Source organism: Burkholderia sp. 9779_493 (assembly GCF_015712215.1).
Lineage (GTDB): Bacteria > Pseudomonadota > Gammaproteobacteria > Burkholderiales > Burkholderiaceae > Burkholderia > Burkholderia cenocepacia.
The window spans coordinates 1-40,703 of sequence record NZ_JACCQA010000050.1 but is presented as its reverse complement, the minus strand read 5'-3'; the positions used below and the strand labels follow the sequence as shown (position 1 = coordinate 40,703).

Here is a 40,703-nt window from a genome sequence, read left to right as displayed (position 1 = left end):
CGTCCGGGGTGGGCGTGCGGCAAGGATCGGTCGAACCGCGTTCGTGCGTCAATCCCCCCCGCGACGAGTGGGGCCGCCCCGGCGCGGCGTCGATAGCATGGGTTCCGATGCATGACGAACGCCACGAGGAGGGCACCCATGAAGATCGTATCGACCGGCGCGACGCGTAACGCGCCGACCGCCGGCTGAGCGGAGCGACACGATGTACCGCCATCTGCTCGTGACGGTCGACGACGCGCCCGGCGGCATCGACGCGATCGGCGACGCGCTCGAACTGGCGCGCGCGGTCGGCGCGCGGGTCACGTTCGTGCTGCCCGCCGCCGCGCCGGACTCGCGTTTATCCGGAGCGCAGCTGCCCGGACACGGTGCGAAAGTGGAAGCCGCCGCGCGGGCGCAGGGCCTGTCCCATGGGATCGCGGGGGCCGGCCATCCGGGGGCCGGCCAACCGGGGGCCGGCCATCCGGGGGCCGGCGACGCGTCGCCGGGCGTGCTGGCCGGCGAACTCGGCTGCGACCTGATCGGCGTCGCGGCGCTGCCGCCCGACGCCGATGCGGCGGCCCGCGCGCAGCGACGGCAGTTGCTCGCGACGAGCGGCGTGCCGGTGCTCGTCTGCCCGTCGCGGCGGGCGCCCGCCGCGGCGCGCGTGATCGCGCGCTGCCTCGATGCGCATCGCATGGCCGGGGGGCTGCTGCACGCGCTGGCGGCGCTTGGCGACGCGACGAACGAGCCGCATCGGCAAGCGGCCGACGCACGGCGCGCGCTGGCTGCGCTCGCCGCGCTGCAGAACGCCCGGTTCGGCACGGCCACCGAAGCGCGGCTCTTCGCGGCATTGCGCGTTCGTGCGGAGTGCGTCGCGGCCGAACTGGACGAACTCGACCGTCAGCGCCAGCGCGACACGCACGCCCTCGGCGCGCTCGCGCGGCTCGCCGAAGACGGGCTGCCGTCGGCCGCGTTCGACGCCGCGCTGGCCCGCTATGCGCACGGCGCGTTCGAGCAGATGGGGCGCATCGAAGGCGTGATTTTCCCGGCCGCGCGGCGCTACCTCGGCGACGCCGACTGGACCGGACTGGACGAACCCCCGGCGGACAACGCACCCGCGACGCCGCCGGACACGAACGAACCCGCCGATGCGCGACGCGCATCGGACTGACGATTGACGGAGAACAAGATGGCACATGCAGTGCGATTCCACGAAACCGGCGGCCCCGACGTGCTGCGCTGGGAGACGGTCGACGTCGGCGATCCGGGCGCCGGCCAGGTACGCCTGCGGCACGAGGCGGTCGGCCTGAACTTCGCCGACACGTATTTCCGCAGCGGCCTGTATCCGGTGCCGCTGCCGGCCGGCATCGGCGTCGAGGCGGCCGGCGTGGTCGAGGCCGTCGGCCCCGGCGTGACGAACGTCGCCGTCGGCGACCGTGTGACCTACACGGGCTTCCTGAACACGCTGGGTGCGTACAGCACCGAACGGTTGATCCCCGCCGCGCCGCTCGTCCGGCTGCCGGCCGGCATCGCGTGCGAAACGGCTGCCGCGATGACGATGCGCGGCCTCACGTCGGCCTACCTGCTGCGCCGCATCCATGCGTTCGCGCCGGGCGACACGATCCTGCTGCATGCGGCCGCCGGCGGCGTCGGGCTGATCGTGTCGCAGTGGGCGAAGCTGCTCGGGCTCAACGTGATCGGCACCGTCTCCAGCGAACACAAGGCCGCGATCGCCCGCGCGCACGGCTGCGACCACACGATCGACTACAGCCGCGAGGACGTCGCGAAGCGCGTGCGCGAACTGACGGACGGCGCCGGTGTCGACGTCGTGTTCGACAGCGTCGGCAAGGACACCTTCGAAGGCTCGCTCGATTCGCTGAAGCGGCGCGGGCTGATGGTGTGCGTCGGCACCGCGTCGGGCCCGATCCCGCCGTTCGATCCGCAGCGTCTCGCGATGAAGGGCTCGCTGTACCTGACGCGCCCGGCGCTGGCCGACTACATCGCCGATCCGGCCGAGAAGAACGACCTGGCCGGCGAACTGTTCGCGCACGTCGCGGCCGGCCGCATCAGGATCGAGATCAACCAGCGCTATGCGCTGCAGGACGCCGCGCATGCGCACCGCGATCTCGAATCGCGCAAGACGACCGGTTCGTCGGTGTTCATCGTCTGAGGAGGCGCGCATGCGAGTCGAACCCCTGACCTGCGCGATCGGTGCGGAACTGCTGGACGTGAGCCTCGCCGACGCCGTGCACGACGACGGCCTGTTCGCCGAGATCCGCGCGCAGTTGCTGCGGCATCGCGTGCTGTTCCTGCGCGACCAGGACATCACGCGCGCCGAGCACGTCGCGTTCGCGCGGCGCTTCGGCGAGCTCGAGGATCATCCGGTCGCCGGCAGCGATCCCGAGCACCCCGGGCTCGTGCGGATCTACAAGTCGCCCGACCAGCCGAACGACCGCTACGAGAATGCGTGGCACAGCGATGCGAGCTGGCGCGTGGCGCCGCCGTTCGGCTGCGTGCTGCGCTGTATCGAGGGTCCGCCGGTTGGCGGCGACACGATGTGGGCGAACATGGTGCTCGCGTACGAGCGCCTGCCGGACCACGTGAAGCAGCAGATCGCCGACTTGCGCGCGCGTCACAGCATCGAGGCGAGCTTCGGCGCGGCGATGCCGGTCGACAAGCGCCTCGCGCTGAAGGCGCAGTATCCGGACGCCGAGCATCCGGTCGTGCGCACGCATCCGGAAACCGGCGAGAAGGTGCTGTACGTGAATGCGTTCGCCACGCATTTCACGAACTTCCACACGCCGGCGCGCGTGCGCTACGGGCAGGACGCGAACCCCGGCGCCGGCCAGTTGCTGCAGTACCTGATCAGCCAGGCTTATATCCCCGAATACCAGGTGCGCTGGCGCTGGAAGAAGAACAGCGTCGCGATCTGGGACAACCGCAGCACGCAGCATTACGCGGTGATGGACTACCCGCCGTGCGTGCGCCGGATGGAGCGCGCGGGCATCGTCGGCGACGTGCCGTTCTGAGCGCCACCGCGCGCCGACCGATTCGCCACCCGAGACACGACGCGCCGGGCTCGCCGCCCGGCGTGGCGGGGTACGCACGCCGGTACGGCCTCGTACGCCCGAACCACAACGATTCCCACTGGAGGACGACATGCAATTTCTCGACGATTCGCTGCACCCGGAAAACCAGGACAAGATGGTCATCACGGTCGCGCCGTACGGCCCCGAATGGATGCCCGCCGATTTTCCGGAAGACATTCCGGTGACGATGGACGAGCACGTGCAGAAGGCCGTCGACTGCTACAACGCAGGCGCGACCGTGCTGCACCTGCACGTGCGCGAACTCGACGGCAAGGGCAGCAAGCGGCTGTCGAAATTCAACGAACTGCTCGGCCGGCTGCGCGAAGCGGTGCCGGACATGATCCTGCAGGTCGGCGGCTCGATCTCGTTCGCGCCGGAAGGCGACGGCGCCGAAGCGAAATGGCTGTCCGACGACACGCGCCACATGCTCGCCGAGCTGACGCCGAAGCCCGACCAGGTGACGGTCGCGATCAACACCGTGCAGATGAACATCACCGAGTTGATGAGCCGCAAGGACATCGCCGGCACGTCGCTGAACGAGGCCGCGCTGTGGGACGCCTATCGCGAGATGACGGTGCCCGCCGGCCCCGGCTGGGTCGACGAACACCTGCGCCGCCTGCAGGCGGCCGGCATTCAGCCGCATTTCCAGCTGACCGGCATGCATGCGCTCGAAACGCTCGAACGGATCATCCGGCGCGGCGTCTATCGCGGCCCGCTGAACGTCACGTGGGTCGGCATCGGCGGCGGCTTCGACGGCCCGAATCCGTACAACTTCATGGAATTCGTGCGGCGCTGCCCGGACGGCGCCTGCATCACGCTCGAATCGCTGATGAAGAACGTGCTGCCGATCAACACGGTCGCGATGGCGCTCGGCCTGCATCCGCGCTGCGGGATCGAGGACACGATCATCGACCAGAAGGGCAACCGGATGACGTCGGTGCAGCAGGTCGAGCAGTGCGTACGGATTGCCCGCGAACTCGGCCGCGAGATCGCGACCGGCAAGGAGGCGAAGGCGATCTACCGGATCGGCGTGCAGTACGACGGCGTCGACGAAACGCTCGCGCAGCTCGGGATGGCGCCGAACCGCCGGCCGGGCCAGGTGAGCGTGCCGCTGCGCGCGGCCTGACGCGCAGCGTCCCGGGCGGCCGCGAGCGCCGCCCGCCGATCGAGGTGGCGCGGCACCCATCCTCGCGCGACGCGCGAGGGCAAGCTCCGGGACACGGAGCGGGGCCGCGCAAGCCGCGCCGGCGCATTGCCGCCCCGGTGCCGGAGGAGACACGCATGTTGATTCATCACATCGAGCCGTCGCTGCAGGACCGGACGGCCACCGAGCGGCGCGCGCCTGCGTATGCGTGGCTCGTGTTCGGGCTGACCGTCGGGCTGCTGCTGTCGGACTACATGTCGCGGCAGGTGCTCAACGCGGTGTTTCCGCTGCTCAAGCACGCATGGGCGCTGTCGGACACGCAGCTCGGTTCGCTGTCCGGCGTCGTCGCGCTGCTGGTCGGGCTGCTGACGTTTCCGCTGTCGGTGCTCGCCGACCGTTTCGGGCGCGTGCGCAGCATCGTGCTGATGGCCGCGTTGTGGAGCGTCGCGACGCTCGGCTGCGCGCTGTCGACCAGCTACGCGGAAATGCTGGTCGCGCGCGGCCTCGTCGGGCTCGGCGAAGCCGCGTACGGCAGCGTCGGCGTCGCGCTGATCCTCAGCATCTTTCCGGCCCGGCTGCGCGCGACGCTCACCGGCGCATTCATGGCCGGCGGCGCATTCGGTTCGGTGTTCGGGATGGCGCTCGGCGGGCTGGTCGGCGCGCATCTCGGCTGGCGCTGGTCGTTCGGCGTGATGGCCGCGCTCGGCATCGTGCTGCTCGTCGCGTACCGCTGCGTCGTGACCGAGCGGCGGCTCGCCGCGTACCGCGTCGAATCGTGCCGGCGCGAGGCCGACGCGCCGCGCGATCTGCGCGGCAGCGTGCGGGCGCTGATGTCGGGACTGTTCGCATCGCGCTCGGTGATCTGCGCGTATCTCGGCAGCGGGCTGCACCTGTTCGTGCCGGGCGCGCTGTTCGCGTGGCTGCCGAGCTACCTGAACCGCTACTACGCGATGGCGCCCGACCGCGCGGCCGTGCTTGCGGCCGGCTTCGTGCTGCTCGCGGGCGTCGGGATGGTCGGCTGCGGCATCGTCACCGACCGCGTCGGCCGGGCCGACGGCTCGCGCAAATGGCTGACCGCGATCACGTATTGCGTGCTCACCGGCGTGTGTCTCGCGGTCGCGTTCCGGTTGCCGCCCGGGCCGCCGCAGCTCGCGCTGATCTGCGCGGGCATGCTGGTCGGCGCGGGCTCGTCCGGCGCATCGGGCGCGATGGTCGCGAACCTCACGCCGGCCGCGATCCACGCGTCGGCGTTCGCGACGCTCACGCTCGCGAACAACCTGCTCGGCATGGCGCCGGGTCCGCTGCTGACGGGATGGGCGGCCGATCGCGCCGGGCTCGTCGACGCACTGCAATGGATTCCGGCCGTGCCGCTCGCGGCGGCCGTGCTGTTCGCGATCGGACGCGCGAGCTATGCGGCCGATCTCGCGCGCGTCGAACGCGAACGGCGCGCGACACGACTGTCCTGAACCTTCTTCCTGACCGCTTCCTGGAGGCTGCATGACCCTGGCGACCGCCCCCACCATCCTGATCGTGCCCGGCTTGCGCGATCACGTCGAAGACCATTGGCAGACGCATCTCGAACGACGTCTGCCGAACGCACGCTCCGTCGCGCCGCTCGACGCCGACAAGCTGAGCCGCGCCGCGCGTGTCGCGGCACTCGATGCGGCGCTGGCCGCGATCGACGGGCCGGTGATGCTGGTCGCACACAGCGCGGGCGTGATGATCGTCGTGCACTGGGCGCGGCAGGCCACTCGCGCGATTCACGGGGCGCTGCTCGCGGCGCCGGCCGATCTCGATACGCCGATGCCCGCAGGCTATCCGACGCCCGGCGCGCTCGCCGCGCACGGCTGGACCCCGGTGCCGACCGGGCCGCTGCCGTTTCCGAGCATCGTCGCCGCGAGCCGCAACGATCCGCTCGCGCGCTTCGAACGCGTCGAGACGCTGGCGGCCGGGTGGGGCAGCCGGCTCGTCGATCTCGGCGAGGTCGGGCACCTGAACCCGGCATCCGGCTACGGCGAGTGGCACGATGCGGAGCGGTGGATCGGGGAAGTGGCGACGCTTCGCGCGGCCTGACGGAAGATCCATCCGCCGTGCGCCGGCCCGACCGGGGCGGCGCGCGCCGGCCGGGGGCCGCACTGGCCGCCATGCGACCCGACGCGATACCGTTTCGCCACGCGCTGAGATACGACGTCTTAACACGCCGCACCACGCGATCCCGTGGTCCCCGGCAAGCCGGTCGCCACACAATTCCTTAACAAACGGAAGGTTTTTGTCAGGGAAAGTCCCGCCCCGCAATCCGTGGTTTTTTGTTGACCGACATCGTATAACGCCGTCATGATTTCCTGACAAGAAAGGTCCCATCCACCGACCGAAGTGAGGAGACATGAACACCACCCCGATCGCTCGCCGTGTCCGCCGGATCGCACTCGCCCTGGGCTTCACGCTGTCGGCTGCCGCGGCCGTGGCAGCCCCCGTATCGCTGAACATCGTCGACGTGGCCGGCAACCTGCAGCTCACGCAGAAGGCCATCGAGGCGTTCAAGGAGAAGAATCCGACCCTCGTGTCGAACGTCACGTTCACGAATGCGCCCGCGCCGCAGTTGCCGGGCAAGATCAAGGCGATGCAGGCGGCGGGGCGCTCCGACATCGACCTCGTGCTGACGGGCACCGACGCGCTGGCCGCCGGCATCGAGCAGAACCTGTGGCAAAAGCTCCTGCCCGACAACGCGGGGGCGCTCCCCGGCGTGCTCGACAAGTACGCGCCGGGCCCGCGCAAGATGCAGGATCTCGCGCAGGGCTACGGCCTCGAAGTCACCTACATGCCGGCCGGCCCGCTGCTCGAATACAACCCGGCGAAGGTCAGCGACCCGCCGAAGACGCCCGACCAGTTGCTCGCGTGGTGCAAGGCGCACCCGAACAAGCTGATCTATGCGCGCCCGGCGAACTCGGGCCCCGGCCGCACGTTCCTGATGGGGCTGCCGTACGTGCTCGGCGACAAGAATCCGCAGGACCCGATCAACGGCTGGGACAAGACCTGGGCGTTCCTGAAACAGTTGAACGACTGCGTGCCGTATTACCCGGGCGGCACGTCGGCGGTGATGAAGGAGCTCGGCGAAGGCACGCGCGACATGACCGTGACCGTCACCGGCTGGGACCTCAACCCGCGCGCGCTCGGCATCGTGCCGGCCGAATTCAAGATCCAGGCGTTCGACAACATGACGTGGGTGAACGACGCGCACTACATGGTGATCCCGAAGGGGGTGCCGAAGGAAAAACTGGACGTGCTGTTCAAGCTGATGAACTTCCTGCTCGAACCGGCGCAGCAGGCGATGACCTACGACGACGGCTACTTCTATCCGGGCCCGGCGGTGAAGGGCGTGACGCTCGAGATGGCGCCCGCCCACAGCCAGGAAGTGATCAGGAAATTCGGCCGCCCCGAATACGCGAAGCTGCTCGCCGACCGTCCGCACGTGCAGCCGCTCAACGCGCAGGCGATGGTCGCCGCGTTCCAGAAATGGGATCGCGAGATCGGGTCGCAAAAATCGAAATGACGCCTGAACCGGCGGGCGCCGCGGCGCCCGCGTCGATGGAGTTCGCGCAATGAAGCACAGTTTCGAACAATTGCGGCTCGACGGTGTATGCCGCAGTTTCACCAATACGGAAGGCGCGCAGGTCGCCGCGCTGAACGGGCTCGACCTCGAGATCCGGCGCGGCGAGTTCATCGCGCTGCTCGGCCCGTCGGGCTGCGGCAAATCGACCGCGCTGAACTGCATCGCCGGGCTGCAGCCGCTCACGCGCGGCGGCATCTGGCTCGACGACGTGCGCATCGACGTGCTGCCGCCCGAGCGGCGTGGTTTCGGGATGGTGTTCCAGAACTACGCGTTGTTTCCGCACATGTCGGTGCTCGACAACGTCGGCTTCGGCCTCAAGATGCGCGGCGTGCCGAAGCAGGAAACGCGGCGGCGCGCGCAGCAGGCGCTCGAACTCGTGCAACTCGTCGGCCACGAGGGCAAGCTGCCCGGGCAATTGTCGGGCGGGCAGCAGCAGCGTGTCGCGATCGCGCGTGCGATCGTGATCGAGCCGCCGCTCGTGCTGATGGACGAGCCGTTGTCGAACCTCGACACGAAACTGCGCATCGAGATGCGCGCGGAGATCCGCCGCATCCACACGCAGCTCGAACGCGCGACGATCTACGTGACGCACGACCAGGACGAGGCGCTGTCGATGGCCGACCGCATCGTCGTGATGAAGGAGGGCGTCGTGCAGCAGGTCGCGTCGCCGAAGGACGTCTACACGCGCCCGCACAACCTGCATGTCGCGCGCTTCATGGGCTATCGCAACGTGCTGCCGTTTACGCTCGCAGGAATGGCTGGCGAGTACGTGAACGTCACGTCGGGCGGCGTGCGCCTCACCGGTGTGCCGATGGCCGGCTTCGACGCGAAGGAGGTCGTGGTCGCGCTGCGTCCGGACGACATCGAGCGCGCGGAAGCCGTTGCCGACAACGCGTTCGACGCGACCGTCGAGACGGTCGAATACGGCGGCCGCGACTCGCTGATCCGCGCGATCACGCCGTTCGGTGCGGTCTGGGCCCGTATGGCCGGCGAGTTCACGGAAGGTGAACCGCTGCGGCTGCGCGTCGCGCCGGCGCGCACGCTGGTCTATGCGGGAGACGTCCGATGACCGGATTGCGCCAACCGGCATGCGCGGCGACGTCGCGCCCGGAGGCCGCATGAGCACGCTCGCGACCGGCGGCGCGCCGCGCGACGCGAAAGCCTGGCTCGTCACGCCGGCGCTCGCGTTCATCGCCGCGCTGTTCATCTATCCGTTCGCGTACGGCCTCGTGCTGTCGTTCCAGCCGACGAACGCGACGAACGGCGGCGGCGCGCTCGCGAACTACGTGCAGTTCTTCACCGACACCGCGATGTGGCCGACCGTGCTCGTCACGCTGAAGCTCGCGGTGCCGGCGACGCTGCTCAACGTCGGCATCGCGGTGCCCGTCGCGTTCGCGCTGCGCCGCAATTCGCCGTACCAGAAATTCGTCACGACGCTGCTCGTGATTCCCGTCACGCTCGGCACGGTGCTCGTCGCGGACGGGATGCTCACGTATTTCGGGCCGAACGGCTGGTTCCCGCAGGCGCTGCAGGGGCTGCACCTGTACACCGACGAAGTGCGCCTCACGCACAACTACTGGGGCGTGCTGCTGTCGCTGATCGTGTCGGGTTTTCCGTTCGCGTTCCTGCTGATGCTGTCGTACATCAGCGGCATCGACCCGACGCTCGCGCGCGCGGCCGCGACGCTCGGCGCGAACCCGTGGCAGCAGTTCCGGCAGATCTACCTGCCGCTGCTCGTGCCGGGGCTCACGATGGCCGCGTGCCTGTCGTTCGTGCAGGCGTTCTCGGTGTTTCCGTCGGCCGTGCTGCTCGGCGCGCCCGCCGGGCCGACCCGCGTGATCTCGATCGCGGCCGCCGAAGCCGCGTTCGAAAGCTACGACTATTCGCTCGCGTCGGCGATCGCGATCGTGATGGGTTTCGTGCAGTTGCTGGTGGTCGCGTCGATGCTCGGCGCGCGCCGCTTCTTCTATACGGGCGCGGTGACGGGAGGCAAGGGCTGATGGCGACCGACAATCATGCCGCTCGCACGTGGCCGCCGAAACACGATGCGCCCGACGCGCGGCCCGTCGACACCGGAAAACCGCAGCGGATGAACAACCACCTCGCCGGCCGCGCATGGAAGGCGCTCGTCTGGGGGCTGATGGCGTTCTTCCTGCTGAACGTGATGCTGCTGATCGCGACCGTCGCGGTGAACTCGGTCGCGACGCGCTGGTTCGGCACGCCGTTGCCGCAGGGCTTCACGCTGCGCTGGTATGCGAAGGCGTGGGAAGACTTCCAGCTCGCGAGCGTGCTGTGGGTGACCGTCGAGGTCGTCGGCGCGGTCGTGCTGCTGTCGATCGCGCTCGGCGTGCCGGCCGCGTATGCGCTCGCGCGCGTGCAGTTCCGCGGCAAGCGCTTCGCGCTGCTGGTGTTCCTGCTGCCGCTGATGGTGCCGCCCGTCACGTACGGGATTCCGATGGCGACCGTGATGTACAAGATCGGACTCGCGGGCACGCTGCCAGGCGTGATCCTCGCGAACCTGGTGCCGGCGCTGCCGTTCGTGATCCTCGTGATGACGCCGTTCATCGAGCAAATCGATCCGAACCTCGAAGCCGCCGCGCGCATCTTCGGCGCGAACACGTGGCGCTATTTCCGCTACGTGCTGCTGCCACTGCTGGTGCCCGGCATGCTCGCGGCCGGGCTGCTCGTGCTGGTGCGCACGATCGGGATGTTCGAGCTGACGTTCTTCACCGCGGGCCCGAGCACGCAGACGCTCGTCGTCGCGCTGTATTACGCGGTGTTCTCGACCGGCGTGCGCGCGCCGCAGTCGATCGACGCGATGGCGATGATCTACATGGCCATCACGCTCGTATGGGTCGTGATCGCGCTGCAGTTCGTCAGTCCGACGCAACTCGTGAGCCGCGTGAAGCAGGAGCGGCAGTAGGCGAGGGCGTCGCACGATCGCGCCGGGCCGCCGGGCAGCGTGCAATTGGTTACAAATGGATACCGCACACGACCCGGGGACGTTGCAGACTACGCGGCGTTCACCCGATCGACGGATATCCATGAAGTTTCATACGCTGCTGACACTCGCCGGCGTCTCGACGCTGCTGGCCGCCTGTAACCTGCTTCACGACGGCCCCGGATCGAGCGACGTCGACGCCGCCGTGCGCCGCGCGCTCGAAGCGGAAAACCACGGCGGCCTGAACGCGCTGTTCGGCCAGCCGCTGCCCGTGTCGGCCGACGTCGTGTCGGCGAAACCCGACGGCGACTGCAAGAAACTCGGCGATCGCACGTATTCGTGCGACGTCGTGGTCACGTGGCGCAACGCCGATTACTCGCCGTCGCGCGCGAACCTGACCTTCGTGAAGGCGGCCGACGGTTCGTGGCAGACGTCGGGCGTCGACGCGGCGCTCGTGACGGGTACCGCGAAGTCGCTGATCGACCATATCGGCAAGGCGTGGCCCGGCAACGCGGCGAGCGGTGCGTCGGCGTCGGAGTGACGTGACGCAGCGGGCCGGTAACGCGCCCGCGGCAAGCCGCTTTCTCGTCCTCGAGCAGCCCGCCTCGGCCTTGCCGGCCGCCCCGGCCGCATGTCCTGAAAAAAGGGCGCAATCTTCGGTTCCATCTCGTTTGAACGCATCCTCGGTATGCGGGCAGGGCTATAGGGAAAACCCTTATCTCAAGGTATAATTACGGGCTGAGAGAAAGGTCCACATCATGCCTGAACGTTTCCAAACCCTTGAAAAATTTGTGTTTTCCCTCGTTGTGATGTCCGCCGTCGTGTGCTCGGCCTTCCTTGCGTACGAGCGTCACCCCGAGATCAAGATCGCGCTGCACGAAGGCGAAGCGCTGATGCGCGAGAGCGCGAAGTACTCGGTCATCTGCTCGCCGTCCAAGGTCGATCCTTGCGTCGAGATGTCCGCTTACTGAGCGTGCTTTCCGCTTTTCGGACCTGCACGACATCACTGCCGGTCTGAATACCCTGAAGTCGTCTCGTCACGTATTCGGAAACCCGCAGCAAGACAGCGCGAATGCACGAACCCGTTACGTGCCGGGTCGCTGGCGTGAGCAGCCCCGCATCCTGTCGGCCCCGCTTCGAGCAATCGAGCGGGGCCGTTCCGTTTGTACGTGTCACACGACGTGCCGCGGCTCGCCGTCGACGAACGCGGCGACGTTGTCGACCAGCTGATCGGCCAGCGCCTGCATCGCCTCGTCGCTCGCCCACGCGACGTGCGGCGTCAGGATGAACGCCGGATGCGACAGGATCGCGTGAAACGGATGCGCGGCCGGCAGCGGCTCCTGCGTGACCACGTCGAACCCCGCGCCCGCGATCTGCCCCGACTGCAATGCATCGACGAGCGCGCTTTCGTCCACGAGCCCGCCGCGCGCGGTATTGATCAGCAGCGGCCGGCGCGCCATCCGCGCGAATGCGTGCGCGTCGATCAGGTGCCGCGTCGCGGGCGTGAGCGGGCAGTGCAGCGTGATCACGTCGCTGTCGCGCAGCAGCGTGTCGAGCGGTACATGACCGTCACCCGCTGCGTCGCCGTGCGCCGCGAACAGCACCCGCATGTCGAGCGCACGCGCGATGGCGGCCACCGCGCGCCCGAGTACGCCGTCGCCGACGATCCCGAGCGTCGACCCGGCCAGGTCGCGAATCGGATGATCGAAGAAGCAGAACTGTCCGCTGTCGAGCCAGCGCCCGGCGCGCACCGCGTCGCGGTAAGCGACGAGGCTGCGGCGCAGCGCGAAGATCAGCGCGAACGTGTGCTCGGGCACCGTGCGCACCGCATAGCCGCGAATATGGCTCACGACGATCCCGCGCGACGCACACGTATCGAGATCGACGATGTCGGTGCCGGTCGCCGCGATCGCGATCATCCGCAACTGCCGCGCGCCGGCGAGGGCCGTCGCGTCGAGCCGTACCTTGTTGGTCACGACGATGTCCGCGTCGCGGATGCGCGCCGCGACTTCGTGCGCGGCTGTCCGGTCGAACGTCTGCCATGCGTGCGGAAACGGAAACGGCTTCAGCACCGTCTGCGGCGACAGCGTCGCGCGGTCGAGGAACACGATCTTCGCGGGAGAGGAAACGGAAAACATGGCGGGTCTCGCTGGCAGGCGCCGGTGGCGCGGAACGGCATCGATTGTGCCGGCGGCGCGCGCGCCGTCGTTTGACCGTTGCGCGAGCGCGCTTTCCCGCCAGGAAAGGCGGATGCCTCGCACATGGCCGCCGCCGTGCTCGCGCCAACGCGCACCTTTCCGTTTCGGAAAGGCGGGTTGACCATCGATCGATTTTCGCCGGGCGCGAACGCGGTCATGATCGCCGTCATCGACAACACGATTTCATCGGAGACAGTCATGACACGCCCCCTGGACGGCATCCGCGTGCTGGAGCTTGGCCAACTGATCGCCGGGCCGTTCGCGGGCCGGATGCTCGCCGAATTCGGCGCGGACGTCATCAAGGTCGAGCCGCCCGGCGTCGGCGATCCGCTGCGCAAATGGCGGCTGCTGCACGACGGCACGTCGGTCTGGTGGGCCGCGCAGTCGCGCAACAAAACCTCGCTCACGCTCGACCTGCGCACGCCCGAAGGGCAGGACGTCGTGCGCCGCCTCGTCGCCGACACCGACGTGCTGATCGAAAACTTCCGGCCCGGCACGCTCGAAGGCTGGGGGCTCGGCTGGGACGCGCTGTCCGCGATCAACCCGGGGCTCGTGATGCTGCGCGTGTCGGGCTTCGGGCAGACGGGCCCGTATCGCGACCGCCCCGGCTTCGGCGTGATCGCCGAGGCGATGGGCGGGCTGCGCCACCTGACCGGCGAACCGGGCCGCACGCCGGTGCGCGTCGGCATCTCGCTCGGCGATTCGCTGTCGGCACTGCACGGCGTGATCGGCGTGCTGCTCGCGTTGCGCCATCGCGAGCAGCAGGGCGGCAAGGGGCAGGTCGTCGACGTCGCGCTGTACGAATCGGTGTTCAACCTGATGGAAAGCCTGCTGCCCGAATATGCGGCGTTCGGCGCGGTGCGCGAGCCGGCCGGCAGCAGCCTGCCCGGCATCGCGCCGACCAACGCGTACCGTTGCCGCGATGGCAAGTACGCGCTGATCGCCGGCAACGGCGACAGCATCTTCCGGCGCCTGATGGAGCTGATCGGCCGCCCCGATCTCGGCCACGATCCGGCGCTCGCGCACAACGACGGACGCGTCGCGCAGGTCGCGCGCATCGATGCGGCGATCGGCGAGTGGAGCGCCCGCCACGACCTCGACGACGTGCTCGCCGCGCTGAACGACGCGCGCATTCCGTCCGGACGCATCTACGACGTGGCCGACATCGCGGCCGATCCGCACTACCGTGCGCGCGACATGATCGTCGACGCCGCGCTGCCCGACGGCACGCCGGTGCTCGTGCCGGGCATCGTGCCGAAACTCGACGCGACGCCCGGACGCATCGAGCGGCCGGCGCCCGCGCTCGGCGCGGATACCGACGCGGTACTCGAATCGCTCGGCATCGACGCGGCGACGCGCGACGACTGGCGCACGCGCGGCGTGATCTGAAACGGCCACCGGAACGAAGACATGAACCTGCATCCGCACCGACTCCATCTCCACGAAGTCGCGACCCGCGACGGTTTCCAGAACGAAGCGGCATTCGTCGACACCGACGACAAGATCGCGCTCGTCGACGCGCTGAGCGCATGCGGCTACGCGAAGATCGAGGTCACGTCGTTCACGTCGCCGAAGGCGATTCCCGCGCTGCGCGACGCGGAAGCCGTGATGCATGGCATCGCGCGCGCACCGGGCGTCGTCTATACGGTGCTCGTGCCGAACGTGCGCGGCGCCGAGCGCGCGCTGTCGTGCGGTGTCGACGAGGTGAACCTCGTGATGTCGATGAGCGAGAGCCACAACCGCGCGAACCTGCGGATGACGCGCGAGCAGTCGTTCGCGCAATTGCGCGACGTGATCGACGCCGTGCGCGGCACGGGTGTCGCGATCAACGTGTCGCTGTCGACCGCGATGGGCTGCCCGATGGAAGGCGACGTGCCGGCCGAAACGGTGCTCGCGTGGATGCAGCGCTTCGCGGAGCTCGGCGTGCACGGCTTCACGCTGTGCGACACGACCGGCATGGCGTTCCCGTCGCAGGTGCGCGATTTGTCCCGCCGCGCACGCGAGCGCTTCCGCGCGCTGCAGCTCACGCTGCACTTCCACAACACGCGCGGGATGGCGCTCGCGAACACGCTGGCGGCGCTCGACGCCGGCATCGACCGCTTCGACGCGTCGCTCGGCGGGCTCGGCGGCTGCCCGTACGCGCCGGGTGCGACCGGCAACGTGTGCACCGAGGAACTGGTGCACATGCTCGAGCTCGACGGCTACGATACGGGCATCGACCTCGCGGCCGTGCTCGCCGCGTCGGCACGGCTGCCCGCGCTGATCGGGCACGACGTGCCGAGCCAGATCCTGAAGGCCGGCCGCCGCTCGGACCTTCATCCGCCGCCGTGCGCCGGCGCCGGCGACATGCCCGCGCAACGCGCTTTCTCGTGAATCGTGAACCACCACAGGAACAGGAGCGAATTCCATGGCGCTGATTGACCACCTCGATCATCTCGTGCTGACCTGCGTCGATCCGGAACGGACCCGGCATTTCTACACCGAGGTGCTGCAGATGCAGCTCGAAACCTTCGGCGCGGGCCGGCTCGCGTTCCGGTTCGGCAACCAGAAGATCAACCTGCACGTGCGCGGCGCGGAGTTCGAGCCGAAAGCGCATGTGCCGGTGCCCGGCGCGCTCGATCTGTGCTTCATCGCGTCGGTGCCGCTCGACGACGTGATCGCGCACCTGCGGCGCGTCGGCTGGCCGATCGTCGAAGGGCCCGTCGAACGCACGGGCGCGACGCAGAAGATCCGTTCGATCTACGTGCGCGATCCCGACCTGAACCTGATCGAAATCTCCGAGCCGATCTGACCTGCCGGATGCGGTTGCGCGCACGCCGCCATATTCGTTCGCCGAAAGCGGACAGGCACGCGCCGCGCCCGCCGATTCCGGATAGCCGCGCGCGGCCGCGCTGCGGATAATGGTGCAACGGTGTCGGCCAGGCCGCCGCCTTCGCCGCGCGCTCGGGACGACCGTGCCGCGCGCTTCCGCAACCCGATCCAGGCGCTTCCCGAATGACGATCCTCTATCGCGGTATGGACCGCGCGGCGCTCGACGCCGCGTACCTGAACACGAAGGCCGTTCCCGATTTCCCCGCATTGCTCGCGTCATGCCAGGCGCGCAGTGCGGCGCTGTACGCAGCGACGCCCGGCCGCCGCGACCTGCGTTACGGCGCGCAACCCGCGCAGCGTTTCGACTGGCTGCCGTGCGGGCAGCCCGACGCGCCGCTGTTCGTGTTCATCCACGGCGGCTACTGGCAGCACTGCACGAAAGAGGATTTCGCGTATGCGGCGAGCGGGCCGCTCGCGCGCGGCTACGACGTCGTGCTCGCCGAATACACGCTCGCGCCGGTCGCGACGATGACCGATATCGTCGGCGAGATCGGCGCGCTGCTCGACCATCTCGCGGCCGACCGCGACGGCCTCGGCATCGCGGGGCGACCGATCCATCTGAGCGGCCATTCGGCGGGCGGCCATCTGACGGCGATGCATCGCGCGCACCCGGCCGTGGCGTCGGCGCTTGCGATCAGCCCGCTCGTCGATCTCGAACCGATCGCACTGTGCTGCCTGAACGACAAGCTGCAACTCACCGCGCACGAAGTCGACGCATACAGTCCGCTGCATCACATCGGGCCCGGCGCCCCGACCGTCGTGGCGGTGGGCGAGGCCGAACTGCCCGAACTCGTCCGGCAGGCAGACGAATACGCGACGGCGTGCGAAGCCGCCGGCGAGCGGATCGCCCGCACGTGGCTGCCCGGCATGCAGCACTTCGCGGTGCTCGACGATCTCGCGACACCCGACGGCGCGATGCTCGCCGCATTGCACGCCATCGCGCCGCGTTAGCCGCGCCGTATCGCACGCGCACGGCCGGGCGTATGATCGGCGTCAGGCCGGCGCGATGACGGCGTCCCGCGCACGGCCTTCCAGGATTCCACGACATGGTGAACCCGCTTCATTTCGATCTGCAGTCGCTGCGCGTGTTCGCGCTCGTCGCCGAGCACGGCAGCCTGACGAAGGCGGCCGAACACGGCCAGCTCACGCTGTCCGCGGTCAGCAAGCGCATCGCCGAACTCGAAAGCGTGACCGGCAGCGCGCTGTTCGTCCGGCATGCGCGCGGCGTCGAGCTGACGCCCGCGGGCAGGGCACTGCTCGATCATGCGGCGAAGGTGATCGAGCAGGTCAACCGGATGGCGCACGAGATGAGCGACTACGTCGCCGGCGTGCGCGGCCATATCCACGTCTGGACCAACACGTCCGCGATCGTCCAGTTCCTGCCCGCCGATCTCGCCGCGTTCCTCACCGACAACCCCGGCATCAAGGTCAGCCTCGAGGAGCGGCTGAGCCACGAGATCGTCGACGCGCTCGCGTCGGGCAAGGCCGATCTCGGCGTATTCGCGGACAACGTGCCGGCGCCCGGCATCGAACGGCGGCTCTACCGGCGCGACGAGCTCGTGCTGCTCGTGCCGCGCACGCACCGGTTTGCCGCGCGCGACGGCATCCGCTTCGCGGATACGCTCGACGAGGACTACGTGGGCTTGAGCGACGGCAGCTCGCTGCTCGCGCGCATGACCGACGCCGCGTTCGCGGCCGAGCGCTCGCTGAAGTTGCGGATCCAGGTATCGAATTTCGACGGTGTGAGCCGGATGATCGAGGCGGGGCTCGGCATCGGCGTGTTGCCGCGCGATGCGGTGACCGGCGAACGCGCGGCGCGGCTCGGTGTCGTGAAGCTCGACGACGCGTGGGCGACGCGCACGCTGTGGGTCGGCGTGAAAGCTGGCACCGTGCTGACGACCGACGTCGCGAAGCTGTTCGATTTCATGTCGGCGCGGTGAAGCGGAGCTGCCCGCGGTTAAAACGGTTCGGTGCGGGCGCCCGGGAACGCGATCATCGGTTCGCGTTCGAGCCTGTTTCAGACGTTCTGCTCATTTCCTCGAAAGGTTGATCTGGGGCCGCCCAATGAACGAATCGAGCTACCGCATCATTATCGCCTTTGCCTGCTTAACTTATGGCATCGGGATATCCGCAATCATGGCATTTCGTCCGGAACGGATATTGGCTTTCTATTGCAGATCGAAGGCCTGGCGATGGTCGTACAAATTCTTTTACAACATGTCTCCGGAAGACATCATGTCGGCCACGATGGTTCGAATCACCCGATTCCAGGGGGGGGTGGGGCTGGTGTTCTGTACGGTCCTTATGCTGGGCCTCATGTTCCGCCGGTAGCCGTGGCGTCGCCGGCTCGCTCATTCAGGAGCGCCATCTTCCCATACCCCACATCGCCGTCAAACCGGATTGATGTCGTCCTGGCTGCGCCGCGTGGTCAGCGGTCCGAGCACGCGCAGCGTGACGGCGACGATGCCGAGCGCGACCGAGATCACGCCGAACATCGCGCCCGCGCCGTAGTGGCCGAGCACCGGCAGCAGCACGAACGGCAGCGCGCCGCTGACGATGCGCGACAGCGCATAGGTACTGCCGATCGCCGTCGAGCGCACGCGCGCCGGGAAGATCTCGGCCTGGTACACGTGATACGCGTTGCTGAACACGTTCGACGCGCACGTCGTCAGGAATCCGAAGCCGACGATCAGCACGGTATTGCCCGAATACGCGAAGCACAGCCCGAACACCGCGATCGACAGGATCGACACGATCACGAGCGTGCGGCGCTCGATCCAGTTGAGCAGCGGAATCGACAGCAGCGAACCGATCGGGTAACCGATGAACGACAGCGCGATGAACAGCGTGCTGTCCGTCACGTCGAAACCGCGGCTTTTCACGACCGTGCCGGCCAGCGTACCGAATCCGTAATAGCCGAAGCCCTGGAGCAGGTGAAAGATCGCCAGCATCACGTAGCGCGCGCCGTACGGTTGGCGGCGCAGCAGCGCGATGCGCTCGCCGAGCCCGAGCGGCCGCTGCGGCTCGACCGGTGCCGCGAAGTGTTCGGGCACGCGCACGCCGGCGCTATCCGCGAAACGCCGCAGCGCCGCGTGCGCGTCGGCCGTGCGGCCTTGCGCGAGCAGCCAGCGCGGGCTTTCCGGCAACCGGTGCTGGATGAACAGCACGTACACGACGCCGAGGCTGCCGATCGCGAGGATGATGCGCCAGCCGGCGACGCCCGCCACCTGCAGCGGGTTCAGCCACAGCGCGAGAAAGCCGACGAGCGGCACCGCGACATACGAAGTCGTGTAGGCCCACGCCGCGAGCCGCCCGCGCTTGTCCTTCGGCAGGATTTCGGACAGGAAGCTGTCGGCGACCGGATAGATCGCGCCGACGCCGATGCCCGTCAGGAACCGGCATGCCACGAGCATGTCGGCGTTCACCGAAAACGCACCGACCAGCGAGAACGCGCTGTACCACCCGAGCGTGAGCAGGAACGCCTTGCGCCGGCCGATACGGTCGGCCAGGCTGCCGAGGCACATCGCGCCGACGAACATGCCGATGAACGCGGACGCCAGCAATAGCTTGAAATCGGCGCTTTGCCGGCTCAGCCCGTATTCATGCTGCAACGCGGAGCCGATCGTACTGACGAGAAATATCTCGTACATGTCGAAGAACAGCCCGATGCCGATCACCCAGACGACGAACCGGTGCAGCGCACCGACCGGCAGATCGTCCATGAAATCGCCGAGCGTGACGCGGCGGCCGGGAAGGGCCGCTGCATCGGCGCCGGCGCCTGCTGAAGCGGCCGGCGGCCGCGCGGATTCAGGTCCGCCGGCATGGCCGCCGAGGTCGAGGGATTGGCTGTTCATCGTGTCTCCTGATTATCGATATGCCGGGGCGCGGGGCCCGGCCGTTCGCGACCGGCGTCACGCGCCGGCCGCGCGACGCGACGGCACGCATCGCCGGACTCGTGCAAGCGCCGGTCATGCCGGCTGCGCCGATCGTCCGACACATGGTGGGCAAATCGGCGGCACGTGATAATTGCGGATGTTTCAAGCGTCCTTTCCTGAGCAGAAAGGGTCGGGCGCCCGCGGCAGCCCGTATTCGCCCGGCAGACCGTTGCAGCCTGCGTGGCGGGCGGGGGCGTATCGAAAACGATGGGCCCCCCGCGCCATCCTGCGGGCCGGGAAAACCATGACGTCGGTTGCGTGGCCGCCGGCGCAACCGCCGCCGACGGCCACGCGACCGACGCAGCAAGCGAACGGCACGATGCCGGCGATCGCTTCGGCACCCGATGTGGCGAAAAACATACACATAGGATTCCGGATCATTCATGCATCGATCACGCGTGCGGCGCGTCGCAGCAGGCGCTCAACGCGTTCGAAAGGCCGTAACGAACTCGTCCGGTCGTGCTTGACACCGCCGGAATCGTTTCGTAGCATCCGCCTGCTTCATCCCTGAACCCTCATCGAATCGGTGATCCAAGTGCCCGCAATCATTCGTCCCTTCGCCTGATACGCCGACGACTGCCATCCCGGCCGCGTCGTCCTGCCCGGTTCCGCTCGCGCCATCGCGCCGGAACGGTGATCGCAGGGCCGCTGCCGGACTCGCACTGACACCGCAACGCACTCCTGTCCGTTCGTTCACGTCGTCGGCTTTTTCCCTGTTTCCGGAGAAAGACCATGACGCTGGATTTTCGCGCCTACGCGCAATCGCTCGACCTTGCACGCTACCCGCGCACGCCGCACCTTGAAGGTTCGCGCCTGCAGGACGGCGACGAAGGTCACGACCACGTTCCCTATCGCACCCTCGCGGGCGCGCACCTCGTCGTCGAGGAAAAGCTCGACGGTGCGAACACGGGCATCAGCTTCAGCCCGGCAGGCGAACTGCTGTTGCAGTCGCGCGGCCACTATCTGGCCGGCGGCGGCCGCGAGCGGCAGTTCGGCTTCGTGAAGACGTGGGCGGCGGCCCATGCCGGCTGGCTGCTCGAGCGCCTCGGCGATCGCTACGTGATGTACGGCGAGACGATGAGCAAGAAGCACGCGGTGTTCTACGACGCGTTGCCGCATCATTTTCTCGAATTCGACGTGTTCGACCGTGCGACCGGCCGCTTCCTGTCGACGCCTGCGCGGCGCGCGCTGCTCGCCGACGGCCCCGTACTGTCGGTGCCCGTGCTGTACGAGGGCGTGGCGCCGGCGCGGCTCGCGGACCTCAAGGCGCTGCTCGGCCCGTCGCTCGCAAAAACGCCGGACTGGCGTCACGCGTTCGAGCACACCGTGCGACGGCAGGGGCTCGACCTCGCGCGCGCGTGGCAGCAGTGCGACAAGTCGGAGCAGTCCGAAGGGCTCTACGTGAAGATCGAGACCGACGACACGACGACCGCGCGCCTGAAGTGGGTGCGCCACGATTTCGTGCAGGCGATTCTCGATTCCGCGCGCCATCACTCGGAGCAGCCGTTCATCCCGAACCTGCTCGCGCCGGGTGTCGACCTGTATGCACCGCGTCCGACGGTGACGTGGGGGCCGAGCCCGGCTGCGCATCCGAACCAATGAATGCGAAGCGGCCGCCTGCCGCTTCGACAGGAGTCTCGATCATGAAGTACGAACATCTGCAGGCGCTCGTGCCTGCGCCCGGCCGGCAGCCGGACTATCGCGCATGCCTCGCGGCGTTCCCCGCGCTGGAACACGCGAAAACCACCCCGCAGGAGCCCGCGCATCACGGCGAAGGCGACGTGTGGACGCATACGATGATGGTGATCGATGCATTGCTCGCGCTGCCCGGTTATCGGACGGCGTCGCGCGCCGATCAGGAAATCGTGTTCCTGGCCGCGCTGCTGCACGACATCGCCAAGTCGAGCACGACGGCCGTCGATCCCGTCACCGGTGCGATCGGTCATCCCGGCCACTCGCGCAAAGGGGCGATCGACGCGCGTATCGCGCTGTGGGATGCCGGCGTGCCGTTCGCGGTGCGCGAGGCCATCTGCCGGATGATCGCCGTGCACCAGGTGCCGTTCTTCGCGATGAGCGGCTCGCGCCGCGGCACGCCCGAGTTCATCGCGCGCGAGCTGTCGTGGCAGGTCAGCCTGCCGCTGTTGTGCCTGCTCGCCGAAGCCGACATTCGCGGGCGCATCTGCAACGACACGCAGCGTGTGCTCGACAATATCGAGCTGTGGCGCGAACTGGCGCGGGAGGACGGCTGTTACGGCCAGCCGCGTGCATTCGCCGACGCGCATACCGCACTCAGCTACTTCCGCGGCGCGGACGTGCATCCCGACTATCCGCTGTTTCGCACGCCGGGCTCGCCGGTCGTCGTGATGGCGGGCCTGCCGGCATCGGGCAAGAACACGTGGGTCGCGCGGCATCATCCGGATCTGCCGGTCGTGTCGTTCGACGATGCGCGCGATGCGTTGGGACTGCGTCACGGTCGCAACGAGGGCGCGGTCGCGCACCATGCGGTCGATGCCGCGAAGGCGTTGTTGCGCGACCGGCGGCCGTTCGTGTGGAATGCGACGAACCTGTCGCCGCTGATGCGCAAGAAGACGCTCGACCTGCTGTATGCATACGGCGCCGACGTGACGCTCGTGTACCTCGAACGGCCGCGCGCCGAACTGTTGCGCCGCAATGCGCGGCGCGACACGTCGCTGACGAACCGGGCGCTCGAGGCGATGCTGCTGCGCTGGGATCTGCCGCTGCCGACCGAAGCGCATGCGGTACGCTACGAAGTCTGACGGGCGATGTCGTCGTGCACGCCGGTACGCCGCCTGTCACCGCGGCGTACCGGCGGCGCACCTCATTTCAGTTCCGGATTCTGCTGCGTCGCGCACGCGCGCAGCGCGGCCACGCGCTCGCTGTTGCCGAGCTTCTCGAACAGATCGGCCATCTCCATCTGCGCGACCGGATCGCCTTCACGCGCCGCGCGCCAGCGCAACGACGCGATCATCCCCCTCACGCGTTCGCCGGGCGTTTCGCCGTCGTAGCCCGACATCGCCTGCATCACGTCCGCGAGCTTGTTGTATCCGGCCGGTACCTGATGCGCGAGCAGCCACGCGACCGCCGGCTGCGCGCCTTCCCAATCCTCGTCCTCGAGCGAACTGTTGACGAGTCGCGCCGCCGCGCGCCACGCGCCGAGCGACGCGGCTTTCGCGTACGCTTTGTCGGCATCGCGACCGCGCGACGACGGCGCCGCGGCGAACGCCGCCTGCGCAGCGGCCGACGGCGGCGGCACCGCGAGCTTCGTGCAGCGGAACGCGCCGTCATCGGGCGCGTTGCCGGGCAGACGGGCCCAGCGCAGCTGGTCCTTCAGCGTGCGATCGAGCGTCGGCCGCACGTCGCTTTCCTTCATCGACGCGAATACCCAGGAAGTGCGCACCTTGCGGGCGGCGTCCCAGTCGTCGTCGGCCACGGCGTGTTGCGCGAATGCCAGGCAAGCGGCCGCGCAGGCGATCCGGAGCAGTTGTCGTGCAGGGGATGTCATCGTGGACTCCCCTCAGCTCGCGATGACGATGAAGGCCGTCAACGCAATCGGGAACAGTGCGAGGCCAAGCAGGCCCAGCGCGCCGTCCGCCGCCATCGTGATCGGCGACAGGGCGAGCTTGGCGCCCTTGCCGAGTACCGATGGCCGCTCGATGACCTTGACGTCATACTCGTGATTGAACGCCTGCGGGAGCGACGACGGCGTGACGTCGTTCGGCTGGTAGCGCTTGCCGCTGATCGTACCGCTCTCCGTCAGCTGGTGGCGCTGGTCCTTGAAACCGTCCGCGAGCGCACGCTCGCGAAGCTCGGAGCCGGGAGGCGCATCCTCGCGCGCAAGCCGCAGCACGTAACGCCCGGAGATCGTATCGCCGTGCGTCTCGAAATCGTCGAAGTCGGTATACAACTTGGGACGGTAGGGTGCCGTGAGGTTGACGGCGAGGGCCGGCGGCACATCGAAAATGTAGTGATACTGCTTGCCGATCACGACGAGCTTTTTCCCGTCCGCGCTGATCAGGAACGCCGAGAGCGTTTCCCGGTATTCAGGGTCCTTCATCAGGCGATGGGTGACGGGCCCCAGGTCGGCGCTGGAACAGCCGGCCAGCATGCCGGACGCCGCCACGGCGGGCAGCGCGAGAAATGTTCTTCTTTTCATGGATGGTGTAATGGTGTTGTTCATTATTCGGCCAAACCGCATGAATGTCGGGTGAAGCGTTCGACGAACGCTGCACGGTGACGGCCTTGGACGCGGTTTCGCCGTCCGCTATTCTAGGGATGAAACCGGCAATGCGATACGTGCGGCCGGCATTTCGGCTGCCACCAGGAGACCAGCACCATGCATCAACCGACCGACCGCCGGGCAACCCTGTTGCGCACGCTCGGCATCCGCGCGCCGATCGTGCAGGCGCCGATGGCCGGCGTCAGCACGCCGGCGCTGGCCGCCGCCGTCTCGAACGCGGGCGGGCTCGGCTCGCTCGGCGTCGGCGCAACCGATTCCGACGGCGCACGCAAGATGATCCGCGACACGCGCGCGCTCACCGACCGGCCGTTCAACATCAACGTGTTCTGCCACCGTCCGGCGCAAGCCGACGCGGCCGTCGAGCGCGCGTGGCTCGACTGGCTCGCCCCCGCGTTCCGCGCGTATGGCGCGACGCCGCCTGCATCGCTGTCGGAGATCTACACGAGCTTCGTCGCGGACCACGCGATGCAGGCGATGCTCGTCGAGGAAAAGCCGGCGGTCGTCAGCTTCCATTTCGGGTTGCCGTCCGCTGACGTGATCGCCGCGCTCAAGCGCGCGGGCATCACGCTGTTCGCCACGGCGACGAATCTCGACGAAGCCCGCCAAGTTGCCGCCGCCGGCATCGACGCGATCGTCGCGCAGGGCATCGAAGCCGGCGGGCATCGCGGCGTGTTCGATTCGACCGCGCACGACGATCGCCTCGGCACGTTCGCGCTGACGCGCCTGATCGTGCGCGAATGCGCGCTGCCGGTGATCGCCGCCGGCGGCATCATGGACGGCGCGGGCATTGCCGCCGCGCTCGCGCTCGGCGCGCAGGCCGCGCAGCTCGGCACCGCGTTCGTCGCGTGCCCGGAGACGTCGATCGACGACGGCTACCGCCGCGCGATCCTCGGCGAGGCGGCGCACCGCACCACGTTCACGCACGCGATCTCGGGCCGCGTCGCGCGCGGCATCGCGAACCGGCTGACCGCGCTCGGCGACGACCCGCGCGCGCCGGCCACGCCCGCGTATCCGATCGCCTACGATGCGGGCAAGGCGCTGCATGCGGCCGCGAAAGCGCAGGGCGAATTCGGTTACGGCGCGCAATGGGCGGGGCAGGCGGCGCCGCTGGTCCGCGCGCTGCCGGCGGCCGAGCTGTTCGCGGCGCTCGAACGCGAAACGCGGGCGGCAATCGAGCGGATGCAGCACGTGCTGGACTGATCGCCTGCCGCGGATGTGCAATGTTCTGTATCCGCGCCGCGCGCGGATACAGTGCGATACAACGCCCGCGCGCGGCTTCGCTATAAAGCAGGCATGACCTCTTTCGGAGCCCGTCATGTCTGCCACCTGGTTCAAAGGGTCCTGCCATTGCGGGGCCGTCAAGTTCGAAGTCACGGCGGCCATTGCGCCGGCCGTCCGCTGCAACTGCAGCCTGTGCCGCCGGCGCGGCGCGCTGATGAGCCCGATGTTCGCCGCCGCCAACCTGACGATCGTCGAAGGCGAGGGCGCGCTGACCTGCTATCAGTTCAACACGCACACGGCCCGTCACTATTTCTGCAGCCGGTGCGGCGTCTATCCGTTCCACCAGACCCGCAAGGACCCGGCATGCTGGCGCGTCAATCTCGGCTGCCTCGACGGCGTCGATCCCTATGCGCTCGACGCGACGATCGCCGATGGGGCAAGCCTCTCGGTCGTGGAGGACGCATGAAACGCTGGCTGATGATCCTGCTGTTTGCCGCAGGCGGGCTCGCGACCGAAATCGCGCATCCGGTGCAGTGCACGTTGCTGTCGGTCAGCCGTCAGCCAACCGGCAAGCGCCGCGAGCCGGGCTGAGCGAGCGCGGCGCGCGTCAGCCGATCGAGACCGATTATCATGCTTCCGATAAGATCGCATGCGATATATAATGCGGTTGTCTGCGACCGTTCGCGTCGCTGGAGGAAGTCCATGAAACCGACCGAAACCCCGTCGCCCGCCGCGCCGAAGCTGTCCGAGTTCCTGTGCTTTGCGATCTACTCGGCGAACCTGGCGTTCGGCAAGGCGTACAAGCCGATCCTCGACGAGCTCGGCCTCACGTATACGCAGTACATCACGATCATTGCGCTGTGGGAGCAGGACAACCAGACCGTCGGCCAGCTCGGCGAGAAGCTGTTCCTCGAATCCAACACGCTGACGCCGATCCTGAAGAAGCTCGAGGCAATGGGCTACCTGGAGCGGCACCGTGATCCGTCCGACGAACGCCAGGTGCTCGTCAGCCTGACGAAAAGCGGCCGCCGCGTGCGCGAGAAGGGGCTCGACATGAACCTCGTCGAAGCCACCGGGCTGAAGCCGGACGAATTCGCGAAAGTGCAGAAGGCGATCGTCACGTTGCGCGGCAACCTGATCCGGTCGACCGAAGCATAAGAACGCTCAGGCCCGGCCAACGGCCGGCGCGGGAATCGCGCCGGCCGCGTTGTCACGTGTGCGCGTCGCCCAGCACCAGCAGGTGCATCTCGCGACGGACGACGAAACCGAGCGCGAGATAGCGCTCGATCGCCACCTGGTTCGTCGTGAGGACGTGCAGGAACGGCGTCTCCGCACGCGCGCCGATCGTCGCGATCAACGACCGGACCAACCGCGCGGCCAGCCCTTGCCGCCGAAACGCGGCGTCCACGCAGACGGCGCTGATCTCGGTATACCCTTCGACCTGCATCCGCTGGCCGGCCATCGCGGCCAGCCGGCCTTCGCTGCGCACGCCGATGTAGTGGCCAAGCTCGAACGTGCGCGGGCCGAACGGGCCCGGCTGCGCGGCGGCGGTCAGCGCGAGCATGTCCGGCACGTCGGCTGCGCCGAGCGGAACGGGTTCCGCTTCGTGCGCCGCGTCCAAGGTTCCTTGCCAGGTCATTTGAAGCAACGTCGCGCGCCGGATCGCCGACAGGCTCGCCGGCGCCTCGATCTCGTCCGGCGTGACGAGCGCCGCCGGCCCGTGTGCGGCGATCAGCTCGCACAGCGCGTCGAACGACGCCGGGCTCGTGTCGTCGATCGCGGCAAACGGCGCGATGGCCGTCGGGAACCGCCGCGCGCGCCCCTCGCCAAGCGCAAAGCGGCGCTGCCTGCCCGTGAGCGCATGCCAGACGACCCGGTCGAGCACGTGCGCATCGGCTGTCGCGTTTCCGGTCATGGCGTCCGGCATCGGCGGCTCCTTGGTGGAAGATGGGGAGCCGCACAGAATAATCCCGGACAGGGCGAACGGGTAGCGCTGGCGATACGGTCCGGGACAATACCAATAAAAAAGCGCACGCGATTACATCGCATGCGCTTTATATGGCAGAGGTCGGCGAGTGAATTCGCCGTACCGCGCTCAATGGCCGAAATAGATCGAGCGCTCGGCGGTGCGCACCGTGTTGCGGCTGCCGGACTGCGTGGCGCCGCCGGCATCGCTGCCGTAACCGGCTGCCTGCGTGTCGGCCGCGACGGCACCGTGGTCGCGAATCCGGTTCAGCGCCGCCTGGATATTGTCCGGATAGTTCGGATCGTTGGGACGATTCGGCTGGTAGCCGGCTTGCTGCAGCGCGGCCAGTTCCGCACGCACCTGCGCACGCGTGACGGTGCTTTCGCTTGCAAAAGCCGGCGCGGCGACGGCGGCCGACACGGCAACGAGAACGGTGGCAATCAGTTGGGTCTTCATCATTTACCTCGACAGGATTCGGGAATTCGGGAGTTGCGCACCACACGCCGACTATCGGCGTCGTTCGCGCGTTCGTTCAATGACCGAAGTAGATCGAGCGTTCGGCGATTCGCGTCGCCGGCCGGCTGCCCGACTGCGTAACAGCGGCGGCATCGCTGCCGTAGCCGGATGCCGACGTATCGGCCGCCACCGCGGGACTCGCGTGAATGCGCGTCAATGCGGCCTGCAGATCGTCCGGGTAGTGCGGATCGTTCGCGCGGCCCGGCCGATAACCGGCTTGTGCCAACTGGACGAGCTCGGCGCGTACCTCGGCGCGGGACACGACGGCTTCGTCGGCGAACGCCGGTGCGGCGGCGGAAGCGGAAACAGCAACGAGAAGGGCAGCGATCAGGCGGGTTTTCATCATGCACCTCGACAAAATGGAATCAGCGATAAAGGGAATCAGGTTCACGTACCGGGCGGGCGCTCAGTGACCGAAGTACACCGAGCGCTCGGCCACGCTGACGACATGCCGGCGGCCGGATTGCGTCGCGGTGTCGCCGTTGCCGCCGTAGCCGGCCGCCGGTGCGTTGGCCGCGACGGCATCGTCGGCGCGGATCTGCGTCAGCGCGGCTTGCAGATCGTTCGGGTAGGTCGCGTCGGTCGCGCGGTTCAGCGGATAGCCGACGTGTTGAAGCTGCGCGAGTTCGGCGCGTACCTGCGCACGCGTCACGGTGGCTTCATTGGCAAACGCCGGAGCGGCAACGGCAGACGAAACAGCGACGAGAAGGGCAGCGATCAGTTGGACTTTCATTTTTTTCACCTCGATGGAAAAGGAATCGGGAATTCGGGAGGGCGGCGCTCGGCCGCCCGATGCAACGCTCAGGCGATCCGGATGTCGACGTCGATGTTGCCGCGCGTCGCCTTCGAATACGGGCAGGTCTGATGCGCAGCGTCGACGATGCGTTGCGCGACGTCGCGCTCGAGCCCCGGCACGCTCACGTTCAGCCGGGCCTGCAGGAAGTACGCGTTACCCGCCGTGCCGAGATCCACTTCGGCGTCGACCGCGAGATCGGCCGGCAGCGTCACCTTCGCGGCGCGCGCCGCAAGCTGCATCGCGCCGATGAAGCAGGCCGACCAGCCGGCCGCGAACAGTTGCTCCGGGTTGGTGCCGGTGCCGGCGCTGCCCGGCGACGACAACTGGATGTCGAGGCGGCCGTCGGAACTGCGCGCGGCGCCGTCGCGGCCCCCGGAAGTCGTATGCGTCTTGCCCGTGTACAGCACTTTGTCGATCTTGCTCATCATTTGCTCCGTCGGTTGGTTTGTCTCAGATGCGATTCGATCGCATGCGACGCAGTTTCCGCCTGACGGCCACCCACGTCAAGCGGATTCGATTAAATCGCATGCGATATTTTGTATTTCAATGTATCCGGATCGTGTAGCGCCTCGCGGGACAAGGCTTTCCGGCGATTCGACATCGATGGCCGGGCATCGACGAACGGCGACCGATTCCGGAAAGGCAGCGGGAGAGCAGGGTAGCCCGCCGATCGACGTTTCCAGAAAGCGAACAGGCTCCTTGTCATTATTTCGCTTTCTACAACGCACCGTCTCTTCTAACCTTGCCGGACCCGATCGCGAGCGGCCCACCCACGGCCAGCGCTTGCACGGACAACGAGCACATTCGAAACGGAGACATTACGTGTCGCGCGCCAGCCCTCTTGCAACGGCCACGGATTCCCGGCCGACCGGAACCCTCGCGAACCTGCGGTCCATCTTCAGCGGATCGGTAGGCAACCTCATCGAGTATTACGACTGGTACGTCTATTCGGCGTTTTCGCTGTACTTCGCGAAGGCGTTCTTTCCGAACGGCAACCTGACCGTGCAATTGCTGAACACGGCGGCCATCTTTGCCGTCGGTTTCATCATGCGTCCGATCGGCGGGTGGCTCGTCGGCATGTACGCGGATCGCAAGGGGCGCAAGGCCGCGCTGCTCGTGTCGGTGCTGGCCATGTGCATCGGCTCGCTGATCATCGGGCTGACACCCGGCTACGACACCATCGGCATCGCCGCGCCCGTGCTGCTGGTCATGGCGCGGCTGCTGCAAGGGCTGAGCCTCGGCGGCGAGTACGCCAGTTCGGCGACCTATCTGAGCGAAATGGCTGCCCCCTCCAGCCGCGGTTTCTATTCGAGCTTCCTGTTCGCGACGCTGTCGCTCGGTCAGTTGCTCGCGATGGGCGTCCTCGTGGTGCTGCAGCAGTTCTTCCTGACCACCGCGCAGCTCGAAAGCTGGGGATGGCGCATCCCGTTCCTGCTCGGATCGCTGCTCGCCTGCAGCGCGATCTTCCTGCGCAGCAACATGAAGGAAACGGCCTCGTTCGAGCAGCATCACCAGAGCAAGCGTCGCCACGCGTCGCTCGCCGACCTGTTTCGCCACAAGCGCGAATGCCTGATCGTCGCCGGCCTGACGCTCGGCGGCACGGTGGCGTTCTATGCGTACACGACGTACATGCAGAAGTTCCTCGTCAACAGCGCGGGGATGAGCAAGGCCGACGCGTCGATGGTCTCCGTGCTCAGCCTGCTTGCGTTCGTCGCGATGCAGCCGATCTTCGGCAGCCTGTCCGATCGCATCGGCCGTCGTCCGCTGCTGATCGCGTTCGGCATCCTCGGCACGCTGTGCACGGTGCCGATTTTCCAGGCGCTGCGCGGGGTCGAGACGACCGGCAGCGCGCTGGCGCTGATCATCGGCGCGCTGCTGATCGTCAGCCTGTATTCGTCGGTCAGCGCGGTGGCCAAGGCCGAGCTGTTCCCGGTCGGCGTGCGTGCGCTGGGCGTGGGGCTGCCTTACGCGATCACCGTCTCGCTGTTCGGCGGCACGGCCGAGTATGTCGCGCTATGGATGAAGAGCATCGGACACGAAGCGTGGTTCTTCTACTACGTGTCGGGATGCGTGCTCGTGTCGTTGCTCTGCTACCTGTGGATGCCCGACCCGAAGCGCGTCTCGCGCATCGACGAAGCCTGACGGCCACGCGCCCGTTCCCGGCCGCCCGCGCGTGACGCGCGGCGGCCAATCGCGCATCAGCGGAAATCCGCATACTGCCGCACCAGCGACAGCATCGACGGTATCAACCCGCGCACGTCGCCGCGACGCCACTGGAATGCATACTGAAGCGGCGTCAGCGGCGGCTCGCTCGTCAGTTCGACGAGATCGCCGCCCAGGCGCGCACGCGCCCAGTCGACCGGCAGGAAGCCGATGCCGACGCCTTCACTCAACATCCCGGCCACCGCGCTCCAGTTGTTGCACGCGATCCGGCGCGCATGATTGATCCCGCATGCCAGCAGCCAGTCGTCGAGAATGCGCGTCACGCCCGAACCGGACGGCAGCAGTACCAGCGCATGACGGGCGATCAGCGCCGGCGTCAGATCGCGTTCGCTGCCGACCAGCGTCTCGGCCGCCATCCACGCGAACCGCGCTTCCGCCACCGGCTGCGACATCACGCTGCCGCGCGACGAACGGCCGGCGATCACCGCGAAATCCAGCTCGCCGGCGTCGACTTTCTCCTCCAGCGCCGCGCCCACGTCGACATACGGCTCGAGCGCCAGCTTCGGATGCAGCTTCTGGACCGCCGCGACGAAGCGCGGCAGCCACGTGAGCGCCGACAACTCGCCGACGCCGAAGCGCAGCCGGCCGCTCAACCCTTCGTCCCGCGCGACCGATTCCTGCAACGCGGCGACGGACTCGAGCACCCGCACCACGGCGGGCAGCAACGCCTCGCCGTCGTCGGTCAGCACGGCGCGATGGCCGCTGCGGTCGAACAGCGTGCGCTCGACCACCTGTTCGAGTTCGTTGATGCGCTTGGACAACGACGACACCGACAGATGGAGCCGTTGCGCGGCGGTCGAGAAGTTGGCGCAGGTCGCCGCCCAGTAAAACGCGTCGAGTTGCTTGAGAGTCGGAGTCGCCATGATCTTTCGCTTTTATCGAACAAATTCCTTGGAAGATTATCGCTTTTTAAGCGCCTCGCGCGACCCTAAAATTCCTGCATCGATTCGACAACAGGCCGCAGAAATGACCCCGTCCGCCTCATCCCGTCCCGCAGCCAGCCGTCCGCTGGCCGATACGCGACCGCCGCGCGTGCTGCGCAACATGCTGAGCCTCCACGATTTCGAGGCGGCGGCGCGGCGTGTGCTGCCGCGCCCGATCTTCGGCTATGTCAGCGGCGCGGCGGAGGACAACCGCACGCGCGACGACAACCGCGCCGTGTTCGACGAGTACGGATTCGCGACGCGTGTGCTGCGCAACGTTTCGCAACGGCAACAGACGGTCGAGCTATTCGGACGGCGCTATGCGTCGCCGTTCGGCATCGCGCCGATGGGTATCCATGCGCTGTCGACCTATCGCGGCGACGTCGTCTTGGCGCGGGCCGCGCAGCGCGCGGGCATCGCCTCGATCATGAGCGGCTCGTCGCTGATCCCGCTGGAAGAGGTGGCGGCTGCCGCGCCGGGTACCTGGTTCCAGGCGTACCTGCCCGGCGATCCCGATCGTATTGCCGCGTTGCTCGAACGCGTCGCGCGCGCCGGCTACCGGACGCTGGTGATCACGGTCGACATTCCCGTGTCCGCCAATCGCGAGAACAACGTGCGGACCGGCTTCACCACGCCGCTGCGCCCCGGGCCGCGCCTGTTCTGGGACGGCATCACGCGGCCGCGCTGGCTCGCGGGCACCTTCGCCCGGACGCTGCTCGCGCACGGCATGCCGCATTTCGAAAACTCGTTTGCGACACGCGGCGCGCCGATCCTGTCGTCGACCGTGCTGCGGGATTTCTCCGCGCGCGACCATCTCGACTGGGGCCACCTGAAACGGATCCGGCAGGAATGGAAGGGCGAACTGGTGATCAAGGGGATTCTCAGCGTGGACGATGCCGTGATCGCGCGCGACATCGGCGCCGACGGCATCATCCTGTCGAACCACGGCGGCCGCCAGCTGGACGGCGCGGTGTCGCCGATGCGGATCCTGCCTGACGTGGTCCGGACGCTCGGAGCGGATTATCCGGTGATGATCGACAGCGGGTTTCGTCGCGGGTCGGATGTGCTGAAAGCGGTTGCGATGGGCGCGCGCATGGTGTTCGTCGGGCGGCCGTTCAATTACGCGGCGGCCGTGGCCGGGGAAGCCGGTGTGCTGCATGCGATCGGCCTGTTGCACGATGAAGTGGACCGGAACATGGCGATGCTGGGCGTCGGGCGATGCAGCGCGTTGACGCCCGACGTGCTGATTCGGAAAAGTGGATCGTCGGCGGCGTAGGTGGCCAGGTCGCAGCCGGACGGGTTCGGCGGACGCTTCGACCGGTTCGCGGCAGGGCAGGTGAATCGAAGGTCTGCGGCTGTTGCCGCGTAAGCCGATGGCGGATGGCCGGTACCCGTCAGCGGACGGCTGCCTGTTGCGTCTGCTGCCCGGCAAAGCGGCGCTCGACGTTGTGTTCGCGCGAGCGCGTCGACGCGCTACGCGCGAATATCGACGCGTGGTGGGAACGCATCGACGGAACCGGTTTTCCGGTGGTTTAACGCGCCGATCCTTTTATCGAGGAACACGTAGTTGGAGCATATGATGGTGCTATCAGGATAACTTTTCTTATCACAATAGCTCGATTCAGTTTACAAACTGGCCGATTCGAAAACGCGCCGCTGCCGGTCACGAAAACCGCCGATGGCAGCGTCACCACCGGCGAAGGAGGGCGCGTCGTGGCCGACAGGCGCCGCTATCGCGCCGGTTCGCTCTCGCGCCAGCGCACCATCAGCGTATTCGACGGCAACGTTTCGTCGCGCAGCTTGCGCGCGACGTCGACGCCCCCGACCGGCAACCCGTGCGGATCGAGCAGCCCGAGCTGCACGAGCACGCTCGCCTGGTCCCAGTAGATGTGCTCGTTGTAGAGCTTCGGCCCGCGGAATTCGACGACGACGACCATCGGAATCTCCACGCGCTTGCCGGTCGGCGCGACGCCGGGCAGCAGCCAGTCGATCTCCCGGTCGTGCGTAAACGTCAGGATGAACTCGTCCACCATGCGATCGACGCCGACCACGCGCGAGATCGGCGCCATCGCCATGTCGGCCGGGTTGCCGTGGATGAAGTGATGCGTGTAGAAGCGCTTCAGTTCCGTGTACCCGGTGCCGCCCGTCATGGTCGGCACGTGATTCACGTACGGTTCGGGCACCATGGTCCGCATCGTCTCCTCGGGATCGCGCGCGGCGAATTCCAGATGGAAGTGATGATCGGCGAGCGCGCCCAGATCGTAGTCGGGGCCGAGCACCTTGCGAAACACCGCAAGACTGCGTGTGTGCGCGGACATCGCGGCCGCCTTGACGAAGGTCGGCCCGCTACGGCTGAAGGCATGGCCGGCACCGTCGTACGCGTAAAGCTTCAGGTTCGGCTTGCCGTCCAGCGCCGCGCGGATCGCCGTCACGGTCGCGGGCGGATTGAGCGGATCGTCGGCGCCGAAATGCAGTGCGAGCGGGCACGCGATGCGCTCGGCCAGTTCGAGCGACTGCTCGATGCCGACACCGTAATAGCCGACCGCGCAATCGACGTCGCCCTGCGCCGCGGCGAGCCACGCGAGCTTGCCGCCGAGACAGAAGCCGAGCACGCCGACCTTGCCGGTCGATTCGGGCAGCGTGCGCGCATGGGCGATGGTCGCACGGATATCGTCGACGGCGCGGGCCACGTCGAGGCGCGTGTAATAGTCGAAAGCCTTGGCATGGTCGGCGTCCCCGTAACCAAGTTCGATGTTCGGACCGAACGGGTGGAACAGGTCCGGCGCGATGACGACGTAGCCCTCGGCCGCATAGAGATCCGCCACTTTGCGCATCTCGGCGTTCACGCCGAAGATTTCCTGCAGCAAGACGATGACCGGGCCGTGGCCCGCTTCCGGCAGCGCGAGATAGGCGTCGAACGCCGTGTCGCCCCGTTCGATTCTGATGTGCTTCTTCATGGTTGAAGTCCCGATGGAAGAGGGGGAAGGAATGCGAGCCGAACGGTTCGCTACTGCGCTGCGCGCCGTTCGAACCATTCGCGCGGCGAGCGGCCCTGATCCGGCCCGAGGATCGAAAAACCGCCGTCGACCGGTACGTCGATCCCGGTGATCCACGCGGCATCGTCCGAACAGAGAAACGCGACGACTCGCCCGATCTCGTCGCCGCGACCGACGCGGCCGAGCGCATGCAGCGGCCGGCCGACGCGGTCCGCGACGTCGACCGACCCACCCGCGAGCCGTTCCAGCGACGGCGACCACGTCCAGGCGGGCGACACGCTGACCGCCCGCAGGCCATGCGGCGCCAGCTCCACGGCGAGATTGCGTGTCAGTTGCAGCAGCGCGGCCTTCGACGCCGGATACAGCGCGCGGCCGGCCGCGCCGAACTTGCCGCCGACGCTGCCGAGGTTGACGATCACGCCACCGCGCCGCAGATGCGGCGCGGCCTTCTGCGCGAGGATCGCCGCCGACACGAGATTGACGTCGAGCAGGCGCGACCATTGTTCGCGCGTCGACGCGAGGCCTGCATCGTCGTAGCTGCACGCATTGTTCACGACGATGTCGAGACCGCCGAACGCGGCGAGGGCAGTCGCGATCGTGCTGTCGAGTCGCGCGTCGTCGGTGACGTCGGTGTGTGCGAAGCGCGCCGATGTGCCGATCGAGGCGGCCAGCGCGTGGCCGGCCGCGTCATCGAGCCCCGCGATCAGCACGCCGGCGCCTTCGCTCGCGAGGGCGCGCGCGATGTCGGCGCCGAGCCCCTGCGTCGCGCCGGTGACGATCGCGACCTTGCCCGCGAGGCGTGCGCGCGTGCCAGCCGGGCTCGTCTGCGAGGACGCTTCGGAAGCGTGCGAGACGTTCATGTGCCCTCCGTGTGCGACGCGTGGCCGAACAGCTCCGCCACGCTGGAAATACCCGCGATCAAGCGCATCGACTCGAGCGATGCATCGTGCTGCCGACGATCCGCGCACGCGCAGGCGTCGGCCGCGACGGTCACGCGATAGCCGAGATCGGCGGCATGGCGCACGGTCATTTCTACGGTCGAGTGCGTGGCGACGCCGGCAACGATCAGGTGACGCACGTCGTGCGCCGCGAGGATCCGTTCCAGCGGCGTACCGATGAAGCCGCTCGTGCACTGGTGATGGATGACATGGTCGAGCGCGCGCGCCGGATCGGGTTCGAGCGTCGGGTAAAACTGCGCGCCCCAGCTGCCGTCGCGTAGCGCGCCGAGCTCGGCCGTGCGCACGAAAATCGGTGCATTGCGCGGCAAGTCCGCGTAATCCTCGCGGAAGGCGATGCGGACATGCGCGATCGGCAAGCCGAGCCCGCGCGCGCCGGCCAGCAGCGCGCGGGCCGCGTCGAGCACCGCCGCGCGGTCGGGCCGGTCCGCGTCGAAGCCGACGCGAATCTTGCCGCGCGGATCGAGCACGTCGTTCTGGTAATGCAGCGCGATCACGGCGGTGCGCGCAAGCGGTATCGACTGCGATGTGGCGTTCACACGAATACCTCCAGGTTCGCGAGCGCATCGGTCGAGTTGATGAGATCGACGCGCTTCAGATAGATCTTCCAGTCCGGGCCGCGCGTATCGAGCTTGTGCGTGACGAGCCCGGCGAGCGTGCGCTGCCCGATGCGCCATTCGTTGACGATCAGCGTCGAGTGGACCACCAGCCGGCCGGCCGCATCGCGGCCGTCGACGATCACGTTGCCGACGATGCGCGCGGTGCGCGTCGACGGCTGCTGCGACCAGTTGCGCCGGTTCGTCACGCGGGCCGCGCGCACTTCGCGCAGCGTCGCATCCTCCCAGAAGAGCGAGATATGGTCGCGCGGGCTGGTCTGGCCCGGCTCGTGCGGCAGCCAGTACATGCCGTCGGGCGTCCACAGGTCGAGCCATGCGTCGAATGCGCGCGTATCGAGCAGCCGCGCCTCGCGAAACAGAAACTGTGCCGCCTGCGCGTGCAGCGCCGCGTCGGCGGCGAGGGCAGGGGCGTCGACCGCGACGGTCGACAGGTCGAAAGCCGGATCGTGCAGCATCAGGCGTCTCCTGCGCGCGTGCGCGCGGGTGGGGCGGCCTCGTCGACCATGAAGCGTTTCCACGCGGCGAACTGGTTGCGCATCGGCAATTCGCTGGTGCCGTTGATCGACACGAAGCCGTCGTCCGTCGCGCGATCCGTGCCCGCGTAGCGATGCATGCTCACCCACTCGCCGCCGCGGGTCTGATTGCCTGCCTGGCAGCGTGCGTAGACTTCGACGTCGTCCGGCATCACGTTCGACGACGGCGAATTGATCACGTTCGCGTAGGTCAATGCGCGATCGAACACCGCGTCGGGTGCACCTTTCAGGCGAAACAGCTGGATTTCAACCAGTGTCCGGTCCACCGCGATCGGACGAATCACGCGGAACTGCTGAAACACCGTATGCGGGGAACCGCTGCCGTAGATCACGGTGTTGTGGCGATTCATCCCAAGAATCCGGCGTGCGCGTTCGTCGCCATAAGCCTGCGCGAGCACCGCGAAATGCGCGTTCGACACCGAATCGCGTTCGGCCGCCGCCGGATCGAAAATCCCTTCCATGTAGCCGTGGCCGTATGCGTAGGCGCGCAGTTCCAGTTTTTCCCAGAATTCGTACGGCTCGCCGTTGCCGTCCATGATGAGCAGCTCGAACGGCATCGCGCCCATTTCCTCGGCCTGCGCGCGGGCCGACATCACCGACGATTCATGCGTGACCGGCGCATGCATCGTGTCGTGCAGGTTCTCGTAGAACACTTTCCAGTTCGAGCGCTGCAGGACGCGGAACACGCCCCCCGTGACCTCGACCTCGCCGACCGGGGAACGGTCGCACAGATTGTCGATCGACGACACGACGCCATTCAGGAAGGTCCGCAGATCCGGGCCGTCGTCGCTCTGGCTCGCGAACACGAAGCCGCGATAGCTGTCCACGCGCGCGACGCGGCGCATCGAGAAATCCGGATGCTTCGGGTCGAAGCAGGTGTTCTGCAGGCCGTTGCGCAGCGGCGCCGACAGGTGCGTGCCGTCGTGCCTGAAGGTCCAGGCATGATACGGACACCGGAAGAATTTCCCGACCGAGCCGTCGCCGTCGGGTACGACTTTCGCGCCCTTGTGCGGACACCGGTTGTAGATCACGTGGATCGTGCCGTCGGATGCACGCACCATCACCACGTCCTGGTCGCCGATACGCGTCGTGTGATAGTCGCCGGCCGTCTTGACCTGGCTCTCGTGGCCGACGTAGATCCACGCACGACCGTAGATCCGTTCCATTTCCAGCGCGAAGATCGCGGGATCGGTATAGAGGCGCTTGTGCACGCTGTCGGGGCGCACCAGCCCGGCCAGCATCTCGTTGGTAACGCTCATGGGGTTTCCTCGATGGGAAGGGTCAAAGATCCAGCACGAGATGCGCGCCGTGCGCGCGCGACACGCATGGACAGAACGCGCCGCTCGCGTGGTCGTCGTCGCTCAGGCAGATGTCGCGGTGATCGGGATCGCCGTCGAGCAAGCGCACCGCGCACACGCCGCAATCGCCGCGCCGGCAGTCGTAGAGCGGATCGAGGCCGGCTTCGATCATCGCGTCGAGAATCGACGTGCCGGGCGGCACGTTCAGCACGTGCCCCGAGCCGGCGAGACGCACTTCGACCGTGGCGTTTTCCGCCGTCGCGACCGGCGCGGCAAAGCGTTCGCAGTGCAGCGCGTCGTCGCGCCAGCCAAGATGCCGCGCGGCCGCGAGCGTCGCCTCGATGAGCCCGGCGGGCCCGCACACGTACAGATGCGTGCCGCGCTCGGGCGCGCCGATCGCGTCGGCCAGCGGCAGGCCGCGCGACGGTTCGCCGTCGTCGAACCAGCATGTCGCACCCGGTAGCGCGGCAACCTCGTCGCGATAGGCCATCGACACGGCATCGCGCGCGGCGTAGTGCAGCGTGAACGGCCGCCCGCTGCTCGCCAGTTCGCGCGCCATCGCGAGAATCGGCGTGATGCCGATGCCGCCGGCCACGAGCAAGTGCCGGCGTGCGCGCGCGACGAGCGGAAAATCGTTCCGGGGCGGATCGATGTCGAATTCGTCGCCGGGCGCACAGGCGTGCATCCACTGCGAACCGCCGCTGCCGGCCGCTGCGTGCAGCACCGCGATTTCGTAACGATCGATCGAATCGGCGCGGCCGCCGGCGTTCACGAGCGAATATGCACGCCGTTGCGAACGAGGGGAGAGGGGCACGTGCACGCCGATATGCGCGCCGGCCGTGAACCCGGGCAGCGGGCCGCCGTCGGCGGCGACGAGATGCAATCGGCGGATTGCGGGCGTCAGCGCATCGATGCGCTCGACGCGAATTCTGAGCGGGGACATCCAGCGGCTCCGTTGAATTCAGAGGAGGCCACTGTATGCGGGCGAATGTGCCGCGAATATCCGGCGAGCGCAGCGCCTGTCCGGCGCGCGCAGAATTTCCGCTCAGCCAGCGGACTGGCGCGCGCGCCGCAACGTATCCGACGGCGATTCCCGGAACGTTTCGCGGTACAGGGCGGCGAAGCGGCCCAGATTCGCGAAGCCGCAACGGAGCGCCACGTCGGCCACGCGGTCACTTTCGCGGCCTTGCAGCAATCGGTCGCGTGCGCGTTCGAGACGCCGTTCGCGGACCAGCTGCATCGGGCTGCCGCGCGAGAAACGCTGGAACCCGTCGAGCAGCGTACGCACCGGCACGTCGGCCGCCAGCGCGATATCGGCCAGCGTGATCGGCTCGCACGCGTGCTCGTCGATATAGGCTTCCGCGCGCTTGACCGTGCGCGGCACGAGCGCCGTTCCGCCGGGCCGCGTCTGGCAGTGATGCGGCTGCCCGGCGAGCAGGAGCGAGATCACGAGCCGCTCGAATTCGAGTGCGATACGGCGGTCGCGCTGCGCGAGCGCGACCGTCTCCGGCGACGACGCCATGACGCGCAACTGCATCAGCCACGGCAAGAGTTCGGAGCGGGAGAGATCGAGCACCGGCTCGATCTGCAGATGGTCGTAGCCGGTGTGAGCCAGGATCGCGCGCTTGTCGACGCGCACGAAGAACTGCTCGCAGTCGCGGGAGAACGTGCCGCCGAAATGGCTGGCCGGGCTGACGATGACGCCCTGCGCCGGCCCGATGATCACGCGCCGGCCGCCGACGCTCACGTCCGCATAGCCGCCGAGGCTGAGGATCGCGAGATAGTAATCCTCGATTTCCCCGGCATCGACGCCCATCGCGACGTCGTAACCGATCGTGCCGAACCCGACGCTGTCGATCCGCACGTAGTCCATGTACGCGGAATAGCCGCCACGCGAGCTGCCAGGGATGAGTCGATGCGGCTGCAGCACCGCGGCGATCCGTTCACGCGTGTCGTCGATATCGACCGATTCGAAATAGCGGTATCGACGGAGCAGGGTCGGCTCAATCGGCAAGGAAGCATTGGGCATGGCGAATCTTCTTTGCGTATGCGGGGAAACCCGGGGCGCGACATCGAACGATCGCCGTTGTTTTCCGGGGCACGTTCACTGTACACGTTTGCGACAAGGTCAATAAAACGGCCAATATCGGCCTCCGGATACTTGCGGGAATCGGACAGGCAGCCGTGTGCGGCTGCGTTTATTGGCTGGATATCGGCCGGATGGTGAGCGTCGGCGGACGTCATATTCGCTCGGGTCGCCACACGCGCCGGACGATGCCGGCGGAAATCCTCACGTTCGCGTGGGAATGGATGGCGACTTCATCCTGCGTCCGTGTGGCGTCGCCTGATCACGACGAAACCGAGCGCATGAAGACGATGCCGGGCGCTTGGTCGCGAGTTGGGATCGGCCCGAGGTCGGTCGCGTGATTGGATGCGACGAGTAGCGACGCTGGATAGCTTGCGACGGGTCGAAAAGCGGACATTTCAATCTAGCCACTACAACATAATGTCATACCCGGATTCAGATGTCGTAGCGCCAGCTAAATACAGATGTCGCATGTTTCATCGGTCTTTCCATCCTTTAACGTTGAAGCGCCGAGCCTGAAGCAGCAGGGCGCTTACGTTCATCAGCG

The 40,703-nt window shown here is 67.8% G+C and carries 42 protein-coding genes; 25 read left to right on the top strand and 17 right to left on the bottom strand.

Going from position 1 to position 40,703, the window contains the following annotated elements:
* Positions 1-202 precede the first annotated feature (202 nt).
* The 12 genes from H0X95_RS32430 to H0X95_RS32375 all read left to right on the top strand — a co-directional run bounded on the left by H0X95_RS32430 (position 203) and on the right by H0X95_RS32375 (position 11,734).
* The gene (locus H0X95_RS32430) at positions 203-1,150 is read left to right on the top strand and encodes a hemerythrin domain-containing protein (protein ID WP_059723546.1); all 948 of its coding nucleotides are present in this window, start codon (positions 203-205) and stop codon (positions 1,148-1,150) included.
* Positions 1,151-1,168: 18 nt separating this feature from the next.
* Positions 1,169-2,149 (top strand): quinone oxidoreductase family protein, encoded by a 981-nt coding sequence (locus H0X95_RS32425; protein ID WP_059723544.1) that lies wholly within the window; start codon positions 1,169-1,171, stop codon positions 2,147-2,149.
* Between the two features lie 10 nt (positions 2,150-2,159).
* Positions 2,160-3,008, top strand: coding sequence for a TauD/TfdA dioxygenase family protein (locus H0X95_RS32420; RefSeq protein WP_006490883.1), 849 nt, complete (start codon positions 2,160-2,162; stop codon positions 3,006-3,008).
* A gap of 130 nt (positions 3,009-3,138) precedes the next feature.
* Positions 3,139-4,194: a 3-keto-5-aminohexanoate cleavage protein gene (locus H0X95_RS32415; RefSeq protein ID WP_059723540.1), complete on the top strand. Its 1,056-nt coding sequence runs from the start codon at positions 3,139-3,141 to the stop codon at positions 4,192-4,194.
* 155 nt (positions 4,195-4,349) lie between these two features.
* Positions 4,350-5,678, top strand: a complete 1,329-nt coding sequence (locus tag H0X95_RS32410) for an MFS transporter (protein WP_059723536.1) — start codon at positions 4,350-4,352, stop codon at positions 5,676-5,678.
* 31 nt (positions 5,679-5,709) lie between these two features.
* On the top strand, positions 5,710-6,285 hold the full coding sequence (locus H0X95_RS32405) for an RBBP9/YdeN family alpha/beta hydrolase (RefSeq protein WP_006483577.1): 576 nt from the start codon (positions 5,710-5,712) through the stop codon (positions 6,283-6,285).
* Between the two features lie 310 nt (positions 6,286-6,595).
* Complete coding sequence (locus H0X95_RS32400) at positions 6,596-7,762, top strand: ABC transporter substrate-binding protein (RefSeq protein ID WP_006483573.1); 1,167 nt, start codon at positions 6,596-6,598, stop codon at positions 7,760-7,762.
* Positions 7,763-7,811: 49 nt separating this feature from the next.
* A complete protein-coding gene (locus tag H0X95_RS32395) occupies positions 7,812-8,891 on the top strand; it encodes an ABC transporter ATP-binding protein (protein WP_059723535.1) in 1,080 nt (359 codons plus the stop codon).
* Between the two features lie 49 nt (positions 8,892-8,940).
* A complete protein-coding gene (locus H0X95_RS32390; protein WP_006483578.1) occupies positions 8,941-9,822 on the top strand; it encodes an ABC transporter permease in 882 nt (293 codons plus the stop codon).
* A complete protein-coding gene (locus H0X95_RS32385) occupies positions 9,822-10,745 on the top strand; it encodes an ABC transporter permease (RefSeq protein ID WP_006483582.1) in 924 nt (307 codons plus the stop codon). The genes H0X95_RS32390 and H0X95_RS32385 overlap by 1 nt, the downstream gene beginning before the upstream one ends.
* A gap of 121 nt (positions 10,746-10,866) precedes the next feature.
* Positions 10,867-11,304, top strand: coding sequence for a hypothetical protein (locus H0X95_RS32380; RefSeq protein WP_059723529.1), 438 nt, complete (start codon positions 10,867-10,869; stop codon positions 11,302-11,304).
* 217 nt (positions 11,305-11,521) lie between these two features.
* Complete coding sequence (locus H0X95_RS32375) at positions 11,522-11,734, top strand: hypothetical protein (RefSeq protein ID WP_006497261.1); 213 nt, start codon at positions 11,522-11,524, stop codon at positions 11,732-11,734.
* A gap of 201 nt (positions 11,735-11,935) precedes the next feature.
* Here the strand turns inward: H0X95_RS32375 and H0X95_RS32370 are convergent, their stop codons facing one another.
* Positions 11,936-12,901: a D-2-hydroxyacid dehydrogenase gene (locus H0X95_RS32370; RefSeq protein ID WP_034201767.1), complete on the bottom strand. Its 966-nt coding sequence runs from the start codon at positions 12,899-12,901 to the stop codon at positions 11,936-11,938.
* 258 nt (positions 12,902-13,159) lie between these two features.
* Between H0X95_RS32370 and H0X95_RS32365 the strand changes: the two genes are divergently transcribed.
* The 5 genes from H0X95_RS32365 to H0X95_RS32345 all read left to right on the top strand — a co-directional run bounded on the left by H0X95_RS32365 (position 13,160) and on the right by H0X95_RS32345 (position 17,772).
* The gene (locus tag H0X95_RS32365) at positions 13,160-14,350 is read left to right on the top strand and encodes a CaiB/BaiF CoA transferase family protein (protein ID WP_059723760.1); all 1,191 of its coding nucleotides are present in this window, start codon (positions 13,160-13,162) and stop codon (positions 14,348-14,350) included.
* A 21-nt stretch (positions 14,351-14,371) separates the two neighbouring features.
* Positions 14,372-15,334 carry a hydroxymethylglutaryl-CoA lyase gene (locus H0X95_RS32360; RefSeq protein ID WP_059723527.1) on the top strand — a complete coding sequence of 321 codons (963 nt, stop codon included), beginning with the start codon at positions 14,372-14,374 and terminating at the stop codon, positions 15,332-15,334.
* Between the two features lie 34 nt (positions 15,335-15,368).
* Complete coding sequence (locus tag H0X95_RS32355) at positions 15,369-15,752, top strand: VOC family protein (protein WP_048986531.1); 384 nt, start codon at positions 15,369-15,371, stop codon at positions 15,750-15,752.
* Positions 15,753-15,955: 203 nt separating this feature from the next.
* Complete coding sequence (locus tag H0X95_RS32350) at positions 15,956-16,783, top strand: alpha/beta hydrolase (RefSeq protein ID WP_006497256.1); 828 nt, start codon at positions 15,956-15,958, stop codon at positions 16,781-16,783.
* 95 nt (positions 16,784-16,878) lie between these two features.
* Positions 16,879-17,772, top strand: coding sequence for a LysR family transcriptional regulator (locus tag H0X95_RS32345; protein ID WP_006483569.1), 894 nt, complete (start codon positions 16,879-16,881; stop codon positions 17,770-17,772).
* A 450-nt stretch (positions 17,773-18,222) separates the two neighbouring features.
* Here H0X95_RS32345 and H0X95_RS32340 read toward each other — a convergent pair whose 3' ends face one another.
* Positions 18,223-19,686, bottom strand: coding sequence for an MFS transporter (locus tag H0X95_RS32340; protein ID WP_059723521.1), 1,464 nt, complete (start codon positions 19,684-19,686; stop codon positions 18,223-18,225).
* An 813-nt stretch (positions 19,687-20,499) separates the two neighbouring features.
* Here H0X95_RS32340 and H0X95_RS32335 point away from each other — a divergent pair.
* Together H0X95_RS32335 and H0X95_RS32330 are read left to right on the top strand one after the other, a co-directional pair.
* Positions 20,500-21,369 carry an RNA ligase family protein gene (locus H0X95_RS32335; protein ID WP_006483567.1) on the top strand — a complete coding sequence of 290 codons (870 nt, stop codon included), beginning with the start codon at positions 20,500-20,502 and terminating at the stop codon, positions 21,367-21,369.
* 41 nt (positions 21,370-21,410) lie between these two features.
* Entirely contained in the window at positions 21,411-22,544 is a 1,134-nt protein-coding gene (locus H0X95_RS32330; protein ID WP_006483574.1) for an AAA family ATPase, read from the top strand.
* Between the two features lie 62 nt (positions 22,545-22,606).
* On the opposite strand, the gene H0X95_RS32325 is transcribed toward H0X95_RS32330, so the two are convergent.
* Both H0X95_RS32325 and H0X95_RS32320 read right to left on the bottom strand, forming a co-directional pair.
* Positions 22,607-23,290, bottom strand: coding sequence for a hypothetical protein (locus tag H0X95_RS32325; RefSeq protein WP_059723519.1), 684 nt, complete (start codon positions 23,288-23,290; stop codon positions 22,607-22,609).
* A gap of 12 nt (positions 23,291-23,302) precedes the next feature.
* Positions 23,303-23,965 (bottom strand): 5-formyltetrahydrofolate cyclo-ligase, encoded by a 663-nt coding sequence (locus tag H0X95_RS32320; RefSeq protein ID WP_230204645.1) that lies wholly within the window; start codon positions 23,963-23,965, stop codon positions 23,303-23,305.
* A gap of 156 nt (positions 23,966-24,121) precedes the next feature.
* Here H0X95_RS32320 and H0X95_RS32315 point away from each other — a divergent pair, with 156 nt between their 5' ends.
* The 4 genes from H0X95_RS32315 to H0X95_RS32305 all read left to right on the top strand — a co-directional run bounded on the left by H0X95_RS32315 (position 24,122) and on the right by H0X95_RS32305 (position 26,404).
* Positions 24,122-25,225 (top strand): NAD(P)H-dependent flavin oxidoreductase, encoded by a 1,104-nt coding sequence (locus tag H0X95_RS32315; protein WP_058901477.1) that lies wholly within the window; start codon positions 24,122-24,124, stop codon positions 25,223-25,225.
* 115 nt (positions 25,226-25,340) lie between these two features.
* Positions 25,341-25,712 carry a GFA family protein gene (locus H0X95_RS32310; protein ID WP_006482256.1) on the top strand — a complete coding sequence of 124 codons (372 nt, stop codon included), beginning with the start codon at positions 25,341-25,343 and terminating at the stop codon, positions 25,710-25,712.
* Entirely contained in the window at positions 25,709-25,837 is a 129-nt protein-coding gene (locus H0X95_RS36235; protein ID WP_006493914.1) for a hypothetical protein, read from the top strand. The genes H0X95_RS32310 and H0X95_RS36235 overlap by 4 nt, the downstream gene beginning before the upstream one ends.
* Before the next feature lie 111 nt (positions 25,838-25,948).
* Positions 25,949-26,404 carry a MarR family winged helix-turn-helix transcriptional regulator gene (locus H0X95_RS32305; protein ID WP_006482257.1) on the top strand — a complete coding sequence of 152 codons (456 nt, stop codon included), beginning with the start codon at positions 25,949-25,951 and terminating at the stop codon, positions 26,402-26,404.
* Positions 26,405-26,456: 52 nt separating this feature from the next.
* Here the strand turns inward: H0X95_RS32305 and H0X95_RS32300 are convergent, their stop codons facing one another.
* The 5 genes from H0X95_RS32300 to H0X95_RS32280 form a co-directional block, all read right to left on the bottom strand.
* The gene (locus H0X95_RS32300; protein ID WP_006497247.1) at positions 26,457-27,173 is read right to left on the bottom strand and encodes a GNAT family N-acetyltransferase; all 717 of its coding nucleotides are present in this window, start codon (positions 27,171-27,173) and stop codon (positions 26,457-26,459) included.
* Between the two features lie 168 nt (positions 27,174-27,341).
* Positions 27,342-27,671: a DUF4148 domain-containing protein gene (locus H0X95_RS32295; protein ID WP_006493913.1), complete on the bottom strand. Its 330-nt coding sequence runs from the start codon at positions 27,669-27,671 to the stop codon at positions 27,342-27,344.
* Positions 27,672-27,744: 73 nt separating this feature from the next.
* Positions 27,745-28,071, bottom strand: a complete 327-nt coding sequence (locus tag H0X95_RS32290) for a DUF4148 domain-containing protein (protein WP_034201941.1) — start codon at positions 28,069-28,071, stop codon at positions 27,745-27,747.
* A gap of 63 nt (positions 28,072-28,134) precedes the next feature.
* Entirely contained in the window at positions 28,135-28,461 is a 327-nt protein-coding gene (locus tag H0X95_RS32285; protein WP_012492627.1) for a DUF4148 domain-containing protein, read from the bottom strand.
* A gap of 68 nt (positions 28,462-28,529) precedes the next feature.
* Positions 28,530-28,949 carry an organic hydroperoxide resistance protein gene (locus H0X95_RS32280; RefSeq protein ID WP_034201940.1) on the bottom strand — a complete coding sequence of 140 codons (420 nt, stop codon included), beginning with the start codon at positions 28,947-28,949 and terminating at the stop codon, positions 28,530-28,532.
* 397 nt (positions 28,950-29,346) lie between these two features.
* Here H0X95_RS32280 and H0X95_RS32275 point away from each other — a divergent pair, with 397 nt between their 5' ends.
* A complete protein-coding gene (locus tag H0X95_RS32275) occupies positions 29,347-30,666 on the top strand; it encodes an MFS transporter (RefSeq protein WP_196446353.1) in 1,320 nt (439 codons plus the stop codon).
* Positions 30,667-30,722: 56 nt separating this feature from the next.
* Here the strand turns inward: H0X95_RS32275 and H0X95_RS32270 are convergent, their stop codons facing one another.
* Positions 30,723-31,610: a LysR family transcriptional regulator gene (locus H0X95_RS32270; protein ID WP_006482261.1), complete on the bottom strand. Its 888-nt coding sequence runs from the start codon at positions 31,608-31,610 to the stop codon at positions 30,723-30,725.
* Between H0X95_RS32270 and H0X95_RS32265 the strand changes: the two genes are divergently transcribed.
* Positions 31,609-32,946 carry an alpha-hydroxy acid oxidase gene (locus H0X95_RS32265; protein WP_059723516.1) on the top strand — a complete coding sequence of 446 codons (1,338 nt, stop codon included), beginning with the start codon at positions 31,609-31,611 and terminating at the stop codon, positions 32,944-32,946. The two genes, H0X95_RS32270 and H0X95_RS32265, sit on opposite strands and share 2 nt — an antisense overlap.
* Before the next feature lie 454 nt (positions 32,947-33,400).
* Here the strand turns inward: H0X95_RS32265 and H0X95_RS32260 are convergent, their stop codons facing one another.
* From H0X95_RS32260 to andR, 7 genes are all read right to left on the bottom strand, one after another.
* Positions 33,401-34,627 (bottom strand): dienelactone hydrolase family protein, encoded by a 1,227-nt coding sequence (locus tag H0X95_RS32260; protein ID WP_034201754.1) that lies wholly within the window; start codon positions 34,625-34,627, stop codon positions 33,401-33,403.
* Between the two features lie 50 nt (positions 34,628-34,677).
* Positions 34,678-35,526: an SDR family oxidoreductase gene (locus tag H0X95_RS32255; RefSeq protein ID WP_080403592.1), complete on the bottom strand. Its 849-nt coding sequence runs from the start codon at positions 35,524-35,526 to the stop codon at positions 34,678-34,680.
* Positions 35,523-36,161, bottom strand: coding sequence for a cysteine hydrolase family protein (locus tag H0X95_RS32250; protein ID WP_059723513.1), 639 nt, complete (start codon positions 36,159-36,161; stop codon positions 35,523-35,525). Before H0X95_RS32250 ends, H0X95_RS32255 begins: the two co-directional genes overlap by 4 nt.
* On the bottom strand, positions 36,158-36,694 hold the full coding sequence (locus H0X95_RS32245) for an aromatic-ring-hydroxylating dioxygenase subunit beta (protein ID WP_006497237.1): 537 nt from the start codon (positions 36,692-36,694) through the stop codon (positions 36,158-36,160). The genes H0X95_RS32250 and H0X95_RS32245 overlap by 4 nt, the downstream gene beginning before the upstream one ends.
* Entirely contained in the window at positions 36,694-38,031 is a 1,338-nt protein-coding gene (locus H0X95_RS32240; protein ID WP_059723512.1) for an aromatic ring-hydroxylating dioxygenase subunit alpha, read from the bottom strand. The genes H0X95_RS32245 and H0X95_RS32240 overlap by 1 nt, the downstream gene beginning before the upstream one ends.
* A gap of 22 nt (positions 38,032-38,053) precedes the next feature.
* Positions 38,054-39,013: a PDR/VanB family oxidoreductase gene (locus H0X95_RS32235; RefSeq protein WP_006491091.1), complete on the bottom strand. Its 960-nt coding sequence runs from the start codon at positions 39,011-39,013 to the stop codon at positions 38,054-38,056.
* Between the two features lie 102 nt (positions 39,014-39,115).
* On the bottom strand, positions 39,116-40,099 hold the full coding sequence (andR, locus tag H0X95_RS32230) for an anthranilate 1,2-dioxygenase regulatory protein AndR (RefSeq protein ID WP_058901483.1): 984 nt from the start codon (positions 40,097-40,099) through the stop codon (positions 39,116-39,118).
* Positions 40,100-40,703 lie beyond the last annotated feature (604 nt).

Excerpts from the sequence above, each read along its gene's own strand:
- H0X95_RS32340 (WP_059723521.1), bottom strand. The coding sequence starts at position 19,686 with ATGAACAGCCAATCCCTCGACCTCGGCGGCCATGCCGGCGGACCTGAA.
- H0X95_RS32305 (WP_006482257.1), top strand. The coding sequence starts at position 25,949 with ATGAAACCGACCGAAACCCCGTCGCCCGCCGCGCCGAAGCTGTCCGAG.
- H0X95_RS32420 (WP_006490883.1), top strand. The coding sequence starts at position 2,160 with ATGCGAGTCGAACCCCTGACCTGCGCGATCGGTGCGGAACTGCTGGAC.
- H0X95_RS32390 (WP_006483578.1), top strand. The coding sequence starts at position 8,941 with ATGAGCACGCTCGCGACCGGCGGCGCGCCGCGCGACGCGAAAGCCTGG.
- H0X95_RS32330 (WP_006483574.1), top strand. The coding sequence starts at position 21,411 with ATGAAGTACGAACATCTGCAGGCGCTCGTGCCTGCGCCCGGCCGGCAG.
- H0X95_RS32365 (WP_059723760.1), top strand. The coding sequence starts at position 13,160 with ATGACACGCCCCCTGGACGGCATCCGCGTGCTGGAGCTTGGCCAACTG.
- H0X95_RS32325 (WP_059723519.1), bottom strand. The coding sequence starts at position 23,290 with ATGACATCCCCTGCACGACAACTGCTCCGGATCGCCTGCGCGGCCGCT.
- H0X95_RS32345 (WP_006483569.1), top strand. The coding sequence starts at position 16,879 with ATGGTGAACCCGCTTCATTTCGATCTGCAGTCGCTGCGCGTGTTCGCG.
- H0X95_RS32350 (WP_006497256.1), top strand. The coding sequence starts at position 15,956 with ATGACGATCCTCTATCGCGGTATGGACCGCGCGGCGCTCGACGCCGCG.
- H0X95_RS32425 (WP_059723544.1), top strand. The coding sequence starts at position 1,169 with ATGGCACATGCAGTGCGATTCCACGAAACCGGCGGCCCCGACGTGCTG.
- H0X95_RS32410 (WP_059723536.1), top strand. The coding sequence starts at position 4,350 with ATGTTGATTCATCACATCGAGCCGTCGCTGCAGGACCGGACGGCCACC.
- H0X95_RS32295 (WP_006493913.1), bottom strand. The coding sequence starts at position 27,671 with ATGATGAAGACCCAACTGATTGCCACCGTTCTCGTTGCCGTGTCGGCC.
- H0X95_RS32395 (WP_059723535.1), top strand. The coding sequence starts at position 7,812 with ATGAAGCACAGTTTCGAACAATTGCGGCTCGACGGTGTATGCCGCAGT.
- H0X95_RS32285 (WP_012492627.1), bottom strand. The coding sequence starts at position 28,461 with ATGAAAGTCCAACTGATCGCTGCCCTTCTCGTCGCTGTTTCGTCTGCC.
- H0X95_RS32380 (WP_059723529.1), top strand. The coding sequence starts at position 10,867 with ATGAAGTTTCATACGCTGCTGACACTCGCCGGCGTCTCGACGCTGCTG.
- H0X95_RS32335 (WP_006483567.1), top strand. The coding sequence starts at position 20,500 with ATGACGCTGGATTTTCGCGCCTACGCGCAATCGCTCGACCTTGCACGC.
- H0X95_RS32290 (WP_034201941.1), bottom strand. The coding sequence starts at position 28,071 with ATGAAAACCCGCCTGATCGCTGCCCTTCTCGTTGCTGTTTCCGCTTCC.
- H0X95_RS32270 (WP_006482261.1), bottom strand. The coding sequence starts at position 31,610 with ATGGCGACTCCGACTCTCAAGCAACTCGACGCGTTTTACTGGGCGGCG.
- H0X95_RS32385 (WP_006483582.1), top strand. The coding sequence starts at position 9,822 with ATGGCGACCGACAATCATGCCGCTCGCACGTGGCCGCCGAAACACGAT.
- H0X95_RS32280 (WP_034201940.1), bottom strand. The coding sequence starts at position 28,949 with ATGAGCAAGATCGACAAAGTGCTGTACACGGGCAAGACGCATACGACT.
- andR (WP_058901483.1), bottom strand. The coding sequence starts at position 40,099 with ATGCCCAATGCTTCCTTGCCGATTGAGCCGACCCTGCTCCGTCGATAC.
- H0X95_RS32375 (WP_006497261.1), top strand. The coding sequence starts at position 11,522 with ATGCCTGAACGTTTCCAAACCCTTGAAAAATTTGTGTTTTCCCTCGTT.
- H0X95_RS32255 (WP_080403592.1), bottom strand. The coding sequence starts at position 35,526 with ATGAACGTCTCGCACGCTTCCGAAGCGTCCTCGCAGACGAGCCCGGCT.
- H0X95_RS32300 (WP_006497247.1), bottom strand. The coding sequence starts at position 27,173 with ATGCCGGACGCCATGACCGGAAACGCGACAGCCGATGCGCACGTGCTC.
- H0X95_RS32235 (WP_006491091.1), bottom strand. The coding sequence starts at position 39,013 with ATGTCCCCGCTCAGAATTCGCGTCGAGCGCATCGATGCGCTGACGCCC.
- H0X95_RS32240 (WP_059723512.1), bottom strand. The coding sequence starts at position 38,031 with ATGAGCGTTACCAACGAGATGCTGGCCGGGCTGGTGCGCCCCGACAGC.
- H0X95_RS32315 (WP_058901477.1), top strand. The coding sequence starts at position 24,122 with ATGCATCAACCGACCGACCGCCGGGCAACCCTGTTGCGCACGCTCGGC.
- H0X95_RS32415 (WP_059723540.1), top strand. The coding sequence starts at position 3,139 with ATGCAATTTCTCGACGATTCGCTGCACCCGGAAAACCAGGACAAGATG.
- H0X95_RS32245 (WP_006497237.1), bottom strand. The coding sequence starts at position 36,694 with ATGCTGCACGATCCGGCTTTCGACCTGTCGACCGTCGCGGTCGACGCC.
- H0X95_RS36235 (WP_006493914.1), top strand. The coding sequence starts at position 25,709 with ATGAAACGCTGGCTGATGATCCTGCTGTTTGCCGCAGGCGGGCTCGCG.
- H0X95_RS32400 (WP_006483573.1), top strand. The coding sequence starts at position 6,596 with ATGAACACCACCCCGATCGCTCGCCGTGTCCGCCGGATCGCACTCGCC.
- H0X95_RS32405 (WP_006483577.1), top strand. The coding sequence starts at position 5,710 with ATGACCCTGGCGACCGCCCCCACCATCCTGATCGTGCCCGGCTTGCGC.
- H0X95_RS32355 (WP_048986531.1), top strand. The coding sequence starts at position 15,369 with ATGGCGCTGATTGACCACCTCGATCATCTCGTGCTGACCTGCGTCGAT.
- H0X95_RS32360 (WP_059723527.1), top strand. The coding sequence starts at position 14,372 with ATGAACCTGCATCCGCACCGACTCCATCTCCACGAAGTCGCGACCCGC.
- H0X95_RS32310 (WP_006482256.1), top strand. The coding sequence starts at position 25,341 with ATGTCTGCCACCTGGTTCAAAGGGTCCTGCCATTGCGGGGCCGTCAAG.
- H0X95_RS32265 (WP_059723516.1), top strand. The coding sequence starts at position 31,609 with ATGATCTTTCGCTTTTATCGAACAAATTCCTTGGAAGATTATCGCTTT.
- H0X95_RS32370 (WP_034201767.1), bottom strand. The coding sequence starts at position 12,901 with ATGTTTTCCGTTTCCTCTCCCGCGAAGATCGTGTTCCTCGACCGCGCG.
- H0X95_RS32320 (WP_230204645.1), bottom strand. The coding sequence starts at position 23,965 with ATGAACAACACCATTACACCATCCATGAAAAGAAGAACATTTCTCGCG.
- H0X95_RS32430 (WP_059723546.1), top strand. The coding sequence starts at position 203 with ATGTACCGCCATCTGCTCGTGACGGTCGACGACGCGCCCGGCGGCATC.
- H0X95_RS32260 (WP_034201754.1), bottom strand. The coding sequence starts at position 34,627 with ATGAAGAAGCACATCAGAATCGAACGGGGCGACACGGCGTTCGACGCC.